The organism is Pseudomonas sp. FFPRI_1 (assembly GCF_055384485.1).
Map to the genome: position 1 here is coordinate 4,919,452 of NZ_AP029168.1, position 57,671 is coordinate 4,977,122.

At 64.1% G+C, this 57,671-nt stretch carries 41 protein-coding genes and 2 riboswitches (2 of these 43 only partly in view); of the genes, 23 read left to right on the forward strand and 18 right to left on the reverse strand.

Features of this window, described 5'->3' with window-relative positions:
- Positions 1-5,326, reverse strand: partial view of a glycosyl hydrolase family 18 protein gene (locus ACZ5BO_RS21795; protein ID WP_464696439.1) — the 5' portion only. 2,231 nt of this gene lie to the left of the window's left edge; only the first 5,326 of its 7,557 coding nucleotides appear in the window; it begins with the start codon at positions 5,324-5,326; its stop codon lies beyond the left edge, outside the window.
- Positions 5,327-5,459: 133 nt separating this feature from the next.
- Positions 5,460-5,972 carry a hypothetical protein gene (locus ACZ5BO_RS21800; RefSeq protein WP_464696440.1) on the reverse strand — a complete coding sequence of 171 codons (513 nt, stop codon included), beginning with the start codon at positions 5,970-5,972 and terminating at the stop codon, positions 5,460-5,462.
- 272 nt (positions 5,973-6,244) lie between these two features.
- Between ACZ5BO_RS21800 and ACZ5BO_RS21805 the strand changes: the two genes are divergently transcribed.
- Positions 6,245-7,420 carry a glycoside hydrolase family 19 protein gene (locus tag ACZ5BO_RS21805; RefSeq protein ID WP_025129708.1) on the forward strand — a complete coding sequence of 392 codons (1,176 nt, stop codon included), beginning with the start codon at positions 6,245-6,247 and terminating at the stop codon, positions 7,418-7,420.
- 107 nt (positions 7,421-7,527) lie between these two features.
- Here ACZ5BO_RS21805 and ACZ5BO_RS21810 read toward each other — a convergent pair whose 3' ends face one another.
- Positions 7,528-8,568 (reverse strand): hypothetical protein, encoded by a 1,041-nt coding sequence (locus ACZ5BO_RS21810; RefSeq protein WP_464696441.1) that lies wholly within the window; start codon positions 8,566-8,568, stop codon positions 7,528-7,530.
- Between the two features lie 425 nt (positions 8,569-8,993).
- On the opposite strand from ACZ5BO_RS21810, the gene ACZ5BO_RS21815 reads away from it, so the two are divergent.
- The 3 genes from ACZ5BO_RS21815 (at position 8,994) to ACZ5BO_RS21825 (ending at position 14,587) form a co-directional block, all read left to right on the forward strand.
- Positions 8,994-10,751 carry a flavin monoamine oxidase family protein gene (locus ACZ5BO_RS21815; protein ID WP_025130401.1) on the forward strand — a complete coding sequence of 586 codons (1,758 nt, stop codon included), beginning with the start codon at positions 8,994-8,996 and terminating at the stop codon, positions 10,749-10,751.
- Positions 10,738-12,468: an alpha-keto acid decarboxylase family protein gene (locus tag ACZ5BO_RS21820; RefSeq protein WP_464696443.1), complete on the forward strand. Its 1,731-nt coding sequence runs from the start codon at positions 10,738-10,740 to the stop codon at positions 12,466-12,468. Before ACZ5BO_RS21815 ends, ACZ5BO_RS21820 begins: the two co-directional genes overlap by 14 nt.
- 112 nt (positions 12,469-12,580) lie before the next feature.
- Positions 12,581-14,587 (forward strand): hypothetical protein, encoded by a 2,007-nt coding sequence (locus ACZ5BO_RS21825; protein ID WP_464696444.1) that lies wholly within the window; start codon positions 12,581-12,583, stop codon positions 14,585-14,587.
- A 57-nt stretch (positions 14,588-14,644) separates the two neighbouring features.
- On the opposite strand, the gene ACZ5BO_RS21830 is transcribed toward ACZ5BO_RS21825, so the two are convergent.
- The 5 genes from ACZ5BO_RS21830 to cobW form a co-directional block, all read right to left on the reverse strand.
- Positions 14,645-16,291 (reverse strand): phospholipase D-like domain-containing protein, encoded by a 1,647-nt coding sequence (locus ACZ5BO_RS21830; protein WP_464696445.1) that lies wholly within the window; start codon positions 16,289-16,291, stop codon positions 14,645-14,647.
- Positions 16,292-16,697: 406 nt separating this feature from the next.
- Complete coding sequence (locus ACZ5BO_RS21835; protein WP_464701337.1) at positions 16,698-17,306, reverse strand: vWA domain-containing protein; 609 nt, start codon at positions 17,304-17,306, stop codon at positions 16,698-16,700.
- 53 nt (positions 17,307-17,359) lie between these two features.
- Positions 17,360-18,367 (reverse strand): ATP-binding protein, encoded by a 1,008-nt coding sequence (locus ACZ5BO_RS21840; RefSeq protein ID WP_464696446.1) that lies wholly within the window; start codon positions 18,365-18,367, stop codon positions 17,360-17,362.
- Between the two features lie 131 nt (positions 18,368-18,498).
- Positions 18,499-22,272: a cobaltochelatase subunit CobN gene (cobN, locus tag ACZ5BO_RS21845; RefSeq protein ID WP_464696447.1), complete on the reverse strand. Its 3,774-nt coding sequence runs from the start codon at positions 22,270-22,272 to the stop codon at positions 18,499-18,501.
- Positions 22,273-22,275: 3 nt separating this feature from the next.
- Positions 22,276-23,346: a cobalamin biosynthesis protein CobW gene (gene cobW, locus ACZ5BO_RS21850; protein WP_025130394.1), complete on the reverse strand. Its 1,071-nt coding sequence runs from the start codon at positions 23,344-23,346 to the stop codon at positions 22,276-22,278.
- Positions 23,347-23,444: 98 nt separating this feature from the next.
- Positions 23,445-23,657, reverse strand: a riboswitch (cobalamin riboswitch).
- Between the two features lie 96 nt (positions 23,658-23,753).
- Positions 23,754-23,979, forward strand: a riboswitch (cobalamin riboswitch).
- A 96-nt stretch (positions 23,980-24,075) separates the two neighbouring features.
- Between cobW and ACZ5BO_RS21855 the strand changes: the two genes are divergently transcribed.
- The 4 genes from ACZ5BO_RS21855 to cobM all read left to right on the forward strand — a co-directional run bounded on the left by ACZ5BO_RS21855 (position 24,076) and on the right by cobM (position 26,216).
- The gene (locus tag ACZ5BO_RS21855; protein WP_025130393.1) at positions 24,076-24,264 is read left to right on the forward strand and encodes a CbtB domain-containing protein; all 189 of its coding nucleotides are present in this window, start codon (positions 24,076-24,078) and stop codon (positions 24,262-24,264) included.
- Positions 24,265-24,275: 11 nt separating this feature from the next.
- Positions 24,276-24,977 carry a CbtA family protein gene (locus ACZ5BO_RS21860; protein WP_464696448.1) on the forward strand — a complete coding sequence of 234 codons (702 nt, stop codon included), beginning with the start codon at positions 24,276-24,278 and terminating at the stop codon, positions 24,975-24,977.
- A complete protein-coding gene (locus tag ACZ5BO_RS21865) occupies positions 24,974-25,387 on the forward strand; it encodes a cobalamin biosynthesis protein (RefSeq protein ID WP_025130391.1) in 414 nt (137 codons plus the stop codon). The genes ACZ5BO_RS21860 and ACZ5BO_RS21865 overlap by 4 nt, the downstream gene beginning before the upstream one ends.
- An 82-nt stretch (positions 25,388-25,469) precedes the next feature.
- The gene (gene cobM / locus ACZ5BO_RS21870) at positions 25,470-26,216 is read left to right on the forward strand and encodes a precorrin-4 C(11)-methyltransferase (RefSeq protein ID WP_464696449.1); all 747 of its coding nucleotides are present in this window, start codon (positions 25,470-25,472) and stop codon (positions 26,214-26,216) included.
- A 630-nt stretch (positions 26,217-26,846) separates the two neighbouring features.
- On the opposite strand, the gene nfuA is transcribed toward cobM, so the two are convergent.
- A complete protein-coding gene (nfuA, locus tag ACZ5BO_RS21875) occupies positions 26,847-27,431 on the reverse strand; it encodes a Fe-S biogenesis protein NfuA (RefSeq protein WP_025130389.1) in 585 nt (194 codons plus the stop codon).
- Between the two features lie 141 nt (positions 27,432-27,572).
- Complete coding sequence (locus tag ACZ5BO_RS21880) at positions 27,573-29,864, reverse strand: fatty acid cis/trans isomerase (RefSeq protein ID WP_464696450.1); 2,292 nt, start codon at positions 29,862-29,864, stop codon at positions 27,573-27,575.
- Between the two features lie 154 nt (positions 29,865-30,018).
- On the opposite strand from ACZ5BO_RS21880, the gene metH reads away from it, so the two are divergent.
- Positions 30,019-33,729 carry a methionine synthase gene (gene metH / locus ACZ5BO_RS21885; protein WP_025130387.1) on the forward strand — a complete coding sequence of 1,237 codons (3,711 nt, stop codon included), beginning with the start codon at positions 30,019-30,021 and terminating at the stop codon, positions 33,727-33,729.
- Positions 33,730-33,872: 143 nt separating this feature from the next.
- On the forward strand, positions 33,873-34,094 hold the full coding sequence (locus ACZ5BO_RS21890; RefSeq protein ID WP_025130386.1) for a DUF2970 domain-containing protein: 222 nt from the start codon (positions 33,873-33,875) through the stop codon (positions 34,092-34,094).
- A 7-nt stretch (positions 34,095-34,101) separates the two neighbouring features.
- Here ACZ5BO_RS21890 and ACZ5BO_RS21895 read toward each other — a convergent pair whose 3' ends face one another.
- Positions 34,102-35,187: an ABC transporter substrate-binding protein gene (locus ACZ5BO_RS21895; protein WP_464696451.1), complete on the reverse strand. Its 1,086-nt coding sequence runs from the start codon at positions 35,185-35,187 to the stop codon at positions 34,102-34,104.
- A 596-nt stretch (positions 35,188-35,783) separates the two neighbouring features.
- On the opposite strand from ACZ5BO_RS21895, the gene ACZ5BO_RS21900 reads away from it, so the two are divergent.
- Positions 35,784-37,442 (forward strand): nitrite/sulfite reductase, encoded by a 1,659-nt coding sequence (locus tag ACZ5BO_RS21900; RefSeq protein ID WP_025130384.1) that lies wholly within the window; start codon positions 35,784-35,786, stop codon positions 37,440-37,442.
- Complete coding sequence (locus ACZ5BO_RS21905) at positions 37,426-37,920, forward strand: DUF934 domain-containing protein (protein ID WP_011061942.1); 495 nt, start codon at positions 37,426-37,428, stop codon at positions 37,918-37,920. The genes ACZ5BO_RS21900 and ACZ5BO_RS21905 overlap by 17 nt, the downstream gene beginning before the upstream one ends.
- Before the next feature lie 506 nt (positions 37,921-38,426).
- On the opposite strand, the gene sohB is transcribed toward ACZ5BO_RS21905, so the two are convergent.
- Positions 38,427-39,461 (reverse strand): protease SohB, encoded by a 1,035-nt coding sequence (gene sohB / locus ACZ5BO_RS21910; RefSeq protein ID WP_464696452.1) that lies wholly within the window; start codon positions 39,459-39,461, stop codon positions 38,427-38,429.
- Positions 39,462-39,664: 203 nt separating this feature from the next.
- Between sohB and ACZ5BO_RS21915 the strand changes: the two genes are divergently transcribed.
- The 5 genes from ACZ5BO_RS21915 to ACZ5BO_RS21935 all read left to right on the forward strand — a co-directional run bounded on the left by ACZ5BO_RS21915 (position 39,665) and on the right by ACZ5BO_RS21935 (position 44,601).
- Positions 39,665-40,375, forward strand: a complete 711-nt coding sequence (locus ACZ5BO_RS21915) for a histidine phosphatase family protein (RefSeq protein WP_025130382.1) — start codon at positions 39,665-39,667, stop codon at positions 40,373-40,375.
- A gap of 51 nt (positions 40,376-40,426) precedes the next feature.
- Positions 40,427-40,741 (forward strand): SCP2 sterol-binding domain-containing protein, encoded by a 315-nt coding sequence (locus tag ACZ5BO_RS21920; RefSeq protein WP_011061945.1) that lies wholly within the window; start codon positions 40,427-40,429, stop codon positions 40,739-40,741.
- 261 nt (positions 40,742-41,002) lie between these two features.
- Positions 41,003-42,721 (forward strand): hydrogenase maturation protein, encoded by a 1,719-nt coding sequence (locus ACZ5BO_RS21925; protein ID WP_025130381.1) that lies wholly within the window; start codon positions 41,003-41,005, stop codon positions 42,719-42,721.
- Positions 42,722-42,827: 106 nt separating this feature from the next.
- On the forward strand, positions 42,828-43,718 hold the full coding sequence (locus ACZ5BO_RS21930; protein ID WP_464696453.1) for a phosphotransferase family protein: 891 nt from the start codon (positions 42,828-42,830) through the stop codon (positions 43,716-43,718).
- Between the two features lie 121 nt (positions 43,719-43,839).
- Positions 43,840-44,601, forward strand: coding sequence for a hypothetical protein (locus ACZ5BO_RS21935; RefSeq protein ID WP_464696454.1), 762 nt, complete (start codon positions 43,840-43,842; stop codon positions 44,599-44,601).
- A gap of 32 nt (positions 44,602-44,633) precedes the next feature.
- Here ACZ5BO_RS21935 and ACZ5BO_RS21940 read toward each other — a convergent pair whose 3' ends face one another.
- Positions 44,634-47,261, reverse strand: a complete 2,628-nt coding sequence (locus ACZ5BO_RS21940) for an MGH1-like glycoside hydrolase domain-containing protein (protein ID WP_464696455.1) — start codon at positions 47,259-47,261, stop codon at positions 44,634-44,636.
- A gap of 198 nt (positions 47,262-47,459) precedes the next feature.
- On the opposite strand from ACZ5BO_RS21940, the gene ACZ5BO_RS21945 reads away from it, so the two are divergent.
- Both ACZ5BO_RS21945 and ACZ5BO_RS21950 read left to right on the forward strand, forming a co-directional pair.
- Positions 47,460-47,735, forward strand: coding sequence for a hypothetical protein (locus ACZ5BO_RS21945; protein WP_464696456.1), 276 nt, complete (start codon positions 47,460-47,462; stop codon positions 47,733-47,735).
- A 346-nt stretch (positions 47,736-48,081) separates the two neighbouring features.
- Positions 48,082-48,351 carry a hypothetical protein gene (locus ACZ5BO_RS21950; RefSeq protein WP_464696457.1) on the forward strand — a complete coding sequence of 90 codons (270 nt, stop codon included), beginning with the start codon at positions 48,082-48,084 and terminating at the stop codon, positions 48,349-48,351.
- Between the two features lie 189 nt (positions 48,352-48,540).
- Here ACZ5BO_RS21950 and ACZ5BO_RS21955 read toward each other — a convergent pair whose 3' ends face one another.
- Entirely contained in the window at positions 48,541-48,828 is a 288-nt protein-coding gene (locus ACZ5BO_RS21955) for a hypothetical protein (protein ID WP_025130375.1), read from the reverse strand.
- A 171-nt stretch (positions 48,829-48,999) separates the two neighbouring features.
- The gene (locus ACZ5BO_RS21960; RefSeq protein ID WP_025130374.1) at positions 49,000-49,311 is read right to left on the reverse strand and encodes an antibiotic biosynthesis monooxygenase family protein; all 312 of its coding nucleotides are present in this window, start codon (positions 49,309-49,311) and stop codon (positions 49,000-49,002) included.
- A gap of 172 nt (positions 49,312-49,483) precedes the next feature.
- Between ACZ5BO_RS21960 and ACZ5BO_RS21965 the strand changes: the two genes are divergently transcribed.
- From ACZ5BO_RS21965 to ACZ5BO_RS21975, 3 genes are all read left to right on the forward strand, one after another.
- Positions 49,484-50,878, forward strand: a complete 1,395-nt coding sequence (locus ACZ5BO_RS21965) for an amidase (RefSeq protein ID WP_464696458.1) — start codon at positions 49,484-49,486, stop codon at positions 50,876-50,878.
- Positions 50,879-50,965: 87 nt separating this feature from the next.
- Positions 50,966-52,315 carry a citrate-proton symporter gene (locus tag ACZ5BO_RS21970; protein ID WP_464696459.1) on the forward strand — a complete coding sequence of 450 codons (1,350 nt, stop codon included), beginning with the start codon at positions 50,966-50,968 and terminating at the stop codon, positions 52,313-52,315.
- 116 nt (positions 52,316-52,431) lie between these two features.
- Entirely contained in the window at positions 52,432-53,790 is a 1,359-nt protein-coding gene (locus ACZ5BO_RS21975) for an OprD family outer membrane porin (RefSeq protein WP_464696460.1), read from the forward strand.
- 568 nt (positions 53,791-54,358) lie between these two features.
- Here the strand turns inward: ACZ5BO_RS21975 and ACZ5BO_RS21980 are convergent.
- Complete coding sequence (locus tag ACZ5BO_RS21980; protein WP_025130370.1) at positions 54,359-55,261, reverse strand: LysR family transcriptional regulator; 903 nt, start codon at positions 55,259-55,261, stop codon at positions 54,359-54,361.
- Between the two features lie 200 nt (positions 55,262-55,461).
- On the opposite strand from ACZ5BO_RS21980, the gene ACZ5BO_RS21985 reads away from it, so the two are divergent.
- A complete protein-coding gene (locus ACZ5BO_RS21985; protein WP_464696461.1) occupies positions 55,462-55,923 on the forward strand; it encodes a hypothetical protein in 462 nt (153 codons plus the stop codon).
- A gap of 22 nt (positions 55,924-55,945) precedes the next feature.
- On the opposite strand, the gene ACZ5BO_RS21990 is transcribed toward ACZ5BO_RS21985, so the two are convergent.
- Entirely contained in the window at positions 55,946-57,187 is a 1,242-nt protein-coding gene (locus ACZ5BO_RS21990) for an EAL domain-containing protein (RefSeq protein ID WP_025130368.1), read from the reverse strand.
- A gap of 141 nt (positions 57,188-57,328) precedes the next feature.
- On the reverse strand, positions 57,329-57,671 hold the 3' portion of the coding sequence (locus ACZ5BO_RS21995; protein WP_464696462.1) for a fimbrial protein. Its footprint extends 617 nt past the window's final position; only the last 343 of its 960 coding nucleotides appear in the window; its start codon lies beyond the right edge, outside the window; its stop codon occupies positions 57,329-57,331.

A 57,671-nucleotide genomic window follows, 5' to 3' on the forward strand; every position in this document is an offset into this window, starting at 1 on the left:
TCCCCATGACCCCGCCCAGCTTGCTGCCGCCCTGGAACGCCTGGAAGGCATTGGCCACCGCCTTGATGGTGTCCACCGCCACCACCGCAATACTCACGGTGATGTCGATGTAGTCCATCACCTTGTTGAAGGTGCTCTTCTCATCACCATCGCCCATGCACAGGTTGCCGATCATGCGGGTGAAGCGTGAAGCACTGCCGATCCCTTCCAGCACTTCACGGGACTGGTCGAGGCTGTCATTCCACTTTTTTAGGGTCGCCTGGCGCTCCTCCCATTTGCGCACTGACGGGTCGCAGGAGACTTCAAGCGCGCGTTGTTCCTTCAAACGCTTCAGGTCGGCGTTTTCCTTGTCCAACTCGCTCTTTTTCTGCTTGATCAACTGCTCCTTTTCCTCGACCTGAGTGTCGATGTAGCCCTTCTTCACGCCGTCGTCCAAATAGCGCACGTCGCCGACACCACCGGCGGCCTTGTAGGCGGCGTTAATCGAGTCAGTGCTCATGGGGTCGTATTTCAGGGGCGCCATCTGCTTCTGTGTCTGCGCCTGAAATGCATCGAATCCCCGATAGCTGAGCAACAGCGCATCCTGCGCCGCGTTGATCTGCGAGCTCAGTGGATGGCTGCTTTCGACCCGGTCGAAATTGCGCTTTTTATTGACCTCGAAGTTGTCCTTGCCCGGCTTGGACTTGTCCACCATGCTCGCCCCGGCCTTACGCACCTGGGCGATGTAATCCTTGGTACCGCCAAAGCTCGGGGCCGGGTCCGTGCCTGGCAGTGGCAGCGAACCGGGTACCTGCCCTGGCAGGTCCAGCGCATGGCCAGAACCGCCATAGCTGTCGCTGAGCCGTTCATCGTTGCCCGCGGGGCCACCGGGCGCACAATCAAAAGACCAGTTGGCCCGGGCCAGGGACATGCCCAACGGGTCCTGCGGTGGCGACCAGGGGAGCGGGGCCTGGCGGCTGAGAAAATCCGTCGCCTGAGCCTCGCTCATGGGCGGTTGCACCGTAGCCACCAGCAACGCGCGGATGGCCCGGTGCGCTACATCCGAAGAGTCGCCATCCAGCTCCCTGCCGCTGCCGGCAGCGGCCACGCCAACGCTCTCCAGGTACTGCTCAAGCAGTTTCACCAGCTCGGGTGACCAGGTCTTGAGCTGGGTGACCAGCAATTGCCCGGCACGCGGATACAGGGTCAGGAAGTCCTTGGTGTCCTGGGGCAGGTCGGCCAGCGACAGCTCGCCTTTTACACACAACAAGGCGCCCGGCTGCGGTGCCGCGAGCGCGGCGAGCTGATCCAGCAGTTGCTTGTGCTGCAAGGCCCCGAGGGGTTGCTCCAGGGCCAGATCGAGCACTGCCTGGAAAATCTGCCGCCCGCGATCATAGAGCGCCTGGTCGTACCGGGCTTCCCCGCTCAGTCCCGGCGCGGTACGCCGGCTGGCATCGCGCAGCCACTGTGGCCACTGCACCGGCACCTGCTGCCCTGATGCCACACAGGCGGCCAGGGCCTCATCCAGCGCCTGTGGATTGGCATAAGTGCGGCCCTGCAAGGCCTTGACCGGCGTCGCCAGCTCCGGGTGCTGCCCTTGCAAGAGTTCCAGGCACTCGTCATCGATCACAAACACCGACAGCAGGTTCTGGATACGGTCGGCCAGGCTCGGCAACAACAGGTAGACGGCGATCGCCATCCGCGCCGTCAGCAGCGGATAGCTCAACAGGAACTGGCGCTGCGAAGCTTCGAGCCAGTCGAGCGTGAACCCCTGCTTGAGCACCGGCAGGCAGTTTTGCGCCGGCAGTACCGCGCTCAGCGAAGCCGGCAGCAACTGCGCAAGGACCTCCTCCTGCAACAGCCGGTTGTGCACCGCCGCGTCATCCGGCTGGCACAAAGGGGCGCCAGCGCTGAGTAACAAGGCCGCGGTCGCGGTCTGCCGGCTTTGCAGCGCCTCGGCCAACAAGGTTCGGCCTTGGCCACTGCTCAGGTCCGCCGGGGCGCCGTCGCTCAGCCACTGCTCCAAGGTGGCGCTGCGCCCGCGCCGAGCCAACCAGTGCAAGGACGTGCGGGCGTCCTTGTCCATGGCCTGCCACGGGGTGAATCGCCACTCCTGGACCTGAGGCCAGCACGGGAACCCCAAGCGCTGCAGGCTCTGCCCCTGAGCCAGCAACAGGCTGCCATCGGCCAACAGCGTCATGGCCTGGGTGTCCGGCAGGGTCAATTGCTGGACAACCTCGAAGGCTCGTCCGGCTTCCACAGCCCGCCACAGCACCAGCCGGTTGCGCGCCAGGAGGGCGAAGCCGCCGTTGGACAATACCAGGCAATCGAGCCAATCGAGATCCTTGATGTTCCATGGCAATCGGCTCTGCTCAAGGCGCGGGAGTTGCCCTGCGGCCCCCTGCAACTGCCACAGGATCAGTTCCCCGGACTTGCCCCAGGCCAGCAGCCGGCCATCGAGCAGAGGCCACAGCGCCCGTTGCTGCTGCGCCGCGCCACTGAGCGTCTGCAGCTCACACCCGACCGGCCACAGCAGCACCTCACCATTGCCGCTCACCAGCACCACGTCACCATTGGGCAAGGGTGCCAGGCAGGCGATAGCCGAGGGACAGTGCCGCTCCTGCTCGCTCCAACCGGCCTCGTCGAACCACCACTGGAGCACATTGCCCTGGTGCAGCAGCACCACGCCCCGGGTGCCGATCGGCACCACCTGAGTGACCTCGGACAGTTTGTGTTCCAGATGAAAAGCGCCGTCGCGCTGACTCAGGACCTGTACCCACTGGCCATCCTGATGCAGCACCAGCCAGCCGTTTCCCAGGGGCAACAGCCGGGCCGAAGCACAAGCCACGCCATAACTGCGACGGTGCTCGAATTCCTTCTCGCCACGGGCCGTGAGTAGCGACAGAACCTTGCTGGTACACACCAGCACGGCCGCAGAGGGCAACACCCCCAGGGCGAGAATCTGACCACTGCCCAGTGGCTGGCAGACCGTCTGCGCGAGCGCGCCATAATCCTGCACCTGGCTGGACACCCTCGGGGCCACCAGCTCGTGGCTCTCACGGGCGGCGCTCAACCAGGGATCCTGCTCCTGTTCGAGCAAAGGCATGGCAGTGGCCGGGTGGCATTGACGCAACTCGTCGGCGATGGCTGCGATCAGCGAGTCGGCGCGATGCACCTCCACGTCCCCGGACAGGTCCCAGATCATCACCCCGCCAAATTGCTGCTCCAGGGCGTAGCGCACTTTCTGCCGCAAGGAGCGCGGATCGTCATAACTCAGCGACAGGCCATACCGGGTGCCGGAAGCACTGCGGTAGGCGAACGGCGCCTTGGCGGTAGGCTCCAGGGCGGGCACGAAAACCATCCCGGACCACCCCAACTGGGGTTGTTTGAGTTCTTGCGGCCGATAGCCGCCAACCTCCCGTGCCGCGACAATATCCCGGTAGAGCACTGCACCGGCTTTATCGGCCCCGGCCTTTAGGGGTATGACGTTTTGGTCGGAGACCTGCGGACAGAGCAGCCCCTTGTTGTGATCGTCCGCCCCCTCCACGAACACCAGTTGCCCATAACCCGCCAGGCCGAGGTTCAGTTGCCGCCGCGTCAGACAGTTCTCGGCCACCAGGTGCAGGTAGGTATTGACCGTACTCTCAAGGCAAAAGGTAGGGTCGATGCCCGGTGTCGAGGTGGCCGGAGCCTTCATCGGCGTGTTGAACCAGGAAGTGCTCGACCATGTGCCACAGTAGTCGTAGCTCATGATATTGACGTGATCGACCACCGCACCGATGGCTCGCCACTGCTCGATGTCAAAGGCATTGACCTTTCCCGCTGAGGCCGCGGCGGCAATGGACAGGCTCTTGCTGCCCAAGGCCTTGCGCAAATCCCGGGCCAGCTCGACAAAGGCCGCAGCATCCGCAGCTCCCGGGTACTCCCAATCCACTTCAAAACCGTCGAAGCCCAGGGTGGTGACCGCCGTATTGGCCGACTCCGCCAGGCGCGCGCGCAGCAGCGGGTCCTTGGCGATCCGCCGAAATTGCGCGGCGAAAGGCGCCACGTCCTTTTGCGCAGCGAAAGCCTTGCTCAGCAAGCCCACCAGCTCGAGGATCTCATCGTCGACATCGGCAGATTCGCCTGGCTCGATCTCGCGCCCCAGATAGCGTTCGCCATGCTCATGCAACCACCGGTACAAGCCTCGCTTGGGGGCATCCTGATCAAAGAGCCCGGTGGGGTCGCTCCCGCTGAAGAAATATGCGAAGGGAGCATGATCGATCAACAACGCCGGATTCTGGTTGTAGAACAACGCCCATTGGTCACTGTTCTGCACATGGAAAATCTGGAAGATGCCCTGCCTGGTACTGGCCCCAGGCAACTGCGTCGGGTCCTCCAGCAGGTAGAAGTGCACCGGTGGGCACTTCGGCCAGCCACCAACGATCAACGAGATCTGCAGGCTGGGATTGAGTTCCTTGATGAACTGCAACGCGGCGATCTGATAGTTGTCGGCCCATTCATCACTGCTGATCAGGCTGCCATCACCTTGCAGCGCCATCATTCCATAGGAAATGCAGTTGACTTGATCCAAGGGAATATCGGTGACGAAGTAATTGCGCTCGAACATGAAGTAGTTGGCGTAGTAACCCACCAGGCGCCGCGTCAGGTCCTTGGACCTGGCCTTGCCGGCCATCGTGCGGTCCAGCGTGCGTCTCTCGGTGTCGTCTTTCACCAGGACCAGTGCCTGCAGCGCAAGATCCTCGTCGCGATTGAGATTGTTCCTGGAGGCCTGGGTCTCGCCGGCAACCTCTTGCGGCCTGAGTACCCGCGTCACCGACATTTTGGGCAGGTATTGCACACCCGCAACCGGAGAACGGATGGGCAAGCCATAAAAGGAGTTGGCGCAGGACAGGCTGACCTGCTCGTAAGGCCCTATTTCCAGCAGATTGTCTTTGGCGTAAGTCAGCCGGAAGACAAAATGCGTGGGTTTTTCCTCACGCGTCATCTGGATGCCGGGCCGGATCATGCCCTGGTTCCAGGAGCAGAAGAACTCTTCATACAGCTGGCTGACCGTCATGCCGATGGGCACTGTTACCTGGCCAATCGATACCTGGCCCTGGATCAGAAAACGCAGGTACTTGATTTTATCGTCGGTGGAAGGCTCGAAGTCCGCGGCCTGGTGCATCCAGCCGCGGGTTTCAGTGGTCAGGTTGCGTCCCGGCGCACGTCCGATGAACACATTGGTTTCAATCCTCACCTCCTGCAACGTGATCGTGGTGTTGCCAGCGTTGTAGAGATAGTAGGTATCTACGCCCTTGCTCTTCTCGAATAGAAACTGCAATCCATTGCTCGACTGTGCTTGCATCTAGCTGCTCCTGACCGGGGTATTGGTCGCCACGCGAGTGCGCGCGACACTGACTACCGGAACTAGAACGCTGCAATTGAGCCGTTGTGATGCTGCTTTGCCGGGCGAAGCAGACGAAGTACCGCGCCGGCCTCTACTCCAGCATCGCCCGGGCATCCAGGCGCAGCACGCGCAAGGGCTCGAGCGCGGTGCCCTGCAGGGATTCGCCGCGATAGAGGGCCTGATTGGCCGCAGCCATTTCGGCGCTGCGGTCGGCAACCATTTCGTAGGTCTTGCGCGACAGGATCTTGCTCCAGCCGTTTTCAAAGGTGTTGTAGGCCAGGGTCAGCGCGGCGGTGAAATAGTGCTGGCTGGACACCGGAACCCGTACCTCCTGGCCCGCCTCATCCAGGGCGATGAAGTGATTGGGCAGGTGTTTCACCCCCAGGCGCTTGAGCACTATCCAGGAGAACGCCGAAGGCACGAAGACCGTGAGCTTTTGCGCAGCAATGGGCGAGTAGCCACGTTCCAGCAGCAACTGGACGATCTCGTCTTCGCTGGCCTCGGGGTGGCCCGCCATCAATTCCAGGGCGTCGAGCACGCCCTGGTGGGCGCTGTCGTGGTCCAGGCAGCAACTGCAGTCTGGCGAGTGTGAATCGTCATGCATGATCGGTCGATGATCCCTATCGGTAATTGAGCGGGCGCAGGATAAACCTTTCAGCCGCTCTACGACCAGCGTGACAGCACCCTGCACAGCCGTTGAATCCGACGCGGAATAAAAATCATTATTGCCTTGCTCGAGGCGCTGTACGCATGTACAGTTTGCATAAATGCATATCAATGCATTTATGCATAGCGATACCCCAAAGCCCATGCCTCTCCACCCTGGATCGGCGCCTTTGGGTATCCACATAAGCTCTCAGCAAAGGTTGATAAACAATGGAAATAGCCCCTACCTTCATCTATGCAAACCCGTCCTACGACTACGGCAGTACTCGAATTGGTTTTATCAGGGTCAACCTGGGCCGGATCAGTCCCGGCAATGAAATCATCGATAGAACCATGGCCGAAGCGCAAAGCTGGCCCAGCCATGACTCCTATGTGGACATCGGGGTCGACTGGGTCACCTATCTGCCCCTGCAATACCTGGAAGCCAGGGGGGAAATTGAAGCCAACGCCAAGTGGGAACTGGAACATCTGGACCAGAACCTGCAAACCGATATCAACGCCCTCAGAAGCGCGGCAGGCCTGGCGGCCAACCCGTCCCCAATCGATCAGATCAAGGTCTCGATTCCCATCCTGCAGCAATTGCTCAAGGAACAGTCGGAGCGACTGGAGCAGGCCAAGCAGCAATTGGCCAGCCTGCCGCAGCAGAACTACCTGGCACGAACCAAGGAGAACGTCGTCAAGGACATTCTCAAGGGCGACGGGGAAAACCTGTCCGAGGTCATGGACAACGAAATGGCCGGCCTTACCTTGACCCACAACGTTGCCTCCCTGAACGCTTCGATCCAGAACCTGAACGCCCGCCTGGGCAACTTCGAGGCAGCCAAGACCCTGACGTTCGACAGCACCCTCGAAGACGTGATGAGAGCCAACCAGATCAATACCAAGGAGCGGGTTGCCGCATTTGTTGCACAGGCCGGGCATGAATCGTTGAACCTGACCCGGGTCACGGAGAACCTCAACTACAGCGCGGCAGCGATCATGAACTCCTGGCCCAATCGTTTCACCCCTGCTCAAGCGCAACAGGTGGCCTACCAGCCCCAGCAGATTGCTGAAATTGCCTACGGTGGGCGAATGGGCAATGACCAGCCTGGAGATGGTTTCAAATACCGGGGACGGGGTTATTTTCAGATCTCCGGAAAAGCGATGTACCAGTCGGTAGGACAAGCCCTGGGGCTGGACCTGATCAACCACCCGGAGCTGCTGGAACAACAACCTCACGCCGGTAACTCTGCTGGCCTCTATTGGAGCAACAACAACTTCAATGCAAAAGCCGATGCCGGCAACTTTGTGGGCATCACCCAGGTCATCAATGGCGGCCAAAACGGCGCTGCGGATCGCACCAGCCGCTACAACGCGGTGCTCAACGCACTGAATGCTGTTAAATAGCCGGGCTCGATCGCCCCACACCAGCGCTGAGGGCCGCGGGTTGATCTAGACCCCGGCCATCACCTGCGGGCTCCCGCCGTTCAGTACTCGGGAGCCCGTCTGGCGTTCTAGTGCCGCAAACGCGCCAGGGCTTTCCTGCCCGGTTCCGCCAGCAAGGGTTGCACTTGCGCCCAGGTGAACGACCGATCCAGTTCACAACCATCACCATAGGCCGGCGTCGTCAGCCGGATGCCCTGACGATCGAACGTCAGGTTGTAGCTGTCATTCTCGGCAAGGGCGCTACAGCCCTCTGCGACTTCGACCTGGGAAGCCAGCCACAGCCGCAGTTTGTCTGGCAGTTGCACGCTGCCCGAGTAAGCATCGTGCCACTGGAACTTCGCGCCGAACCAACTCCAGGGATCGACCTCCTCTGCACTGGACAGATCCCAGGTATGAAAACCCCAACTGATGCCATTGCGCCCGGTCCCGGCGGCCCACTGATAGAACCTGAATGTCACCCAGTTCTCCGAGCGGTAGTAAGGCGAGACGACACGTTCATCGACCTCGACCTTGGCGTAGTTCAACAGCGATTGCCGGAGTTGCTCGTAAAAGGTCTGCGCCTGCCCGGGATAGCTGGCCAGCCTCGACAAGTCCGCATTGACCTTCGCGATCACGTCCCCCTCTCCCACCAGCACCATGACCTCCTGGCCATAACGCTCCCTGCGCTCATAGGGATAACCCGCTACGTCACGACGGCTGAGCCGGGTGTTCGACAACGCGGTTTCCACCGGTTTGCGAAAGGCCTCACTGGCACAGTTGTCCGCGCTGCTGGAGCCGCTTTGTCGCAGCAGGCGCAGGCGCTGTTCATGGCCGTCGACACTCGCCGTTCTGGCGGCGTTCAATACTCCCGACTCAGCGACCTTGAACATCCAGCGCGCCTTGTTCTCCGGCTCGCTCCAGACACCCGCGTCGCGAACCAGCCCCAGTGCTTGCACAGTCGCAAGGTCCAGCTCGTACCAACCCGCCGTGGCCGGCTCTGAAGAGTTGAAACACAGCCTGATTTGCTTGCCGTCAAGAACCCCCTCCCAGACTCCGCTCAATCCCGTATCGGCAACCGCCGCCGTGAGGAAAAAACTGCTGAGAACGATACATGCCAAGGGTTTGAACATATGAATCGACAACTCCTCAAGAGACCTGGAACGCGGCTCGCCTGCATGGCCTTGGCTTGCTGACAGATCGGCGATGGGCAAAGGAGCGATCATACCTGCCCTGAAGTGCGTGACGTTCAGTGTTTAAACCCATCAAGGGCTTGCCCCCCCTTCACTAACGGCTCGTCACCGTGATCGGCGGTCGGCACCTGCAGCGTGCAGACCTTGCCCTGATCCAAGGGCCTCTGCGCCTGCCGTCGACCCGAAGCCGGGGCCAGCGACACGGACTGTATCAGCGCCTTTACATTGTCCGACAATCAATGGCAAGTCCCCGGCTGCACGGGGCGAAACCGCCGATGATGGCAAACTGGAATTTCGCTGGAACTGAACAATACTACGTCGCCAACGGGCCTCTCTGCCCGCCTTCCAGCGAAAAGGAATTCAGCATGAGCACTCAAGAACTCGAACTCGATGTCGCGGTGGTTGGCGGGGGTGCGTCGGGCACCTACAGTGCCTGGCGCCTGCAGCATGAACAGGGTGAAAAACTCCGGATCGGCCTGTTCGAATACAGCGCGCGCATCGGTGGCCGGCTGTTCAGCATCAACCTGCCGGGCCTGCCCAACGTGGTCGCCGAAGTCGGCGGCATGCGCTACATCCCCGGCCCCGGGGGCCATGTGCTGGTGGACAGCCTGGTCAAGCAACTGCGCCTGCCGAGCCAACCCTTCCCCATGGGCGCACCCGCGCCGGTGGGCTCGAAAAACAACCTGTTCTACCTGCGGGGCAAGCGCTTTCGCTACCGCGACTTCAAGGAAGCGCCGCACAAGATCCCCTATGACCTGGCCTGGTCCGAACGCGGCTACGGCCCCGAGGACCTGCAGGTCAAGGTGATGAACTACGTGTACCCGGGCTTCGACCAGCTCAGCCTGTGCCAGCAGATGCAGGTCAAGGTGTTCGGCAAGGAAATCTGGAAGTACGGCTTCTGGGACTTGCTGTACCGGGTCATGAGCAACGAGGGCTACCAGTTCATGAAGGACGCCGGCGGTTATGACGCCAACGTTGCCAACGCCAGCGCGGTGACCCAGTTGCCCGCCACCGAATACAGCGACGACACGGTCTTCCTGACCCTGACCAAGGGCTTCCAGAGCCTGCCCCTGACCCTGGCGGCGAAGTTCGCCAAGCTGCCGGGGGTGCTGCCTGGCAAGCAGCGGGTGCAGATGAACCAGCGCCTGGCGAAGATCAGCTACGCCAAGGACCCTGAGTTCCCCTATCGCCTGCATTTCCAGAGCACCGTCACCGAAGACGGCAACACCCGGGACGCCGCCGGCCACCAGGTGGTCAAGGCCAGGAAGATCATCCTGGCCATGCCGCGCCGGGCCCTGGAGCTGATCGACGCACCGCTGTTCGAGGATCCCTGGCTCAAGGAGAACCTCGGCTCGGTGCTGATGCAGTCGGCGTTCAAGCTGTTCCTGGCCTACGAGCAGCCCTGGTGGCGCAGCCTGGGCCTGGTGGCCGGGCGCTCGGTCACCGACCTGCCGGTGCGACAGATCTACTACATGGGCACCGAATGCGAGCAGCCCGGCGGCGAGGCGAATCTCAACTCGCTGCTGATGGCCTCCTACAACGACATCGGCACCGTACCCTTCTGGAAAGGCCTGGAAGGCGGCGCGCCCTTTGTCGGCCACCTGCCCGCCAACCTGGCCGGGCGCCTGCAGCTTGCGCAGGTGGTGCCTAAAACCGAGTTCCAGGTCAGCGACGAAATGGTCCGGGTGGCGCAGATGCAGGTCACCCAGGTCCATGACCAGGTGGAACTGCCACGGCCCTACTCGGCGGTCTATCACGCCTGGGACGCCGATCCCTACGGTGGCGGCTGGCACGAATGGAAAGCCAACTACCGGCTCGACCAGATCATCTACCGCATGCGCCATCCGGTCGCGGACCAGCAGATCCACATCGTCGGCGAGGCCTACTCCATCGGCCAGGGCTGGGTGGAAGGCGCACTGACCGTGGCCGAATCGACCTTGCAGGACTTCTTCGGCCTCAAGCGCCCCAACTGGCTGTCCAAGGACTATGCCCTGCTGCCCGCGCTGCCCGCGGACGGCTGCACCCTGCCCAGCGACCAGCCGTTGCCGTGCCAGGACTGCGCCAAGACCCTGGATGGCGTCACCCAGTTCGCCTACGAGGGGATCGACCATGGCCAGCAATAAGCCCTTTACCGTCGCCGACTACCTGCTCACCCGCCTGCACCAACTGGGCCTGCGCAAGGTGTTCCAGGTGCCCGGAGACTACGTCTCGCACTTCATGTCGGCCCTGGACGATTTCGACGGTATCGACGCCGTCGGCGAGGTCAATGAAATGGCTGCGGCCTACGCCGCCGACGGTTACGCCCGCTACGCCGGCATCGGCGCCGTGTCGCTGCAGTACAGCGTCGGCACCTTCAGCGGCCTGAACGCCATTGCCGGCGCCTATGTCGAGCGCAACCCGGTGGTGCTGATCAGCGCCAGCCCGTCGGCGCAGAACCGCCAGTTGATCTGGTCCCAGGACGTGCTGTTCCACCACTCCACGGGGGATCTGCAGGTGGGGTGCAAGGTCTTCGAACCCGTGACCGTGGCCAGCCTGATCCTCGACGACAGCGAGCACGCTCCGGCGCTGATCGATGAGGCCCTGGTCAAGGCCATCAGCGAACGCCGGCCGATCTACCTGGAAGCCTGGCAGAACGTCTGGGGCGAGCCCTGCCCCCACCCCCAGGGCGAACTGCAAGCCCTGGCCGCCCGCTGTGACGACGACTCGCTGCGAGCGGCCATCGAGGCCACCCTGCTGCGCCTGGGCAACGCTCGCTCGCCGGTGATCATGCTCGGCATCGAGGTGGCCCGCTTCGGCCTGCAGGAGCAGGTCATGCGCCTGATCGAAGCCAGCGGCCTGCCCTTCACCACCAGCCTCGAAGCCAAGACCGTGGTCGACGAGAGTCACCCGCAGTTCATCGGCACCTACGCCGGCACTGCCTCGCGCCTGTGGACCCAGGCCCTGATGAAGGACGTGGACTGCATCCTCGCCCTGGGGGTGATCTTCACCGACGACTACCTGCAACTGCTGGCAAAGGACTTCAGCCAGATCATTCTGGTCAACACCCAGCTGGCCCGTACCGGCCTGCAGTACTACCCCCATGTGCCGCTGCCGCAATACCTGCAGAGGCTGTTGGGGGCCATGGGCCTGGACAGCGATTACCCGTTGCCCTGCAGTGCTCATGAACCGCCCCCGGCGGTGCGCCTGCAGCAGGGCAGCGCCGACGATCCCCTGGGCTACGAGCTGTTCCTGGAGATTCTCGAGCGCGTCGCCCGCGTGCAGAACCTGTGGGCCGAAAGCAGCCTGATCCTCGGCGAAAGCTCGGCGCTGTACGCCGCCAGCAACCTCAACGGCCTGCCCCGGGACAGTTTTGTCGCCGATGCCATCTGGGGTTCCCTGGGCCACGAGACCGGCTGCGCCCTGGGAGTCGCCCTGGCCAGTGGCCGACGCCCGGTGGTGGTGGCCGGCGACGGCGGCTTCATGATGATCTGCCAGTCGCTGTCGACCCTGGCCCGCAACCGCATCAATGCCCTGGTGTTCGTCATGAGCAACGAGGCCTACGCCATCGAACAGGCCTTCGTCGACATCGATGCGTTCGAGCCCGGCGGCCAGTTCGCCCCCTTCGACCTCCTGCCCACCTGGGACTACCTGGCCCTGGCCAAGGGCTTTGGCGCCGAGGGTTTCAAGGTCTCGACCCGCAGCGGGCTGGAGCAGTTGCTGCCGCAATTGCTGCGGCTCAAGGACCGGCCGGCACTGATCCAGGTGGTCATCCCCCAACGTGACCTGGCGCCGCAGATCAAGCGCCTGGCCAAGCCGGACGGCCCGCTGTTCGTCGCCCGCCACAGCCACGACAACGACTGACACAGGCCCAAGCCAGGCACCGGCCGGCCGGCGAACGCATGCATCGCACTGCTTTCGCCGGCACACCTGCGCTGCCCGGCCATGGCGCTAAAAAACCAAGGAGCCACGAATCATGGACGTCCCCTTTCTGCGCAGCAGCCTGGTCGCCGGCCTGCTGCTCGCCACCTGCAGTGCCCAGGCCCACACCATGAACCATGGTGCCGAGGCCAAGGTCATCCGCTTTACCCCCGTGCCGCCGGACATGCCCTACGAGCAGGTGCTGCAACACTGCGTCAGCCGCCAGGACACCGAGCCCGACCAACTGCTCTCGGGCCTGGGCGGCACCCGCTACCCGCTGGTCAGCCTCACGCAGCCGGAGCAGGTGCAAGCCTTCTACAGCCAGGGCATGGCCCTGCAATACGGCTTCAACTTCTCCGCGGCGATCCGCGCCTTCTACCAGGCCAGCCGTTTCGACGACGACGCGGCCATGCCCTACTGGGGCATTGCCCTGTCGGCCAACTCCAACATCAACAGCGTCGCCACCACCGGCTGCAACCAACTGGCCTACCGCTCGGTGCAGATCGCCCTGGAACATGCCCAGGCCCGACTCAAGGACAGCGCCGCCCAGGCCGCCTTCAGCCCCCGCCAGCTGCAGCGCGAGGTGGACTACGCCCAGGCACTGCTGAGCCTCTACAGTGAACAGGACGGCCAGATCATCCTCAGCGGCGAAGGCAACCGGCGCTACGCCGACGCCATGAAGACGCTGTCGGAAACCTATTTCGACGACCTGGATGCCGCCACCCTGTACGCCGACGCCCTGCTCAGCCTCGATCCCTGGAAGTGGTGGGAAGGCACCGAGGCGGTCTCCGACAGGGTCAAACCGACCCACGAGGCCTACGAGGCGCTGCAGGTGCTGAACCGGGTGCTGGTGCAGGACGACCAGCACACCGGGGCCAACCACTTCTACATCCACGCCATCGAGGAGTCGCCGTTCCCGGCCAGCGGGCTGCCCATGGCCGATCGCTTTCGCGACCAGAACCCGGCCATCGGCCACCTGGTGCACATGGCCTCGCACATCTACCAGCGCATCGGCAACAACGCCCTGGCCAGCACCGCCAACTACACCGCGGTCTCGGTGGACCGCGCCTACACCCATCAGGTGCAGCCACAAAGCCCCTACGCCCTGCACTACCTGGGGCACAACATCCACTTCCTGACCTGGACCCTGTCCATCGAGGGGCGCCACAACGAAGCCATGAACATGGCCGAGGAACTGGTGGAGAACACCACTCAATACTCGGCGCTGCCCTTCCTCTGCCAGCAGTACCCGGCCGAGCTCAAGACCAAGACCGACTACTTCTACGCCGTGCCCTACTACTTCGCCGTGCGCTTCGAAGACTGGGACGCCCTGGCGCGGATCGAACCGAAGATCGACGCGGGCCTGGCGACCATCAACCAGACCTGCAAGGCGGCCAGCCAGGACTGGCAGGCACTGACCCGGCCCTACTCCCAACTGATGAAGAGCTATGCCCTGGCCTACCAGCAACTGAGCGCCCAACACCTCAATCAGGACCAGGCCCGGGAGGCCCTCAAGGGCTTCTGGCAGGCCGTCGCCGCGGCCCCGCTCACGGGTGAGAACGCCCTGCAGTACGGCAACAACCCGGCCCTGCAACTGCTGCGCATCGCCAACCTGGTGCTGATCAATCGGGCCCAGTCCAGCGCCGCCGGGCCGCTGGACCTGGCAGCCCTCAAGAACCTCGGCAACCAGGTGTTCAAGCAGCAGCAGGACGGCCTCAACGGCGACCTGCAGGCCCTCGAAGGCGACGCCGGCAAACAGCAGATCGCCGCCTGGCGCAAGGCGGTGCAAGTGCAGGATGCCCTGGCCTACAACGAGCCGCCGGACTGGTACTACACCCTGCGCGAATCCCTGGGTTACGCCCTGCTGGAGCAGAAGCAGTACGCCGAGGCGGAGCGGGTCTTTCGCGAGGACCTGGCGGGCAATCGCCTCAGCGGCCGCTCCCTCAACGGCCTCAAGCTGAGCCTGCAGAACCAGCCCGGCAAAACCGTGCCGGCGCTGCTGGACGAACAACTGCAGAGCGCCTGGCGCAACGCCACGGTGAGCCCGGTGCCCAGGCTCTAACGCGTGAGTGCGGTGCCTGGCCCTGGGAGAAAAGCCGGGCCAGGCGCCGGTGCCCGCTCAACGCCCGGAAAAGCGCAGCCGTGACAGCTGGCGCAGATCGCCTTCCAGGTAATAGGCATCGCTCCAGCTGTCATCCACTGCCAGCGGCTGCACCTGTTTCAAGGCCAGTTGCCTGGCGAAGTAGCGAAACCGGTAATGCTCGTAGAAACGCAGCAGTTCCAGGCCGTAGCGGTCCGCAAGATCCGTGTCGCCACGGATGATCAGGAAGTTCTCGTCATTGCTCTGGCTGGCGCCGACGCTGAGGTTGTGGCTGCCGCTGATGATCACCGGCGCGTCGCTGGTGAAGTCGGTGACGATGGCCTTGGTGTGCACCAGCAGGTTGCCCTTCTGGCCCTTGAGGCCTTCCTTGAGCCAGCCCTCCAGGCCGTTGTTGAGCAAGGCGGTGGCGGCGAACTCGGCGCTGCGGTCGGCGTGGAAGCCAGTGATGCGGCTGGCGGTGTTCTGCAGGCCGTAGCGCAGCACATCGTCATGGGGCTGGCCGAGCAAGGCATCGAGCAGGCTGTCGGGCAAGGCGAAGGAGGTGACGAACAGCAGGTCGCGGCGGGCGCTGTTGATGATCTCGACGAACTCGCTCAGGTCGCCCTGGCCGCTGCGTGGGGAGAACCCGGCAAACAACGCGGCGTCCGCTTGCATGGGGTTGTTCTGGGTCAGCCATTTGCGGGTACTGCCCACATCCGCGGGGTTGGCCCAGACTTGCTCGAACACCTGCAGGTAGTGCGCGGCAAGCGCGGGGTTGTCGAGGCAATGGACCACGTTGGCCTGCCGGTAGACCCCGTTGGCGGTGAAGTTGGTGCTGCCGCAAAGCACCGCGCCGGGCTGGCGCTGGCCGTTGGCGTCGAGGCGGCTGAGGACGATGAACTTGTCGTGGAAGATCGCGTGGGTCACCCGCCCGCGCTTGTTGGCCTCGGGCAGGTGCTGCAGGCTGGCCTGGTTCATCGTGGTGTCGGCATCGCCAGGGGCGGCGTGGTACAGCACCCGCACCTGGACGCCGCGATCGAAGGCGGCGTTGACCGCGTCGATGATCGACTGCAACTGGTACTCGTAGATGGCGATGTCCAGGCACCAACTGTTGTCGACCGCTCGCTGGATGAAGCCCAGCAATTGCTCCAGCAGGCCGTTCTCCAGCCACTGCCGCGCCGCGTCCGGCCAGGCTTCGATGGGCAGGGTCTTGTTGCCACTGAGCTGGGAGTCCAACTCGGGAAACTTGCGGGAAAACGCCTGGCTGGCGGCCACCGCGCGGTTGAAGATCACCCGCTGCCCCGGGGGCTGGCCATTGTCGGCGGTGAGGCTCAGCAGCAACGACTCGCCCAGTTGCGGCGCATCGCTGCTGCCATAGACCAGGTGCACCCGGTAGTTGAGGGTGGCGCCTGGGTTGACCGCGTAGTCAGCCCAGCGGAATTTCTGCAGCGGCGCCTGATCGCTGGGGGTGGCGTTGTACTGGGGAAAGGTGTGGGGCTTGCCGGGGAAAGTCAGGCTGTTGAACAGAAACAGCCAGGGTTTGTTACCGGTCTGTTTTTCGATGGCAAACCCCAGCAGCCCCTGGCGCCGCGACGCATCCAGGTCCATGGCCAGCAGCACCCCGTTGGTTCCGGCATAGGCCTTGACCCGAAAATCGTCCTTATCGTTACGCACCAGTACGCGCATGAAGTCACTCCTGTGAAAGACAGCGCAAAGCGTAGCCGCTTCCCGCCCCACTGCAGACAACAACAGCCTCGCCCGGTGCAGGAGCCGGCTTGCCGGCGAAGGGGCCCTTGAGTCTTGTGCTGTCCTTGCGGACGCCTTCGCTGGCGAGCCAGCTCCTACAGCTGGCGCGATAGCGGCGTCGTTCTTGTAGGAGCCGGCTTGCCGGCGAAGAGGCCCTTGAGTCTTGTGCTGTCTTTGCGGACGCCTTCGCTGGCAAGCCAGCTCCTACAGCTGGCGCGATAGCGGCGTCGTTCTTGTAGGAGCCGGCTTGCCGGCGAAAGGGCCCTTGAGCCTTGTGCTGTCCTTGCGGACGCCTTCGCTGGCGAGCCAGCTCCTACGGGGGATGTGCGGTGTGTCGGGGAGGTCGTCAGGGCGTATGGACGTCGAGGTGCTGGTAGTCAGCGTTGAGGAGAGTCGCCAGATCGCGGGCCCGTCCCAGGCGGATCGGGCCGCGCTCGATATCGATCAGCAGGGTCGGACAGTTCAAGGGGGCCAGGGCTGGCAAGGTTTTCAAGCGCCCGTCGGTGATCAGCAACAGCCGTTGCTGCTCCGCCGGCAGCCGCCGCTGACGCTGCTCCAGCCAGTGCGCGGCTTCGTGCAGGGCCTGTGACAGCGGCGTGCCGCCGCCGGCCCCCAGGCCGTCAAGCCAGTGCCGCAGGTCCTTGGAAGCCTTCAGGCCCTGCACTTGCCAATGCGGGGCGCGGCCGCTGGCGGTCAGCAGCGCCAGGCGCGCGCGCTGGCGGTAGGCATCGTCGAACAGCTGCGCCAGCAAGCCCTTGGCATCGCTCAAGGCATTGTGCCGGCGGGTCGATGCCGAGGCGTCGACTATCACCAGCCACAGTTCATGGGGCGAACGACTGCGCAGTTGAAACAGCAGGTCTTCGCGTTGACGTGGCCGGCCCTTGAGCAAGGTGCCCGGCCAATTGATCCGGCCTTGGCCGGCGCTGCGGCTGCGGCCTTGCCTGCCGTGGTTCAGGTGCCCCGCACGGGGCCTGGCATCCGCCCCCGCGTCAGACCGGGGACGGATGCCTAGGGCTTTTTTGGCCAGTTCGGCACTTCACGACGAGCCCCCGTGGGCAGGGCCTGGGCCGGCATTTCGCCCCATTGCCCCTGGCCTTCGCTGGGCTGGGCATTATTCGGGGCCGGGGCCTGGGGGCTTTGCCCTGCTGGAGGGGCACTGGGCGCATTCTCTCGGCGGCGGTGGCGCAAGGCGAACTCGGCCACGGCGTCGATATCTTCCTCGGCGATGGCGCTGGCGCCACGCCAGGCGGCGTGGGCCCGGGCCGCCCGCAACCACACCAGGTCGGCGCGCAGGCCGTCCACGGCAGCGGCAAAGCAGCGCTCGGTGATCAGCGCCAGGGCCTGATCGTCCAGCGGGATGTTCGGCAGGGCGCCTCGCGCCTGCTGGCAACGCTCGCGCAGTGCGGCCTGGGCCTCGGCCCACTGGGCGCAGAAGCCTTCGGGGTCACTGTCAAAATCCAGCCGCCGGCGAATGATCTGCCCCCGCTCCAGGGGCGCGGTCTGGCCGCTCAAGGCCACGTTGAGGCCGAAGCGGTCAAGCAGTTGCGGGCGCAGTTCGCCCTCCTCCGGGTTCATGGTGCCGATCAGCACGAACTTGGCCGAGTGACGGTGGGAAATGCCGTCGCGCTCGATCAGGTTGGTGCCGCTGGCCGCCACGTCCAGCAGCAGGTCCACCAGGTGATCGGGCAGCAGGTTGACCTCATCGACATACAGCACCCCGCCATCGGCCTTGGCCAGCACCCCGGGAGAGAACTGCGCCCGGCCCTGGCCCAGGGCGGCGTCCAGGTCCAGGGTGCCCACCAGGCGCTCCTCGGTGGCGCCCAGGGGCAAGGTGACGAACGGCCCGCTGGCCAAGAGATCCGCCAGGCCCCGGGCCAGGGTCGACTTGGCCATGCCCCGGGGCCCTTCGATCAGCACGCCGCCGATCTTCGGGTCGATGGCGGTCAGGCACAGCGCCAGTTTCAGGGCATCGGCGCCGACCACGGCGGACAGCGGGAAATGTGGGGTGTCGCTCATGTCGGGGTCTCGCTTGGGTCGGGTCGGGGGTGTCCGGGAGGGGCTTTCGCGAGCAAGCTCGCTCCTACAGGTAGCGCATTGCCGTTGTAGGAGCGAGCTTGCTCGCGATCGAGTGCACAGCACTCGCCGCCTCAGGAATCTTCTTCAATATCCAGCAGCAGGTTTTCCAGGGCCTCGCGGTAATCGCCGGGCTCCTGCCACAGGCCACGCTGCTGGGCCTCCAGCAAGCGCTCGGTCATGTCCCGCAGGGCGTGGGGATTATGCTGGCGGACGAACTCCCGGGTCGAGTCATCCAGCAGGTAGGCGTCGGCCAGCAAGGCGTATTGGTGATCATCGATCAGCTCGGTGGTGGCGTCGAAGGCAAACAGGTTGTCCAGGGTCGCCGCCATTTCGAAGGCGCCCTTGTAGCCATGGCGCTTGACCCCTTCGATCCACTTCGGGTTGGCCGCCCGGGAGCGGATCACCCGGTTCAACTCTTCCTTGAGGCTGCGGATCTTCGGCAGGTCCGGCTGGCTGTGGTCGCCGTGGTAGCTGGCGGCCTTGGCCCCGCTGAGGCTTTCCACCGCCGCCAGCATGCCGCCCTGAAACTGGTAGTAGTCGTTGGAATCGAGCAGGTCGTGCTCGCGGTTGTCCTGGTTCTGCAACACCGCCTGCACCCGGGCGAGGCGCGTGGCGAACTGCTCGCGGGCGGCGGTGCCTTCGTCGCTGCCGCCGTAGGCGTAGCCGCCCCAGTTGAGGTAGACCTCGGCCAGGTCCTCTCGGCTCTGCCACAAGCGGCCGTCGATCGCACCCTGGACTCCGGCGCCATAGGCCCCGGGCTTGGCGCCGAAGATCCGCCAACCGGCCTGGCGCGCCGCCGCCTCGGCATCCAGGCCGGAGGCCACCAGGGCTGCACGCTCGGCGCGAACTCGGGCGGCCAGGGGGTTCAACTCTTCGGGTTCGTCGAGGGCGGCCACCGCTTGCACCGCGGCGTCGAACAGGCGGATCAGGTTGGCGAAGGCGTCGCGGAAGAACCCGGACACCCGCAGGGTCACGTCGACCCGGGGCCGGTCCAGCAGGCTCAGGGGCAGAATCTCGAAGTCGTCCACCCGCTGGCTGCCGGTGGCCCACACCGGGCGTACGCCCATCAGCGCCATGGCCTGGGCGATATCGTCGCCGCCGGTGCGCATGGTGGCCGTGCCCCACACCGACAGGCCCAGTTGCAGCAGGTGGTCGCCGTGGTCCTGCAGGTGGCGTTCAAGGATCAGGTTGGCCGACTGGAAACCGATGCGCCAGGCGGTGGTGGTGGGCAGGTTGCGCACGTCCACCGAGTAGAAGTTGCGCCCGGTGGGCAGCACATCCAGGCGCCCGCGGCTGGGGGCGCCGCTGGGGCCGGCGGGAACGAAGCGCCCGCTCAAGGCATCCAGCAGGCCGTGCATTTCTGCCGGACCGCAAGCATCCAGGCGCGGCGCCACAACCTCCCGCAGCGCCTCGACAATGATCTGCACCGGCTCCCAGCCGGGTTGCTGCAACTGCGCCAGGGGGCCCTGCAGCGCCGCCTCGATCAACTGGCCAGCGTAGAGCTCCAGGCGCTCGCGGGTATCGCCGGCGGTGCGCCACAGGGCGCCGTCGAGGGCTTGCAGGGGTTGCGGACGGCGGCCGGTCCAGGGTTCGGCGAGGGCACAGTCCAGCGGGTCGAACCCCAGCTCGAAGGCCTTGGCCAGAGCCCGCAGCAGGCTGGCGTGCGGGCCCTTGCCGTCACCCCGGGGAATGCGCAGCAGGGCCAGCAACGTGTCGATGCGCAAGCGCCCCTCGGGGGACTCACCGAACACATGCAGGCCATCACGGATCTGCGATTCCTTGAGGTCGCACAGGTAGGTGTCCAGGCGCGGCAGCCAGATCGCCGCATCGGCGTCGCTGTCGAGCTGTTCACCGAGCTGCAGTTCGCGGTCGATGTGGGTCTCGCGCACCAGCTTGAGAATGTCCCGTTGCAGCTCCCGGGCCCGCCGTGGGTCGAGCAACTGGGCTTCGTAGTATTCGTCTGCCAGCAGTTCCAGGTTGCGCAGCGGGCCGTAGGTTTCGGCGCGGGTCAGGGGCGGCATCAGGTGGTCGATGATCACCGCCTGGGTGCGACGCTTGGCCTGGGCACCCTCCCCCGGATCGTTGACGATGAACGGGTAGATGTTCGGCAGCGGCCCCAGCAGCGCATCGGGCCAGCATTGCTCGGAAAGGCCGACGCCCTTGCCCGGCAGCCATTCCAGGTTGCCGTGCTTGCCGACGTGGATCACCCCATGGGCGCCGTAGGTCTGGCGCAGCCAGAAGTAGAAGGCCAGGTAGCCGTGGGGCGGCACCAGGTCCGGGTCGTGGTACACCGCGCTGGGGTCCACCTGGTAACCCCGGGCCGGCTGGATGCCGACGAACGTCAGGCCAAAGCGCAGGCCGGCGATCATCATCCGCCCGTCGCGGTACATCGGGTCCTGTTGCGGCGGGCCCCAGCGTTCCAGCAAGGCTTGCCGGTTGGCCTCGGGCAACGCCTGGAACAGCGCCAGGTACTCGTCCAGGGCCAGGCTCTGCTGGCAGGGGCGCTGGTCGAGGCTGTCCAGGTCATTGCTGACCCCGCCGAGCAACTGCCGGATCAGCTCGGTGCCGCTGGCCGGCAGTTCGGCAGGCAGCGGATAGCCTTCGGCGTGCAGGGCCTTGAGGATGTTCAATGCCGCGGCCGGGGTGTCCAGACCGACGCCATTGCCGATGCGACCATCCCGGGTCGGGTAGTTGGCCAGCACCAGGGCGATGCGTTTCTGGCCGTTGTCCAGGCGCCCCAGCTCGACCCAGCGCCGCGCCAGCTGGGCGACGAAATCCATGCGTTCGGGCTGGCCGCGGTAGCAGACCACGTCCGACTGGCTGCGCTCGCTGCGCCAGGCCAGGTCCTTGAAGCTGATGGGCCGGCTGATGATCCGTCCGTCCAGTTCCGGCAGGGCGATGTGCATGGCCAGGTCCCGGGGGCCCAGGCCCTGCTCGCTGTCCCGCCAGCCCGGTTCGTTGTCCTGGGCGCAGATCGCCTGGATCACCGGGATATTGCGACGAAACGGCCGCAGGTGCGGGGCTTCGGGGCTGGACTGGGCAAAGCCGGTGGTATTGAGGATCACCGCGGCCGCGGTTTCATCCAGCCAGTCTTCCACCTGGCTCAGGCAACCGGGCTCCTTGAGGCTGGCCACCGCTATGGGCAAGGGGTTGAGGCCCGCCGCCAGCAAGCGCCGGCAGAACAGGTCGATAAAGCCGGTGTTGGCCGCCTGCAGGTGCGAGCGGTAGAACAGCAGCGCCGCCACCGCCTGTCCCTCCTGCCAGTCGGCCTGCCAGTCGCAAAGGGCGGCCTGGCTTTTGTGCGGGTGGTAGATCGCCGTGCGCGGCAGGGTCTGCGGTTCGCTCCAGGGGTAGTCGCGCGCCAACAGGCCGCTGGCCAGGCAGCGGTAGAAATTCAGCGCGTTGTCGCGCCCGCCCTGGCGCAAAAACTGCCACAGGCGGTCGCGCTCACTGGCAGCAACCGTGCTCAAGTCGCTGAGCTCCGGGTCCGGGCGGTCGTCACCCGGCACCAGGATCAATTGCACCCCGCGCTGGGACAGTTCCACCAACTGCTCGACGCCGTAGCGCCAGTAGGCGATGCCGCCGTGCAGGGAAATCAGGATGACCTTGGCGTGGCGCAGCACCTGGTCCACATACAGGTCCACCGAGGCGTGGTTCTGCACCTGCATCGGGTTGGCCAGGCGAAAGCTGGGGTAGTCCGCGGGCAGCTGCTCGGCGGCGTCCGCCAGCAGCGCCAGGCTGGAGTCGCCGCTGCACAGGATCACCAGCTCGGCGGGGGTTTGTCCCAGGTCGGCAATGTTGTCATCCGACACGAAACCGCCGGGCTGGGTCCTGAGCAGGTGCATGGCTTAGACGCTGAGGGCAGCGCGCAGCTGGGCTTCCAGCTGGGCGGCGTCCAGTTCCTGGCCGATCAGCACCAGGCGCGTGGTGCGGGCCTCATCGGCGCCCCACTTGCGGTCGAAGTGCTTGTCGAAACGGGTGCCCACGCCCTGGATCAACAGGCGCATCGGCTTGTTGGGGATGGCAGCGAACCCCTTGACCCGCAGGATGCCGTGCTTGACCACCAGCTGGGTCAGGGCGTCCAGCAGCAGGCTTTCATCGGCTTGCGGCAGTTCGATGGAGATCGAGTCGAAGGCATCGTGATCATGGTCGTCGTGATCGTCATCGCCGTCGTGGTGATGGTCGTGGTGGCTGTGGCGGCTGTCGATGTGTTCCTCGGAGCCGGCTCCCACGCCCAGCAGCACGTCCAGGGGCAGGCGCCCGCTGCTGGCTTCGATGACCTTGACCGCCGGCGGCAGCTCCTCGGCCACTTCCAGGCGGACCTTGGCCAGGTCTTCGGGGCTGATCAGGTCGGTCTTGTTGAGGATCACCAGGTCGGCGCTGGACAGCTGGTCGGCGAACAGCTCATGCAGGGGCGATTCGTGGTCCAGGTTGGGGTCGAGCTTGCGCTGGGCGTCCACCTGGTCGGGGAAGGCGGCGAAGGTGCCGGCGGCCACCGCCGGGCTGTCGACCACAGTGATCACTGCGTCGACGGTGCAGGCGCTGCGGATTTCCGGCCACTGGAAGGCCTGGACCAGGGGCTTGGGCAGGGCCAGGCCGGAGGTTTCGATGAGGATGTGGTCCAGGTCGCCACGGCGCGCCACCAGTTCACGCATCACCGGGAAGAACTCTTCCTGCACGGTGCAGCACAGGCAGCCGTTGGCCAGCTCGTAGACCCGGCCGCTGGCCTCTTCCTCGGTGCAGCCGATGGAGCACTGCTTGAGGATCTCGCCGTCGATGCCCAGCTCGCCGAATTCGTTGACGATCACTGCAATGCGCCGGCCCTGGGCGTTGTCCAGCATGTGCCGCAGCAAGGTGGTCTTGCCCGAGCCAAGGAAGCCGGTGACGATGGTGACAGGGAGTTTGGCCAGTGTTTTCATCGGATGCCCTTTTGGCAAAGCAGGTGGGCAAACGGGACGAGAGCCGCAGCGCCAGGCGCACGGAGATTTCGCCACCGGATCACCCCGCCCGGTTGTAGTGAGAATCTTGGATCGAGGCAGGTCTCCTGGCTGAGGGCTGGCCGGTCGTTGGCACCGGCGCTTGCTGCGCCTTCCCGCCGGCGTCGTCGACGCTCGTGCAGTGGCCTTGCAGCAATCAAACCCTTCACAGTTGCGGGGGCAGCCGCGGCATCGACCGCGTTCCCTTCTTAGCTTCGACCCCTGGCCGAAGAACCTCGAAGGCGCAAGGCTACGCAGAGCGCGGGAGACGGTCAATCGGCAATGCGCCGACCAGCCGGCACCTGCGCCTGCGTTCATGGCAATTGACGCCCCTGCCCCGCCCATGATTTGCTACGCGCCTTGTTACGGGTGCCCTTCACAGGGTGAAACGGGAAACCGGTGAATCACGTGCTTTACTACAAAGTCGTGACCAGTCCGGTGCTGCCCCCGCAACGGTAAGCGAGCGAAGTGTCGAATCCACTGTGCCAAGGCATGGGAAGGCGACACTTGCCGGCACGGCATGACACTGCCCTGCCCCTCGCAAGCCCGGAGACCGGCCCGCAACACACAGATAACAAACCCGCGGTGGGCGGGCGCTGTTGCAAACCCTGCGTGGCCGTCACGCGGGGTTTTCCTGCGCCGCTCCCCGCCGACACTCCAAAGGGAAGCGCCATGTCGATCATCAGCAGCACCAGCCATACCACCACCAGCACCTCCACCCTGAGCCAGCGCCTGGTGGCCGCCATCGGTGCCTCGATCCTGGGCGCGTGCCTGGTGTACTTCGCCGGTTTCTCCCATATCGAAGCGGTGCACAACGCTGCCCACGATACCCGCCACAGCGCCGCGTTCCCTTGCCACTGAGGCCTGCCGAGATGATCAAGCGTATCGCGCAAACCGCAGGTTTCACCGGGCTGCTGGCCGCCCTGCTGCTGACCCTGCTGCAAAGCTTCTGGGTCGCCCCGTTGATCCTCCAGGCGGAAACCTATGAAAAGGCCCCCGCGGCCGAAGTCCATGAACACGCCGAGGGCGCCATGGCCGGGCATAGCCACGACGCCGAAGCCTGGGAACCGGAAGACGGCTGGCAGCGCGTGCTGTCCACCACCGGCGGCAACCTGGTGGTGGCAGTGGGTTTTGCCCTGATGCTGGCCGGGCTCTACACCCTGCGCGCACCTAACCGCACCTCCCAGGGGCTGCTCTGGGGCCTGGCCGGCTACGCCACCTTCTGCCTGGCGCCCACCCTGGGGCTGCCACCGGAATTGCCGGGCACCGCGGCCGCCGATCTGGTGCAGCGCCAGGTCTGGTGGGTCGGCACCGCCGCCTCCACCGCCGTGGGCATCGCGCTGATCGTGTTCGCCCAGAACTGGCTGCTGAAGATCCTGGGTGCGGCCATCATCGCCGTCCCTCATGTGATCGGCGCGCCACAGCCGGAAGTGCACTCCATGCTGGCTCCCGAAGCCCTGGAAGCGCAGTTCAAGATCGCCTCGCAACTGACCAATGCCGCGTTCTGGCTGGCCCTGGGGCTGATCAGCGCCTGGCTGTTCCGGCGCAAGGGTGCGGCCCCGTACTCGGCATGAGTGATTCAAGCGCAGCGCCGACCCTGGTGGTCGGCCTGGGTTGCCAGAAAGGCTGCCCGGTGACCACGCTGCGCGCCTTGCTCGACCAGGTCCTGGCGGCACACCAGTTGCAGACCGCGCAGGTCTTGGCCCTGGCCAGCATCGACCTCAAGCGCAACGAGCCCGGCCTGCTGCAACTGGCGGAGCAACTGGAACTGCCGCTGACCTGTTTCAGCAGCAGTCAACTCGCCCCCTACGCCCTGCGCCTGAGCCATCGCTCGCAGATCGCCTTCGAGCGTACCGGCTGCTACGGCGTGGCCGAAAGCGCTGCCCTGGCCCTGGCCGAGCACCTGCATCAGCAGCCCGCCAGGCTCTGGGTGCCCCGCCAGAAATACGCCCAGGCCACCCTGGCATTGGCCGCCTGCCGGTAGAATCGCCGATAATCCCCGCCCTCGATCATGAGCAATCTTCATCTGAAGCGGCGCTACCGCCTTTTTTTCACAGGAAACAGCCATGACTGTCTACTTCATCGGTGCCGGTCCCGGCGACCCCGAATTGATCACCGTCAAGGGCCTGCGCCTGATCCAGCGTTGCCCGGTGATCATCTACGCCGGCTCCCTGGTGCCCCAGGCGGTGCTTGAAGGGCATCACGCCGAACGGCTGGTCAACAGCGCCGAACTGCACTTGGAACAGATCATCGAAGTGATCAAGCAAGCCCATGACCAGGGCCAGGATGTGGCCCGGGTGCATTCCGGCGACCCGAGCCTGTACGGCGCCATCGGCGAGCAGATCCGCTGCCTGCGGGAGCTGGGCATTGCCTTCGAGATCATCCCCGGGGTCACCGCCACCGCCGCCTGCGCCGCGTTGCTGGGGGCCGAACTGACCCTGCCGGACGTGTCCCAGAGCGTGATTCTCACCCGCTATGCCGACAAGACCGCGATGCCGGCCGGCGAGGAGTTCGCCAGCCTGGCGGCCCATGGCGCGACCATGGCGATCCACCTGGGGGTCAATCACCTACCGAAGATCGTCGCCGAACTGCTGCCGCACTACGGCGCCGACTGCCCGATTGCCGTGGTGCACCGCGCCACCTGGCCGGATCAGGACTGGGCCCTGGGAACCCTGGCGGACATCGTCGATCAGGTGGCGGCCAAGGGCTTCCGGCGCACGGCACTGATCCTGGTGGGCCGGGTGCTGGCCACCGATGCATTCAGCGAATCCTCGCTGTACCGCGCCGGGCACGCCCACCTCTACCGCCCCTGAGCCCACCTGCCCACCCGTAGGAGCTGGCTTGCCAACGAAGGCATCCTCGGTATCGGTGCAAGGCTCGAGGGCCCATTCGCCGGCAAGCCGGCTCCTACGAGGTTGCGCGCCTCCCATCATTGCCGCGCTGGACGCTTTGTAGGAGCTGGCTTGCCAGCGAAGGCGTCTTCGGTATCGGTGCAGGGCTCAAGGGCCTATTCGCCGGCAAGCCGGCTCCTACGAGGTTGGGTGCCGCCCATCATTGCCGTGCCTGACACCTTGTAGGAGCTGGCTTGCCAGCGAAGGCGTTCTCGGTATCGGTGCAGGGCTCGAGGGCCCATTCGCCGGCAAGCCGGCTCCTACGAGGTTGGGGGCCTCCCTTCATTGCCGCGCTGGACGCTTTGTAGGAGCTGGCTTACCAGCGAAGGCGTTCTCGGTATCGGTGCAAGGCTCAAGGGCCTATTCGCCGGCAAGCCGGCTCCTACGAGGTTGGGCGCCTCCCATCATTGCCGTGCCTGACACCTTGTAGGAGCTGGCTTGCCAGCGAAGGCGTCTTCGGTATCGGTGCAAGGCTCAGGGCCTATTCGCCGGCTTGCGGCATAAAAAAACGGCGCTCACGGGGCGCCGTTTTTTCAAGTCGCAGCGAACGCCTTAGTAGTAGGCGTTTTCTTTCTGCGTGTGGTCAGTGACGTCACGAACGCCCTTGAGCTCGGGGATGCGCTCAAGCAAGGTGCGCTCGATGCCTTCCTTCAGGGTCACATCGGCCTGGCCGCAACCCTGGCAACCACCGCCGAACTGCAGGACGGCAATGCCATCCTCCACCACCTCGATCAGGCTGACCTGGCCGCCATGGCTGGCCAGGCCCGGGTTGATCTCGGTTTGCAGGTAGTAGTTGATCCGCTCGTTGATCGGGCTGTCGGCATTGACCATCGGCACCTTGGCGTTGGGCGCCTTGATGGTCAATTGGCCGCCCATGCGATCGGTGGCGTAGTCGACCACCGCATCATCGAGGAAACCTTCGCTGAAGGCGTCGATGTAGGCGGTGAAACTCTTCAGGCCCAGGGCCTTGTCTTCGGGTTTCTCTTCGCCCGGCTTGCAGTAGGCGATGCAGGTCTCGGCGTACTGAGTCCCTGGCTGGGTGATGAAAATGCGGATGCCAATCCCCGGGGTGTTCTGCTTGGATAGCAGATCAGCCAGATAATCGTGGGCGGCGTCGGTAATGGTTATGGCGCTCATGGTGGTTCCTCGCAGACGTGGGCGCAGTTTACGCCAATCGACGCCGCTGACAAAGTCCTAGTATTTTTGTCGGGATAGACCTTGGTAGGGGCCGCCCACGACCCCGCCAGCAGCGGCCCGTGGGCGGACAACGACGGTCTATCAGAGGTTTTCGTAGCGGTTCATGTCCAGGACACCCGCTTCTATCGGATCGGTTTCCTGCAGATAGCGGGTCTGATCGTGAAAGTACTGCCAGAACTGCGGGTGACTGCGACGAATGCCCCAGCGCTCCACCACTTTCTCGAAACTCGCGCCATCGCGGGCTTGCTGCATGGCCTGGACAAAATCCGGCACCTGCTCGGCCGGAACGTTGAACATGAAGTTCGGGTAGCTGCTGAGAATACCCGGGTAAATGGTCAGGGTGTCCAGGCCTGGCTGGTAGCGCAAGGATTCGCCGAGCATGAAGGCCACGTTACTGTGGGCGCGGTTGCGCATCATGCTGTAGAACTCGCGCTTGCCGCTCAGGGTCTGGATCCGCAGCAAGGTCGTTTCCGGTAACTGGTCGATGACCTTGAGCCCCGCTGCCGGACGCGACGCCAGGCGGCTCAGGGCCTGTTCGGCATCCTGCAGCGCCGGGTCGATATTGGGTCGCGAGCAGTAGGCGCTGTCACAGCGGTTGATCGGGTCCGGCTTGGCGTTGAGGTCGCCATAGCGGGCCAACAACTGGTTGGCGAAATCCTTTTTCGGGTCCTTGAGGTCAAGCTTGAGAGCGCTGCGCTTGTCGTCGTCGATGGACTCGTAATCCAGCCACATCTTGAACTTGCCGCTGTTCTGGTACCAATCGTCGAGGAAATCCTCGCGGGTGCCGGCGGGCATCAGGCGCAGGAAGTTCTGCTCCGCGCCATTGCGGATCAGGTCGAAGTACAGCCGGGTCTGGGCCTGGTGCGAGACGTTGCCGAACACGTCGAAGTTCACCGCCAATTGATAGTAGGTGCGCTCCAGCAGCGGGTAGTCGAACAGCCACATCGTCTGCGGCACTTCACCGATCAGGCCCTTGGTCACCGAGGCACTGTCGAAGTGACGGAAAATGCTCAGCAGCGCGTTGTCGTTGCCGGCCCACAGGGTCGACCAACTGGGCGCTGGAGCATCGGCATAGGAGTCACGGCGCAGGACCTCGTACTCGTTGCGCTTGTCGCGGTAGGACAACCACAGGCCCAGCACGCTGCCGACATCGTCGTTCTGCCCAGGCATGGCCAGCAGCGGCGTGGCCTGGCCGCGATACGCCGGATCAGTGATGTAGAGGTCGTGTTCCGGCGCCTGGAACAATGCCCAGAAGTTGTCGCGGATCACGTCGGTAGCGATCTGCCCGCGGCACACCGGGCCGCGGATAAAGGTGCGCACGAAGTATTCCGCGTTATCCAGCATGAACTGGTAGCGGGCCTTGGCCGGGATCGCCTCGAAGGTCTCGAACGGGTTGGCCCGGCGACCCGGGCCGTAGCCCGGCAACGCAGTGACCTGCCAGTCGCCGCTGTAGAACAGGGTCTTGACCCGGGCCATCTTCGCCGCGCTCAGCGGGTAGGTGATGTGGGTCTTGTGCACGATCACCCCTTGCACCGGCCACAGGCGGTAGTAGACCTGGGTGCCCGGATCGTCGTTGGGGCGACGGGTGTTGATCAGGTCGATCGGCTGGCCGCTGGGGGTCCGCGAACGTACCCACTGGAAGAAGTGGCCCGGCTCGCCCCCCTCGAAATAGAGGTGAGCCAGGAACAGGTGCTCATAGAGCCAGCGCGCCACCAGGCTTTCCCGGGCGCCGGGGGCGTTGAGCAGGTTTTCCCACTGGCTCACCTGCAGCGCCTCACGGGCGCTGGGGGCCAGGCCCTGCTCATCGATCGGCGCGCCCGAGGCCAGCCAGCGCTGCAAGGTCTGGTATTGCTGGTCGGTCAGGCCGGTCACCGCCAGGGGCATGCCTTCCTTGGGATGGGCGCTGGCGTAACCGTCGAACTCGGCAGGCTGGGCGCACATGTTCTCGCGATTCAGGCCCAGCACGATCTCGCTGGGCAGCTTGGCGTTGGGTTGCAGCGGGGTGCGGTGCCCGAGCTCCAGCATCCGCGCCATCAGCGCGGCCTGGCTGCCCTGGGCATCGAGTACCGAATAGAAACCCTGGCGCTGCCAGGCGGCCTTGCCGAATCCATCGTAGAACAGCCGCGTGGGGGCCTGGGCCTTGCTGCGTTCGCCGTCGTACACCGGGATCTTCGAGGCACCGCGAGCAGCCCCCTCGCCACTGCCCAGGTTGAGCTGGCAGGCGGAGTCGTAGCAGGCATGGCAGGCCACGCACTTCTCGGTAAAGATCGGCTGGACATCACGGGTGTAGGAAATCGCCGGCGCCGGACCTTGCGCCATGCACAGTGAACTGAAAAGCAGCACCACGCTGCTGACGACAAAACGATACGGCATGTCCCTGGTCCCGAAAATGAAAAACGCCGCGATTCTACCGGTCTGGCCCGCCGGCCAACATGAGCGATATTCATGCAAAAACCGGCCATGCTGCAAAACCATGCAGGTTTGCTATGATCCACGCCCTTCGTAATGGCCTTACCGGGTAGTTCTCATGTCTGATCGCAGTGCTCGCCTCCATGCTCTTCAACAAGCCCTCAAAGAGCGCATCCTGATTCTCGATGGCGGCATGGGCACCATGATCCAGAGCTACAAGCTCGAAGAACAGGACTACCGTGGCAAGCGTTTCGCCGACTGGCCCAGCGACGTCAAGGGCAACAACGACCTGTTGGTGATCACCCGTCCGGACGTGATCGGTGGCATCGAAAAAGCCTATCTCGATGCCGGCGCCGACATCCTGGAAACCAACACCTTCAACGCCACGCGCATTTCCATGGCCGATTACGGCATGGAAGAACTGGCCTACGAATTAAACGTAGAGGGCGCACGACTGGCACGCAAGGTGGCCGACGCCAAGACCCAGGAGAACCCGGACAAACCACGTTTCGTCGCCGGCGTCCTGGGCCCGACCAGCCGCACCTGCTCGCTGTCGCCGGACGTCAACAACCCCGGCTACCGCAACGTCACCTTCGATGAACTGGTGGAAAACTACACCGAGGCCACCAAGGGCCTGATCGAGGGCGGCGCCGACCTGATCCTGATCGAGACCATCTTCGACACCTTGAACGCCAAGGCGGCGATCTTCGCCGTACAGGGCGTGTTCGAGGAACTGGGCATCGAGTTGCCGATCATGATTTCCGGGACCATCACCGACGCCTCCGGCCGCACCCTGTCCGGGCAGACCACCGAAGCCTTCTGGAACTCCGTGGCCCACGCCAAGCCGATCTCGGTGGGCCTGAACTGCGCCCTGGGCGCCCGTGAACTGCGCCCTTACCTGGAAGAGCTGTCGAACAAGGCCAGCACCCACGTCTCGGCCCACCCCAACGCCGGCCTGCCCAACGAATTCGGCGAGTACGACGAACTGCCGGAAGAAACCGCCAAGGTCATCGAGGAGTTCGCCCAGAGCGGCTTCCTCAACATCGTCGGCGGCTGCTGTGGCACCACCCCGGGGCACATCGGCGCCATCGCCAAGGCCGTGGCCGGCTACGCCCCGCGGCAGATCCCGGAGATCCCCAAGGCCTGCCGCCTGTCGGGCCTGGAACCCTTCACCATCGATCGCAACTCGCTGTTCGTGAACGTCGGCGAGCGGACCAACATCACCGGTTCGGCGAAATTCGCCCGGCTGATCCGCGAGGACAACTACACCGAGGCCCTGGAAGTCGCCCTGCAGCAGGTGGAAGCCGGCGCCCAGGTGATCGACATCAACATGGACGAGGGCATGCTGGATTCGAAGAAGGCGATGATCACCTTCCTCAACCTGATTGCCGGCGAACCGGACATCTCCCGGGTGCCGATCATGATCGACTCCTCCAAATGGGAAGTGATCGAAGCCGGCCTCAAATGCATCCAGGGCAAGGGCATCGTCAACTCCATCAGCATGAAGGAAGGCGTCGAGCAGTTCATCCACCACGCCAAGCTGTGCAAGCGCTACGGCGCCGCCGTGGTGGTGATGGCCTTCGACGAGGTCGGCCAGGCCGACACCGAGGCGCGCAAGAAGGAAATCTGCAAGCGCTCCTACGACATCCTGGTCAACGAAGTGGGCTTCCCGCCGGAAGACATCATCTTCGACCCGAACATCTTCGCCGTGGCCACCGGCATCGAGGAACACAACAACTACGCGGTTGATTTCATCAACGCCTGCGCCTACATCCGCGACGAGCTGCCCTACGCCCTGAGCTCCGGTGGCGTGTCCAACGTGTCGTTCTCGTTCCGCGGCAACAACCCGGTGCGCGAGGCGATCCACTCGGTGTTCCTGCTGTATGCGATCCGCAACGGCCTGACCATGGGCATCGTCAACGCCGGCCAGCTGGAGATCTATGATCAGATCCCGCAGCAGCTGCGTGATGCGGTGGAAGACGTGGTGCTCAACCGCACGCCGAACGGCACCGATGCGCTGCTGGCCATCGCCGACCAGTTCAAGGGCGACGGCAGCGTCAAGGAAGCGGAAACCGAGGAATGGCGCAGCTGGGAAGTCAACAAGCGCCTGGAGCATGCCTTGGTCAAGGGCATCACCACCCACATCGTCGAAGACACCGAAGAATCGCGCCAGAGCTTCAGCCGCCCGATCGAAGTGATCGAAGGCCCGCTGATGTCCGGCATGAACGTGGTCGGCGACCTGTTCGGCGCGGGCAAGATGTTCCTGCCCCAGGTGGTGAAATCCGCCCGGGTGATGAAGCAGGCGGTGGCTCACCTGATCCCCTTCATCGAACTGGAGAAAGGCGACAAGCCGGAAGCCAAGGGCAAGATCCTCATGGCCACGGTCAAGGGCGACGTGCACGACATCGGCAAGAACATCGTCGGCGTGGTGCTCGGCTGCAACGGCTATGACATCGTCGACCTCGGGGTCATGGTGCCGGCGGAGAAGATCCTCCAGGTGGCCAAGGAGCAGAAGTGCGACATCATCGGCCTGTCCGGGCTGATCACCCCGTCCCTGGACGAGATGGTCCATGTCGCCCGGGAAATGCAGCGCCAGGATTTCCACCTGCCGCTGATGATCGGTGGTGCCACCACCTCCAAGGCCCACACCGCGGTGAAGATCGAGCCCAAGTACAGCAATGATGCGGTGGTCTATGTGACCGACGCCTCGCGCGCCGTGGGCGTGGCCACCCAGCTGCTGTCCAAGGAACTCAAGGCCGGCTTCGTCGACAAGACCCGCGAGGAATACGTCGAGGTGCGCGAGCGCACCGCCAACCGCAGCGCCCGCACCGAGCGCCTGAGCTACGCCGCGGCCATCGCCAAGAAGCCGCAGTTCGACTGGAGCAGCTACCAGCCGGTCAAGCCGACCTTCACCGGCGCTCGGGTACTGGACAATATCGACCTCAAGGTACTGGCCGAGTACATCGACTGGACGCCGTTCTTCATCTCCTGGGACCTGGCCGGCAAGTTCCCGCGCATCCTCGACGACGAAGTGGTGGGCGAAGCCGCTACCGCGCTGTACAAGGACGCCCGGGAGATGCTCGACAAGCTGATCGACGAGAAGCTGATCAGCGCCCGCGCGGTGTTCGGCTTCTGGCCGGCCAACCAGGTGCAGGACGACGACCTGGAAGTCTATGGTGACGACGGCCAGCCACTGGCGCGCCTGCATCACCTGCGCCAGCAGATCATCAAGACCGACGGCAAGCCGAACTTCTCCCTGGCGGACTTCGTCGCGCCCAAGGACAGCGGCATCACCGACTACGTTGGCGGCTTCATCACCACCGCCGGGATCGGCGCCGAAGAAGTGGCCAAGGCCTACCAGGACGCCGGCGACGACTACAACTCGATCATGGTCAAGGCCCTGGCCGACCGCCTGGCCGAGGCCTGCGCCGAGTGGCTGCACCAGCAGGTGCGCAAAGACTATTGGGGTTATGCCAAGGACGAAGAGCTGGACAACGAGGCGCTGATCAAGGAGCAGTACAGCGGCATCCGCCCGGCCCCGGGCTACCCGGCCTGCCCCGATCACACCGAGAAGAGCACCCTGTTCGCCCTGCTCGACCCCGAGGCATCCGAAGGCCGTGCCGGCCGCAGCGGCGTGTTCCTCACCGAGCACTTCGCCATGTTCCCGGCGGCGGCGGTCAGCGGCTGGTACTTCGCCCACCCCCAAGCGCAGTACTTCGCCGTGGGCAAGGTCGACCAGGACCAGGTGCAGAGCTACACCGCGCGCAAGGGCCAGGACCTGGCCGTGAGCGAGCGCTGGCTGGCACCGAACCTGGGTTACGACAACTGACCCGGGTTCTGCAGGAGCCGGCTTGCCGGCGAAGGCGGTCCTCGATCGAGGCTTCTTCGCTGGCAAGCCAGCTCCGACACTAGCCCGCCATCAGCGGCGGCATTGTCTATGCTCTGTTGACACTCCACCGTGTCGAGGGATTTATGGACGATCCAAGCAAGGACAATCAGCCTCCGACCTTCCTGCAGATGTTGCAAAGCGTGCTGGCCGCCGCCTTCGGCGTACAGAGCGGGAAGAACCGCGCCCGCGACTTCAGCCACGGCAAGCCCAGCCACTTCATTGTGCTGGGCATCCTGTTCACCACCCTCTTCGTCCTGGTGCTGCTGGGCATTGCCAAGCTGGCGATGCACCTGGCGGGAGTCTGAACCGGCGTTATCGCAGCAGTAGCTGCAATCCGAAGGGATAACGGTAGCTGTCCGGCTTGCCTTGGGCGGACAGCCCGCGAAAATCGAACCGGGCCCCGATCTGATCACCCTTTTCCAGCAATTGCTGAGCCTGGGTACGGGTCAGTGCCTGGAACAGCGACAACTGCCAGTTCGGACCGCCCAAACGCCGAGCATCCAGCCCCAGGGCATCATCGTGAATCACCACCATGGCCCAGCCGCCGAGGGTGAAGTGCCCGGCCACCAGCACTGACAATTGCCCGTCGATAAACGCCCGCAAGGCCTCCGGCGAACTGTTGACTCCGCTGAAAAGCAGATCCACGCCCGGCTTGCGCCCCACCTCCCGGGCAGCCTCCATCGCCCCCAGGGCCATTTCATCGTTGGCCGACCAGATCAGCTGTGTTTGCGGATAGCGCCGGAGCAACTGTTCCGCCTGCCGGTAGGCTCGCTCGCGGTTCCACTCGCCATAGACCAGTTGGCGCAAATGCACCTCGGGGTGCTCGGCCAGGGCCCGGTGCAGGCCCTGCTCGCGCAGTTGCGCCGAGGGCGTGACCTTGAGGCCGGAGAACGCCAGCAGATCGAGGGTCTGGCCTTCGGGCACAGGGCCGTGCTTGCGCAGCAGCTCCTTGAGCATCTGGTAGCCGGCCTCCTCGTCATCGCCCACCATGCTGGCGAACCACTCGGCATAGATGTGCTGGCTTTGGCCGATCAATTCGCGCTGATCCAGGGTCAAGGGGCTGTTGACGATAAACAGCTTGATTCCGGAGCCTTGGGACAAACGCAGGATTTGCGGCGCGATGTACTGCTCGTTCACCAGGATCAGGTAATCGGGCTTCTGCGCGCTCTGGAACAGCTCGCGAGCCTGCTCCAGGGTCTTTTGCGGGTCACGCTCGGCATAGAGAATGCTCAAGTCCATGTCCAGGCTGCGGGCGGCGGCCTGCATGAAGTGCGAGTAGCTGACCCAGAAGGTTTCCGTCGAGTTGCCGGGATTGAGAAACACCACCGATGTCGCCTGAGCCACCGTCCAGAACGGCAGACTCAGCCAAAACACACACCTGCACAGCACCTTGAACATGACGAGAAGAGCCCCAGAATTAACCCAGGCAGTATAACGGGCAAAATACTGGCCAATGACGGCAAATTGTCATGATTGTCCGACAATCCAGGCTCTTTTATTCACTTAACTACTGGTGGCTGACCCAAAACACGGCCGTACCCACGACCAGTATGATCAGAAAGAGAATGGCCCAAGCATCAACACTGCTGTCGCTTTTCCTCACTTTGGTTGGATGAGTCATAGCATCGCCTCTAATTGGATTTTTCGGTGACTGCTCTAAAGACACGCCCACAGTTAAGCCCAGGATTGCCCCCATCACAAATGTGGGTACTCACAACCCCCTACCGTTAGTCGTTTTGGTTCTTTGCATATACTAAAACTTCACTTTTGCGCATAACCGCAAGCTGGTATCGTTCGGCGGCTCCGATCGGAGTGCGCGGCCGTGCGCGCAGATTTGCTGACATGGGTGGCGTTGAGCGAAAACGAAGGCAGGACGAGGTGAAACCGGCAGCCAAGCCGGGTCGATCAGGCCCAGGCACCGCGTAGAAGACGTTCACCGCAGTATTTGCCAAGTGCCGCTTGTGCGCCACCTGTAGCCTGAGAACTGGACCTATATGTACGTATACGACGAGTACGATCAGCGGATCATCGAGGACCGCGTCAAGCAGTTCCGTGATCAGACCCGACGCTATCTGGCAGGCGAGCTGAGCGAAGAAGAATTCCGCCCCCTGCGCCTGCAGAATGGCCTCTATATCCAACGTTTTGCCCCGATGCTGCGGGTCGCCGTGCCTTACGGCCAACTGACCTCGCGCCAGGCGCGGATGATGGCCAAGATCGCCCGCGACTATGACAAGGGCTACGCCCACATCAGTACCCGGCAGAACGTGCAGTTCAACTGGCCGGCCCTGGAAGACATCCCGGACATCCTCGCCGAGCTGGCCACCGTGCAGATGCACGCCATCCAGACCAGCGGCAACTGCCTGCGCAACGTCACCACCGACCAGTTCGCCGGTGTCGCTGCCGACGAGTTGATCGACCCGCGTCCGTGGTGCGAGATCGTCCGTCAATGGACCACCTTCCACCCTGAATTCGCCTACCTGCCGCGCAAGTTCAAGATCGCCATCAATGGCTCGACCTCCGACCGCGCGGCCATCGAAGTCCATGACATCGGCCTGGAGCCGGTGTACAACGCCGCCGGCGAGCTGGGCTTCCGGGTCTTGGTGGGTGGCGGCCTGGGCCGTACCCCGGTGGTCGGCGCGTTCATCAACGAGTTCCTGCCGTGGCGGGACCTGTTGAGCTACCTCGACGCCATCCTGCGGGTCTACAACCGCTATGGCCGTCGCGACAACAAGTACAAGGCGCGGATCAAGATCCTGGTCAAGGCCCTGACCCCCGAAGTGTTCGCCGAGAAGGTCGAGGCGGAAATGGCCCACCTGCGGGGTGGCCAGACCACCCTCACCGATGCCGAAGTGCACCGGGTGGCCAAGCACTTCGTCGACCCGGACTACAAGACCCTGCCCAGCCAGGACGCAGAACTCGCGGCCCTGGACAAAGAGCACCCGGGCTTCGCCCGTTGGCGCGTGCGCAACACCCTGGCCCACAAGAAGCCGGGCTATGTAGCCGTGACCCTGTCGCTCAAGCCCACTGGCGTAGCGCCGGGGGACGTCACCGACAAGCAGTTCGACGCCATCGCCGACCTGGCCGACCGTTACAGCTTCGGCCAGCTGCGCACCTCCCACGAGCAGAACATCATCCTCGCCGACGTCGAGCAGAGCCAACTGTTCACCCTGTGGGGCGAGTTGCGGGAAAACGGCTTCGCCACGCCGAACATCGGCCTTTTGACCGACATCATCTGCTGCCCGGGCGGCGACTTCTGCTCCCTGGCCAACGCCAAGTCGATCCCGATTGCCGAATCCATCCAGCGCCGTTTCGACGACCTGGACTACCTGTTCGACATCGGCGAGCTGGACCTGAACATCTCCGGTTGCATGAACGCCTGCGGTCACCACCACGTGGGCCACATCGGCATCCTCGGGGTCGACAAGAAAGGCGAGGAGTTCTACCAGGTGTCCCTGGGTGGCAGCGCCAGCCGCGACGCCAGCCTGGGCAAGATCCTCGGCCCGTCCTTCGCCCAGGAAGCCATGCCCGACGTGATTTCGAAGCTGATCGACGTGTACGTGGAACAACGTACCGAAGACGAACGCTTCATCGACACCTATCAACGTATTGGCATCGACCTCTTCAAGGAGCGCGTCTATGCAGCGAATCATTAAGAACAACGAGGTCATCGACGAAACCTGGCACCTGCTGCCCAAGGACGCGACCCTCGACGGCATCTCCAACTGCGACGACCTGATCGTGCCGCTGGCCCTGTGGCGCGAGCACGCTCATGCCCTCAAGGCCCGCGATGGCGGCCTCGGCGTGTGGCTGGATGCGGACGAAGAAGCCGAAGAAATCGGTGACGACGTCGAGCAGTTCCAGGTGATAGCCCTGAACTTCCCGGCCTTCACCGATGGCCGCAACTACTCCAACGCCCGCCTGCTGCGTGACCGCTACGGCTACAAGGGCGAGTTGCGAGCCATTGGCGACGTACTGCGCGACCAGTTGTTCTACCTGCACCGCTGCGGCTTCGATGCCTACGCGCTGCGGGCCGACAAGGACCCCTACGAAGCCCTGGAAAGCCTCAAGGACTTCTCGGTGACCTACCAGGCCGCCACCGACGAACCGCTGCCGCTGTTCCGTCGTCGCTAAACCCTGGTGCCAACAAAAAGCCCTGAAGCGGGAAACCGCTTCAGGGCTTTTTTGTATCCGCCTCTGCCTCCGACCGACCGTAGGAGCCGGCTTGCCGGCGAAGGGGCCTTCGAACCTTGTACAAGCCTTGCGACCGCCTTCGCTGGCAAGCCAGCTCCTACAGCACAGGCCCACAAACGACGCACTCCCCGTAGGAGCCGGCTTGCCGGCGAAGGGGCCTTCGAACCTTGCACAAACCTTGCGACCGCCTTCGCTGGCAAGCCAGCTCCTACAGCACAGCCCCACAAACACGCACTCTCCGTAGGAGCCGGCTTGCCGGCGAAGCGGCCCTCGAACCTTGCACAAACCTTGCGACCGCCTTCGCTGGCAAGCCAGCTCCTACAGCTCAGGCCCACAAACGACGCACTCTTCGTAGGAGCCGGCTTGCCGGCGAAGGGGCCTTCGAACCTTGTACAAACCTTGCGACCTCATTCGCTGGCAAGCCAGCTCCTACAAAGCCCGCGGGGTTACCAGAAGCGCTGCTGGGTCAGGCGACTCCACCAGGTCAGCAGCACGCGGTCGATGGAACCGCTGGCCGCCAGCCCTACCCGCTCCTGCAGGCTCTTGCGCTCGGCATAGTGCAGGTGGAAGACCTCAGCGTTCCTGGCCTTGTCCGCCAGGTATTCGTCACTGGTCTGCAACTCGTCCACCAGCAGCTTTTCCTGCGCCGCCACCCCCAGCCAGACTTCACCGGTGGCCACTTCATCAATGGCCAGTTGCGGGCGATAGCGGGAGACGAAGTTCTTGAACAGCTGATGGGTGACGTCCAGGTCTTCCTGGAACTTCTCCCGGCCCTTCTCGGTGTTTTCGCCAAACACCGTCAGGGTGCGCTTGTACTCACCAGCGGTGAGCACCTCGAAATCGATGTCGTGCTTCTTCAGCAGGCGGTTGACGTTGGGCAACTGGGCCACCACGCCAATGGAGCCGAGGATGGCGAACGGCGCGCTGATAATCTTTTCGCCGATGCAAGCCATCATGTAGCCGCCGCTGGCCGCCACCTTGTCGATGCACACCGTCAGCGGCACTCCGGCCTGGCGGATACGCGCCAGCTGCGACGAGGCCAACCCGTAGCTGTGGACCATGCCGCCACCGCTCTCCAGACGCAGCACCACTTCATCCTTGGGCGTGGCCAGGCTCAGCAGGGCAGTGATTTCGTGGCGCAGGCCTTCGGTGGCCGAGGCCTTGATGTCGCCATTGAAGTCCAGCACGAAGACCCGTGGCTTGACCTCGGCCGGTTGTTTCTTCTGCTTCTTCTGGCTCTTTTCGGCCTTGCTCTTGGCCTTGCGCAGGGCCTTGAGCTGATCCTTGTCCAGCAGGCTCTGCTCCAGGCGCTCGCGCAGGTCCTTGTAGAAATCATTCAGCTTGCTGACCTGCAACTGCCCCACACCCTTGCGCCGGCCCTTGCTGCGCAGCGCAGCGGCGGTGATCAGCACCACCAGGATGGCGACCACCAGGGTCACAGTCTTGGCCAGGAAACTGGCGTATTCGGCGATAAACTCCACAGGGACTCCTCAAACATGGACCGCTGCCAACGAGCGGCGTAATGGGCTCAAGCATACCGGCGTGACCGGTCGGCCACCAGTCGGGAAACCTTGTGTAACCAAGCTCCAACAATCATTTCAAACAAGCGTATGTTTTTTCATTGACAGCTTCCCGGCATCCTCATAACCTCGCAAAACTTTCAACGTACCGGGATGACGCGGACGTGGGCAGCATCTACTTGATTCGACATGGCCAGGCCTCCTTCGGTGCAGACGACTACGACGTGCTGTCGGCCACTGGCGTACGCCAGGCGGCGCTGCTTGGCGAGCACCTGGCCGAGCTGGGCCTGAGCTTCGATCGCTGCCTGTCCGGCGACCTGCGCCGCCAGCAACACACCGCGCAAGCCGCCCTGGAGCAGATGAGCGCCGCCGGGGCCCCCAGCCCGCAGCTGGAAATCGACACGGCCTTCAATGAGTTCGACGCCGATGCCGTCATCCGCGCCCTGCTGCCCGACCTGCTGGCGCAAGAACCCGATGCCGTGAATATCCTGCGCAATGCCGCGCAGAACCGCGCCGAGTTCCAGCGCATCTTCGCCCTGATCATCCAGCGCTGGCTGGCCGGCACCTACGATCCGCCAGGCCTGGAAAGCTGGCTGGGCTTCGTCGAGCGGGTCCAGGGCGGCCTGCAGCGGATTCTCGAAGCCGCCAACAACCAGCAGAAGATCGCCGTGTTCACCTCTGGCGGCACCATCACCGCCCTGCTCCACCTGATTACCCGAATGCCGGCCGAACAGGCGTTCGAACTGAATTGGCAAATCGTCAACACCTCGCTCAACCTGCTGAAATTTCGCGGGCGCGAGGTGTCCCTGGCTTCCTTCAACGGTCATGCCCATCTGCAACTGTTGAAGGCCCCGGAGCTCATCACTTTCCGTTGAGCCCGGCTTACTGTGACCCTTGCTGTAACCACCCCATAAAAGGATCGAACCATGACCTCCGTAGCTGACGCCGTACAAGCCATGCAAGCCAAGTTCAACCCAGCTGCCGCTGCCGGCCTGGACCTGGTTTTCGGTTTCCGCATCGATGACTCCAAGCACTTCTCGCTGGTCGTCAAGGACAGCACCTGCGAACTCAAGGAAGGCGAGAACCCAGACGCCCAGGTCACCCTGGTGATGGACGGCGAAACCCTGGACGGTATCGTCAGCGGCGAAACCGACGGCATGCAGGCCTTCATGGGCGGCAAGCTGCGCGCCGAAGGCGACATGATGCTGGCGATGAAACTGAGCGAGCTGTTCCCAGCCTAAGACCGCGCAAGGTCCGGCTGTACCCGAATCCCGCCCCTGTGGCGGGATTCGTCGTTTCTGGCTGGCGCAACCGCTCTGGCCCGTGCCTTTGCCCTGAATCAATACCGCTGGGCAGCTGGCATTTCAGGCGAGACGCTTGATTGATCTCGGTCAGTTCCCCCTCCGCAACGCCCCTCTACTCTTGCGCCTTCCATCGCGGCCAGGGAAGGCTCAGCCGGAGCCACCTGCCATACCGCCATCACTCACGGAAGAGTCTGCATTATGCGATCACTGAAGATCATCCTGCTGTCCACCGCCTTCAACGGCCTGACCCAACGCGCCTGGCTCGACCTGCGCCACGCCGGGCACCGCCCCAGCGTCGTGTTGTTCACCAGCGAAGAGGAGGTCTGCCAGCAGATCGAGGACGCCAAGGCCGACCTGGTGATCTGCCCCTTCCTCAAGGACCGGGTCCCCCAGCAGCTGTGGAGCAACCCCAAGCGTCCAGTGGTGATCATCCACCCGGGCATCGTCGGCGACCGCGGCGCCAGCGCCCTGGACTGGGCCATCAGCAAGGAACTCAAGCGCTGGGGCGTCACCGCACTGCAGGCGGTGGAAGAAATGGACGCTGGGCCGATCTGGTCCACCCATGAATTCAACCTGCCGACCGGCCTGCGCAAGTCCGAGCTGTACAACGGCCTGGTGAGCGACGCCGCGATCCATTGCATCCGCGACGTGGTGGAGAAATTCCGCAACGGCTACACCCCCGAGCCCCTGGACTACGACAAGCCTTCCGTACTCGGCCGCCTGCAACCGAACATGAAACAGTGCGACCGCACCTTCAGCTGGCACGACTGCGCTCAGTTCATCAAGCGCAGCATCGACGCCGCCGACGGCCAGCCCGGGGTCCTGGCCAGCCTCGCCGGCGGCCAGTACTACGTGTACGACGCCCACCTGGATTCACGCAGCGGCATGCCCGGCCAACTGCTGGCGGTACACGACGATGCGGTGCTGGTGGCCTGCGGCGATCAAAGCCTGTGGATCGGCTCCCTACGCCTCAAGCCCCAGCCCGGCGAGGAAACCTTCAAGCGTCCGGCCCGCCACGTACTGGCCGAACGCCTGAACGAGGTGCCGGTCCTCGAATGGTCGGTGGCCAGCAGCCCGTTCAGTAGCGAACCGTACCAGCCAATCCGCTATCGCGAGTCGGGCAAGGTCGGCGAACTGACTTTCGAGTTCTACAACGGCGCCATGAGCACCGAACAGTGCCAGCGCCTGGTCGAGGCCCTGCGCTGGGCCAAGGCCCAGGACACCCAGGTACTGCTGGTACGTGGCGGGCGCGGCGCCTTCAGCAACGGTGTGCACCTCAACGTGATCCAGGCCGCTGAAGAGCCCGGCCTGGAAGCCTGGGCCAATATCCAGGCCATCGACGACGTCTGCCTGGAACTGCTGACCGCGCGGCAACTGGTGGTCAGCGGCCTGACCGGCAACGCCGGCGCCGGCGGACTGATGCTGGCCCTGGCGGCGGACATCGTCCTGGCCCGCGCCGACACCGTGTACAACCCCCATTACAAGAGCATGGGCCTGTACGGTTCCGAGTACTGGACCTACAGCCTGCCCCGCGCCGTCGGCCAGGCCATGGCCCGGCAACTGACCGAAGCCTGCCTGCCCATCAGCGCCCTCCAGGCCCTGCAGATGGGTATGGTCCAGGAGATCGGCCCGCGTTGCCCGGAAGAGTTCAGCCTGTGGCTGCTGCAGCGGGCCAACGCTGTGCTCAACGACCCGCGCTACCAGCACCTGCGCCAGCGCAAGCTGGACGCCGACCCGCAACTGATGCAGCACTGCCGCAATGCCGAGCTGGAGGAAATGCACATGGACATGGTGCAGAACCGCAAGGGCTTCGCCGAGAAATGCAGCAACTTCGTCTACAAGCGCAAGACCTGCTGCACTCCAGAGCGGCTGATCGAGGACTGGGCCAAACCCCAGGACATCGCCTTGGTGGGTTGATCCACCGCCTGCGCGGCAAGCTTCCAAAACACCGCCAGGCCACGTAGCATTCGCCGCCTTTTGCTGCCGCCCCCCAGGGGCGGCAGTGGTTTGCAAGGAGGCGATCATGCAGGACATTCCAGGCCACGCCACGTGGCGCAGTATCCAAGCACAGACCCTTGGCTGGTCCAGCGACCGGATCTTTCACATCGTCGATGAACAGGGCCAGCACCTGCTCCTGCGCACCAGTGATGCTGCCCAGTACGCCAGCAAACGCGACGAGTTCCAGTGGACCCGGCACCTGGCGGCGACCGGCATCGCCATGTCCCAGCCCCTGGCCTTCGGCCTGTTCGATTCAGGGCGCCAGGTCTACTCGCTGCTGTCGTGGATCGAAGGCCAGGACGGTGCGCAATGGGTCACCGAACAGCCCGCCGCAGCCTGCTATGAACTGGGCCTGCAAGCCGGCCGCACTCTCCAGCAGATCCACAGCGTTAATGCGCCCCCAGGCACTGCAAACGCCGAACAGCAGATGCGCGCCATCTACCGCAAGAAACTCGAACAGTACCGGGGTTGCGGCCATCAAGTGGCCCATGAACAAGACTTCCTGCAGTTTCTCGAACAGCACTTTCATCTGCTGGCCGACACACCCCTGGTGTTTCTCCATGGCGACTATCACCTGAGCAACATGATCGTCGGCGCCGATGAGCAGTTGTCGATCATCGACTTCAACCGCTACCGTTTCGGGGATCCGGCACGGGACTTCAACCGGCTGGCGCTGTTTTCCTGCAACCTCAGCCACGACTTCGCCCGCGGCCAGGTCGACGGCTACTGCGCTGGCCAGCCCGACTCTGTTTTTCTCACCCGCATGGCGTTCTACGCCGCGTTCGATACCTTCTTCAGCGTGCTCTGGGCCATGGCCTTCGGCGAGCAGGAAGTCCACGCCAGCCTGCAACGCACGCAAAAGGTCTGGGAGGACTTTGATGGTTTTTCCGGGCATGTGCCTCATTGGTATCGCTGATAGGCGACGCAGCCCGGCTTCCCCCGCTTGCTCGATCACAACAAAGAAAGCAGCTGCGATGATTTCGCCCCGCGCGGATCGCAGCCTTGAAGACACCATTGGAAAAATCTAAGGAAAGACCATGAACGCCAAGCTCAAGAACACAGAACACGCCCAGGAAAAGACCGCTAAAAGCCCGATTGCCTGGGGCATGATCGGCTCGGTGATTCTGGCCATCACCACGCCGTTCTTCTATTTGAACGGCAAGGCCTACCACGATGGTTACCTCGGCTACTTTCAGCTGGAAACCTCGATGTTTCCCATGGACACCTCCACCACCTTCGTCAACGCAGTTCTGGCCTGGTACCACGCCATGACCAACGGCTTGAAAGGCGGGTTGGAGTTCATCGGGCAGCACTGGCTGTGGGCTGCAATCGTCTGTGTGCTGAGCATTCTGGTGTTCGGCGGCTTCAACTATCTGATCGCCCTGTTCAACAAAAAACTCACGGACAACAAAGGGTCCGCCAAGCAGCCACAGGCCAGCACTCCCGCGCCGTCATTGTTCAGGGAGATAGGCAAATGCGCGCTGTACATCTTCATCCCCAGCTACGGCCTGTTTGTGACGATGTTTTTCATCTCTTTCATCTTGATGGTCACCATCACCCCCTTTGTGCTGATCGGCAAAGACTTGGCGGCCGAGGATCTGAAAAACGGCTTCAAGGACTCGCCCCAGGTGGCCGTCAACGACCCCGATGGGCATAAACGCACTTACCGGGTCATGCAGTGCTCGACAACCTTCTGCGCGCTGTACGCCGATGGGAAGGTGATCACGGTGCCGATCGCCACGCTGGATTGGGTGGTGTCGGATGTCGCGGAAAAACTCAAGGTGCAGCAAGCCAATTGAACACTGCGGCGCAACCTCCCCGGCTACCGCAACTAAGCTTGCAGCAGCAAGGCCACCAGCGCCGTCCAGCCGGTCTGGTGGCTGGCCCCCAGGCCGCGTCCGGTTTCGCCATGGAAGTATTCATGGAACAGCACCAGTTCCCGGTCCTCGGCCGCCACCTGCAACTGCGGGTAGCCGCTCATGGACGGCCTGCGCCCTTCCTCGTCCAGCAGGAACAAGCGCGTCAGGCGCTGGCTCAAGCCATCGGCGACTTCCGCCAACGACGCCAGGTACCCGGAACCCCGCGGGTATTCCACCGAAAAGTTGACGTCGTAGTAACGATGAAACTCGCGCAGGGATTCAATCAGCATGTAATTGATCGGCATCCACAGCGGCCCGCGCCAGTTGGAATTGCCGCCGTACAGCCGTGAATCGGATTCCGCCGGTTCGTAACGGGCGCACAACTGCTTGCCGTCCACCTGCAGGGCAAAGGGCTGCTCGAAAGCCTTGGACAGGGAGCGGATGCCAAATGCCGAGAGAAACTCGCTCTCATCGAGCATGCGCTTGAGCAGGTCCTTGGTGCGCTCGCCACGCAACAGCGCCAGAAGCATGCGGTTGCCCTTGCCCGGCTCGTACCAGCGCGACACCAGGCTCGCCAGGTCCGGCCGGTGGTGCATGAAACCCAGCAGGCGCTGGGCCAGGCCCGGCAGCCCCTCATGCTCGTGCTGCTCCAGCACCTGCACCGCGAACAGCGGCATCAGGCCGACGATGGAGCGCAAACGCAGCGGCTCGTTCTGCCCGTCGGGACGGTGCAGCACATCGTAGAAAAACTGGTCCTGCTCGTCCCACAGCCCCTCGGCGCTTTCGTCCACCCGGTTGATGGCCCCGGCGATATAGAGGAAGTGCTCGAAGAACTTCACCGCAATGTCCACGTACACCCCGTTGCGTTTGGCCAGCTCCAGGGCGATGCGCATCAGGTCCAGGGCGTAGGCCGCGACCCAGGCCGTGCCGTCGGCCTGATCCAGGGCGAAACCTTCAGGCAAGGCGGCGGAGCGGTCGAACAGGGCGATATTGTCCAGGCCGAGGAAACCGCCCTGGAACAGGTTGCGGCCCTCGGCGTCCTTGCGGTTGACCCACCAGGAAAAGTTCAGCAACAGCTTGTGGAAGATCCGTTCGAGAAAGTCCAGGTCGCCCTCACCCATCAGGGCCTTTTCCTGCTGGTAGACCCGCCAGCAGGCCCAGGCGTGCACCGGCGGGTTGGCATCGTCGAAACGCCACTCGTAGGCCGGCAGCTGGCCATTGGGGTGCATGAAGCGGTCCTTCACCAGCAACAGCAGCTGCTGCTTGGCGAAGGCCGGGTCGATCAGGGCAAAGGCCACGGCCTGGAAACCCAGGTCCCAGGAGGCGTACCAGGGGTATTCCCAGGTATCGGGCATGGAGACGATGTCGCAGTTGGACAGGTGCCGCCAATGGGTATTGCGCAGTTGCCCATGCTCGCTCGGTGGCGCCGGCTGCCCGGGATCGCCGTCGAGCCACTGGTTGACGTCGAAATAGTACAACTGCTTGGACCACAGCAGCCCGGCCAGGGCCTGACGCTGGACATTGCGCGCATCCGCGTCGGCAATGCCCTGCTGCAAGGCCGCGTAGAACTCATCGGCTTCGCGGCGGCGCTGCTCGAACAGGTTGCGCGCACTGACCTGCTCGCTGCCCGCCGGGGCAAAACGCAGGAACAGGCTCTTGCTCTCGCCGCCTGCCAGCTCCAGGACAAAGTGCGCCGCCACCTTGGTACCGCCATCGAAGGCCACGGCGTTGGCCTGGCCCTCGACCAGGTAGTCATTGATTCCGTCCTTGAACGGCCCCGGCGCAGAAAGCCCATCAAGCCTGGGAAAGTTGCTGTCGTTGTTGCAGAACAGCCACTGGCAGGGCTCGGCGCCCCAGGCAGTGATCTGCCGATCGGGCAATGGCCCATGCCGCGCCAGCACCCGGTCGCCCTCCAGGCGCAGGCTCGGCCGCGCTTCGCTGCCGCCCCAGCTCCAGGTGTTGCGCGCCCAGACCTGGGGCAGTACCCGCAGCCGCGCCGGCAAATGGAAACGGTTGTGCACGGTGATGTGCATGAAAATGTCATCGGCGGTGTGCTTGGCGTATTCCACCGTCACGTCGAAGTAGCGGTCGTCCTCGAAGACCCCGGTGTCGAGGATCTCGTACTCGGTGTCGTGCAGGCCGCGGCGGGCATTTTCCGCCACCAGGTCGGCGTAGGGAAAGGCGGCCTGGGGGTATTTGTAGAGCATGCGCATGTAGGCATGGCTGGGCACCCCGTCGAGGTAGAAATACAGCTCCTTGACGTCCTCACCGTGATTGCCCTCGGCGTTGTTCAGGCCGAACAGACGCTCCTTGAGAATGCTGTCGTGTTCATTCCACAGCGCCAGCCCCAGGCACCAGTGCTGGGCCTTGTCGGAAAACCCCGCCAGGCCGTCCTCACCCCAGCGGTAGGCGCGGCTGCGGGCGTGATCGTGAGGAAAATACTTCCAGGCGTCGCCGTCGGCGCTGTAGTCCTCGCGCACCGTGCCCCACTGCCGCTCGCTGAGGTAGGGACCCCACTGGCGCCAGTGCTCGGCCTCGCTGCCTTGCAGGCGCAGACCCTCAAGGGTATCGAGAATGCGGGTCGCAGGTTTTGCCGGCATGGGAGGTGTCCTTGGCCATGGGGGTGACTTGCAGTGTAGGAGCGGCCGGCCTCGGCGCCCCATGACAAATGTTTCATGGTACGAAGACCCGAGGCTCATTAACCGCTCGACAAACCCGGGCCAGAGCCATTGCGGCTAAATTTTCCGCGCCTGGCTCGTTATAATCGGCAACCCTTTTATGGCCATGCGGATTCAAAGATGTTCAGTTGCAAAGCGTTTTTCCCGGGTGTATTGCTCGCGGCAGCCCTCTCGGCCCAGGCTGAGGGCCTCGACCTGAGCTACCCGCAGCCCCCGCTGCCGGCCACGCCCACCCACGCCCCGACGCCCCAGAGCGACAGGCCGACACTCAAGCTGCAGTTCAAGCCGGCCATCAGCTACGAGCACAGTTGCAGCGGGCAATGCACCTACGAAACCAATATCGATCAGCTGCACGATCGCGAAACCCGCCACAGCGCAAGCGTCGGCTTCGACTGAGACGGGTCACTGAACCCGCGGGCGCTTGAGCCACACTCGCGCTCCTGAGTTCTACAGCAAACTCAGAAAGTCCTGCCCTGCCAGTGCCTTGTTCCGTTTTGGGGGGCATGCCTAAAGTTCCGGGTCGTGCTGATGACGATCGGGTTTGGCGACCCTGTGACCGTGTGCGAGAGCCCTGCGCTTGTTTGCAGGGCTTTTCGCATCCGTACGCTGCTTTATGGCGGCTGTACGCGGGAGACCTTCGGGTCTGCCGGCTCCCCGGTCCCGGTTCGCCAACCTGCGTACAGCTGCCACCCTTCGTTTGGCGACGATCCAGTGGCGCTCTCAACCGACCGAGGCGTTACTTATGAACAGATACATGCCGATCACCGGCCACGACTGCACCATCCCTTCCCTGCTGATCGATACCCAGGCCCCTGCCGACGTGCTCTACGAAGCGGCGGCCTATCGCATCCGCGCCGTCACTCAACTGCTGGAAAACTTTGCAGCCCGCCCCGACACCCCCGGCGATGCCGTGGTGCTGCAAGATCTGGCACTGATCTGCGCCATACCGCTGCGCGATGGCTGCGATGTACTGGATGTGCTGGGCCGCCAGCTGCAAGCGCAGCCACGCTGAACCTGTAGGAGCCGGCTTGCCGGCGAAGAGGCCCGCGAGTCTTGGGCAAACCTTTCCGCCCCCTTCGCTGGCAAGCCAGCTCCTACGAAAAGCCTTTCGTGTGCTGGATCTGTTGAGGCACCGTTTGCGGGCGAGGACCTGAGCCGAATGACAAGTTTGAAAAGCACTAAGCCGAGATCAGGGCATACCTTATCTGGCCTTACAGCTATCCAACTCACTTTGAGTGGTCAACGTTGTCGCTAAACCCAACCGATATTTACAGTAGGCAATTACTTTCTGCCTCTCCAGATCGCTTAACTCAGAGAGTGTTTTATCGTCTGACTCATAGGCAAAGATATTTTCAAACTCCATTTGAAAAGATGGATACCTCTTGATGAAAAACACTTTTTCCGGATAGGCATCCTCGATTTTCTCGTAGAACCCGATATACAGATAAGCGACTAGCAGGACAGATAAAATAAAGAATAGTTTTTTCATGAGCACAGTGGTTGAAGCTCCAACTCTCGACTTTGGTAACGGTTGCACAGTCCCTCCCCTCCTCGTTCAGGCGCTTTTGTATCACTAGCCGCGGTGGCGGCCCTGCGCGTTCCCTGGTTACGCCCGCGCCTGCCACCGCCACCCGCCGCTGTAACCTCCAGCTACCGAGCCTTAAAGAGCAACGATCCGCTGCACCTCATGCTGAAACACGTAAGGATCCGACAGCAGCTCGAACTGTTCGTCATCCGGATAGGTCACCGCCACGTGGTAATCCTCGCCCGCAAAGGCCTTGATCGCGTCGATATCCTGCCAGTACGTCGCCAGGAAGAAATGCGTCCAGTCGCCCTGGCGTTCCTGCCGTACAAAGGCGCCGAGGTTGCCCGGAACACCCTCGGCGTGCTGAATGCCGGTCACTTCAAGGTGTTGGCTGAAGCCCTGCGCGTGCAGGTTGGGAACACATCCGTGCCAGGTCCTGATGATCATGCTGGTCTCCAGAGTTCAAGAAAAATGGCTGTTCGGGGGCGTGGGCATTGGGAGGCAGTGCTCACAAAAACGCAACACCACACTGCGTCCTTTGTGATGGTTGGGCTAGGGTGGAAACGATACAGTCGGGCCATCAGCAACCCGACTGACGCCCGACACAAGGATGCGTTCGATGACTGATCTGCACGATCTACAAGCCGCCCAGCTGCTGGCGCAATTTGCCAGCCGCCAGCTGTCTCCCCTGGACTATTACGAACATCTGCTGACCCATATCCAACGCTGGGAACCCCATATCCGCGCGCTCTACGCTTTCGATCCCGAGCAGGTGCGCCAGCAGGCCCGGGCTTCTACCGAGCGCTGGAACAAGGGCACCCCCAACGGCCCGCTGGACGGGATTCCGGTGACGGTCAAGGAGCTGATCGCCACCCAGGGCACGCCCATTCCCCTGGGCAGCGCGACCACCACGCTGAAACCGGCCTTGCAGGATGCCCCGCCCGCCGCGCGGATGCGCGAAGCCGGGGCGATCATCCTGGCCAAGACCACGGTGCCGGATTTCGGCATGTTGTCTTCGGGTCTGTCGAGCTTCCACGGCATCACTCGCAATCCCTGGAACACCGCCTGCAATACCGGCGGCTCCAGCTCCGGCGCCGGGGCGGCGGCCGCGGCCGGCTACGGGCCGCTGCACATCGGCACCGATATCGGCGGCTCGGTACGCCTGCCCGCCGCCTGGTGCGCTCTGGTGGGGTTCAAGCCGACCCTCGGGCGGATTCCCATCGACCCGTACTACACCGGGCGTTGCGCCGGGCCCATGACCCGCAGCGTCGAGGATACGGTGCTGCTGATGCGCTACCTGGCCAAGCCCGATGCCCGGGACGCCACCAGCCTGCCGCCCTTGACCAGCGACTGGAGCGATGAGCCGGTGTCGGTCAACGGTTTGAAGATCGGCCTGATGCTGCAACCCGGCGCCGGGCTGCAACCGGAAGGCTTTGTCTGCGAGGCGGTGGAACGCGCCGCGCGGCTGTTCGAAAGCCATGGCGCCCAGGTGCGGACCCTGGCGCCGATCATGGACCGCGCGCAACTGGACGGCCTCGACCGCTTCTGGCGGGCCCGGCAATGGGCGGAGCTCTCAGCCCTCGGCGCCGAGCAGTTCGCCAGGGTGCTGCCCTATATCCGCGACTGGGCCGCCCCTGGCGCCGATCTGTCCGGGGTCGAGGCGGTGCTGGGTTTCAACCAGACCTTCGAAATGCGCCGCCGCGCCGCCCAGGTGTTCAGCGAGTTCGACCTGGTGCTCTCGCCCACCAACCAGATCAACCATTTTCCCGCCGAGTGGCCGTCGCCGAGCAACGACCCGCAGCAACCGTTCGAGCACATCGTCTTCACCCTGCCCTGGAACATGGGCGAACAGCCGGCGCTATCGATCAACTGCGGGTTCGCTGCCGATGGCATGCCCATCGGCCTGCAGATGATCGCCCCGCGCTTTGCCGATCAATGGCTGCTGCAAGTGGCCAGGACCTATGAGAGCTGGCGTGGAGCGATCCACAGCTGGCCAAGCCCGCCGTCCCACTGACACACCGAAACTGCCACCTTCACCCCAGCCCCGGGCCTCGCCGCCCGGGGCCTGGGCAACCTATGAATAAAAATTCGAGGGGCCAGTATGCACAGCCAAGCGTCCAATCCGTCAGCCACACCCGAGCCCGCAACGCCCAACGCTGCAGGGGGCAAGCGCAGCGTGTTCGCGGTGATTCTCGGCAACGCCGTGGAGTTCTTCGATTTCGGGGTCTACGCCACCTTCGCGGTGATGATCGGCCACACCTTCTTCCCCTCCGACAGCGCCTTCGTCAGCCTGATGCTGTCGGTCACCGCCTTCGGCGTCGGCTTTATCGTCCGGCCCCTGGGCGCGGTGCTGATCGGCGCCTACGCCGACCGTGTCGGGCGCAAGCCGGCAATGCTCCTGACCCTGGTGATGATGGCCGTGGGCACCGGCAGCATCGCCATCCTGCCCAGCTATGAAAGCATCGGCATCGCCGCGCCGATCCTGCTGGTGCTCACGCGGCTGATCCAGGGCCTGGCCTGGGGCGGCGAGGCCGGCCCCGCCACCACCTACATCCTCGAAGCCGCGCCGCCCCACAAGCGCGGCACCTACGCCTGCTGGCAGGTGGTGGCCCAGGGCGTCGCCGCCATGGCCGCCGGCACTGTGGGTTACACCCTGACCCAGGTGCTGTCACCCGAGGACCTCAACAGTTGGGGCTGGCGCGTGCCTTTCGTGTTCGGCCTGCTGGTGCTGCCGATCGGCATCTACATCCGCCGCAACCTGGCGGAAACCTTCCACGGCCAGGGCGAGCAGACCAGCACCGGCAGCCTGGTGCGCCAGGTGTTCGGCGAACATCGACGGGCCCTGGTGCTGGGGCTGCTGATTCTCTCCGGCAGCACCATCACCCAGTACTTCATCAACTACATGACCACCTTCGCCCTCACCGAGCTCAAGCTGCCCACCAGCATCTCCATGCTCTCGACCCTGGTGGCCGGCGCGGCGATGGCGGTGTGCGCGATTGCCGGTGGTATGCTCTGCGACCGTTTCGGCCGCCGCACCATCCTCATGGCGCCGCGGGTAGTGTTGTTGCTGGTACTGTTCCCAGCCCTGCAGCTGATGACCAAACACCCCAGCCCGGAGACCTTTCTGCTGACCCTGGCGGTGCTTTCCGGCTTGCACGGCATGAGCGGCGCGGCGCTGATCGTGCTGTTGGTGGAAAGCTTTCCCAAGGCGGTGCGCTCCACCGGTTTCTCCATCGTCTACGCCGTCGGCGTGGCGGCTTTCGGCGGCACCGCGCAGATCATCATCACCTGGCTGATCGGCACCACCGGCAATCCGATTTCGCCGGTGGGCTACCTGCTGGTGGCCAACCTGGTGTGCCTGACTGCGGCCTGGTTCGCCAAGGAAACCCGCCCGCAGACTCCCGGACGCAGCACCCCCGGCCAACGGCTCGCAGAAGCCCGCGCCCGCTGAGCATTCGCCTCACCGCCCAACACCCTTTTCCGGCACCGCGTTTTTCTCTACCCTGCCGGCCGCGCATGACCGCGGCCGGGCGGTGGACCGACGCCTTTGATTTGTGGGGAAGCGACATGAAACAGCTCGTACTTTGCCTCCTGGCCATGAGCGCCAGTAGCCCCCTGCTGGCCCAGGACAATCCGCGCCCAAGCCAGCAGGCCCAGGCCCCGGGGTTCATCGAAGGCAGCAGCCTGGACCTCAACCTGCGCCACTACTACTCCAACCAGCACACCCAGCGCGACACCTACCTGACGGTCAAGAAACCCGGCGGCAACCAGCGCACCCGGGTGCGGCAGACCTGGGTGCAGACCGGCATGCTCAAGTACAGCTCGGGCTACACCCAGGGCCTGATCGGCTTCGGCGTGGACGCCGGCCTGTTCAGCGCGGTCAACCTGGAGCGCGGCCATGGCCGGGTGGCCAATGGCGGCGACCGGGTACTGGTGGACAGCGACGGCGACGCCCTGCCCACCTGGAGCCGCCTGGGCATTGGCGATGTGCGTCTGCGCCTGTCCAACACCGAGCTCAAGGCCGGGCGCCTGATGACCGACAACCCGGTGCTGCGCTACAAGGACAACCGCGCCCTGCCCTCCAGCTTCCAGGGCGTGGGCCTGTACAGCAACGAAACCGACTGGCTGTCGGTGCAGGCCGGCAGCTTCGACCGGGCCATCCCCCGCACCGGCACCGGCAGCGAACGCCTGACCACCACCTTTGGCAACCGCGCCTACAGTGGCGAGCGCATCAGCTACCTGGGGGCGACCGTGAAACCCGGCCTGGGCCTGGAGGGCAGCCTGTATGCCTCGCGCTTCGAGAACATGTGGGACCAGTACTACCTGGGCCTGATCCACCGCGCCGGGGACAAAAGCCAGCTGGCACTGAAGACCGCGTTCAACTACTACCGCACCCAAGACCAGGGCCAGCAGCGCCTGGGCTACATCGACAACGACGCCCTGAGCCTGGCCGTCACCGGCAGCCACCAGGCCCACAGCCTGACCCTGGCCTGGCAGCAAGTGTTCGGCGACGAGTACTTCGACTACGTGTGGGAATCCACCGGCAACTACATGGCCAACTCCCTGTACTCGGACTACAACGGCCCCAATGAAAAATCCTGGCAATTGCGCTACGACCTGGATTTCGCCGCCTACGGCGTACCGGGGCTGAGCGCCAGCCTGTGGCACGCCAAGGGCTGGGGGATCGATGGCACGCACTACGACGGTGACCGCAACGGCCGCAACCGCGGCTACAACGTGGGCGGCCTGGAGGGCGCCAAGCACAACGAAAACGGGTTGATGCTGGCGTATGTGGTGCAGTCCGGACGGCTCAAGGATGCAGTGCTGCGCACCATCGTCTACAACCACCGCGCCAGCGGCGGACAGATCGACGGCAGCTATGACGAGTTCCGCCTGGTGGGCAACTTCCCCTTCAACCTGTTCTGAATCCCGGCGCCCTTTTCGCTGGCAAGCCAGCGCCTACAGCACCCGATACCGCCCGCACCTCCGTAGGAGCCGGCTTGCCGGCGAAGAGGTCCGCAAGCCCGGCGCAAATCCCAAGGCCGCTTTCGCTGGCAAGCCAGCTCCTACAACAACCGATATCACCTGCACCTCCGTAGGAGCCGGCTTGCCGGCGAAGAGGCCCTCAAGCCCGGCGCAAACCCCAAGGCCGCATTCGCTGGCAAGCCAGCTCCTACAGCACCCGAGACCGCCTGCACCTCCGTAGGAGCCGGCTTGCCGGCGAAGAGGCCCGCAAGCCCGGCGCAAATCCCAAGGCCGCTTTCGCTGGCAAGCCAGCTCCTACAACACCCGATACCGCCCGCACCTCCGTAGGAGCCGGCTTGCCGGCGAAGAGGTCCGCAAGCCCGGTGCAAACCCCAAGGCCGCTTTCGCTGGCAAGCCAGCTCCTACAACAACCGAGACCGCCTGCACCTCCGTAGGAGCCGGCTTGCCGGCGAAGAGGCCCTCAAGCCCGGCGCAAACCCCAAGGCCGCTTTCGCTGGCAAGCCAGCTCCTACAGCAATCCGTGGCGCTGCATGGCGCGGGCGAGCATTTCCTGGCAGCGCAAGGTGGCCACGGACAAGGGCCGGTTGCGCACCACGCACAGGTCGACGCGGATCCGCTCCAGGTGTTCGTCGTCGATGGGCACCGCCACCAGGCCGTCCCCCAGTTCCCGGGCCTCGGCATCCACCTGGGGCAGGATCAGCACCGCCGCACGCTGGCGGGCCAGGCTTTTCTGCACTTCCAGTGAACTGGTGGTGAACACCGGAAGAATGTTCACTCCACGTTTCTTCGCTGCGCCCTCCAGGGCCTGGCGCACGCCGTAGGCCGAGTCGGGTATCGCCAGGGGCTGGCCTTCCAGGTCTTGCAGGCGAATGCTCGGGCACTGGGCAAACGGATGCTCGGCGCTGACCAGCACCCGGTGCCACAACTGGCAATGGGCTGTCACCTCCACCTCGGCACGCTCCTGCAGGTAGAAGGCCAGGCCCAGGTCGGCCTCTGCGCTGCACAGGGCATCCAGGGTGGCGCCGGCACTGGCGATGACAATATTGAAAGTGACTTTCGGGTGGGCCCGGGTGAACGCCGCGAGCACCGGCGCCAGCACGCTGGAAACGATACTTTCCGACACATGGATGCTGACGTTACCCGCGACCTGGCTCTGCCGGCTGGCAATCACATCCCGCACCTGGTCGAAGCCGCGCAAGGTCGAGGTGACCTGCTCGGCCAGGCACTCGCCCTCCACGGTCAGGCGTATGCCCCGGGGCCCGCGCTCGATCAGTGCGGTGCCGAAGAAGTGCTCCAACTGCTCGATCTGCCGGCTGACCGCGGTGGGGGTCACGTACAGGCGCTCCGCCGCCTGACGCAAAGAGGCGCACCGGGCCACCTCGTGGAAGTATCGCAACGCTCGTAATTGCATGGCCACAGGCCCCATGGCTGAACTGATCCATGGGTCACGCAATTACTGCGCCAGCCACCCTCCATGGCGGGCAGCGGTGCGCGGGATGTCACACAAAAGATTGATCTGCACAGCGCCCCTGCCTACCCTGCTGGAACGCCGATGCCTCATTCGGCATGACCCCACCCGCGTTCCTGCCGACCTGTTGCCAAGGATTGTCCATGAGTACTCTGCCCCGCACCGCCCTTCTCACTGCCCTGGCGCTTCTCGGCGCCTGCACCAGCGTGACCCGGGAGATCAACCCGGAGCCCACCATCACCTCCGCCGGGATCCTGGCCTTTCGCGATATCTGCCTGAAGTCCGCACCGTCCTTCGCCGGCGCCGAAACCGCCGCCCGGGCCCACGGCATCAGCGACCTGACCGATGCCGGTTTTGCCAAGATGGGCATGAACCAGGACCAGAGCCTGGGGGTGCAGGTACAAGCCAACAAGGAATGCGCGATCACTACCCCGTCCCAGAACGACAGCTCGCTGACCCAGCAATTTCTCAGCGTGGCCGGCAAGTTTTCCAGCACCCCGGTAGCGCAGACTGTGCCGAGCAAGATCACCCTGAACGGGCAGACCTTCATCGTCATGCACGACCGCCGTGGCGGCGAAGCCTATGTGATGCTCAAGGCGCAGTGATCGCGCAACGGCCGTTGCCGCACTAGCCCTGGCTGATCTGCCGCTGGGGCAAATGGCTCGACGCCAGGACCTGGACCAGGGCTGCCGCATTCATCGGCTTGTAAAACAGAAAGCCCTGGGCCGCATCGACTCCCAGGCGCTGCAGGTGGGCACGTTGCGGCTCGGTTTCGATGCCTTCGGCCACCAGCTCCAGGTTCAGCGAACGGGCCATTCCCACGATAGCCTCGATGATCCGGGTTTCCTTGAGCCCCAGGGCGTTGGCGACAAACTCCGAATCCAGCTTGATCTGGCCGAAGGGAATATCCGCCAGACGCATGATCGACGAATGCCCGGTGCCGAAGTCGTCAAGGGACAGGCGCACGCCGCTGTTCACCAGCACGCTGATGTTCTCGATGCCCTGCATGTCCAGAACCAGGGCCTGGCGCTCGGTGATTTCCAGGGTGACCTGGTGCTTGGGCACCCCTGCCTCGTCGATCCTCTGCACCAGCCGGGTGGCGAATTGCGGCTCGGTCAACTGGCTGGCCTCGACGTTGTAGGAAAACACCAGGGCCCCATGGCTACCGGGGGCCTGCAGCTGCCGCTGCAGCATCAGCCCCTGTTGCAACAGGCAATCGAACAGCAGGCGCTGGTGCTCGGGGCTGTTGAACAGATCAAGGAAAAACTGCGGCCCCAGCACGCCCTTGCGCGGATGCTGCCAACGGGCCAGCACCTCGGCCCCGGTGATGCGCCGAGTCTTCATGCAGACCTGGGGCTGGAAGTAGGGAACGATCTGCCGCTGCTCCAGGGCCTGTGCCACATCCAGCTCGGCGATCCAGTCATTGCCGGCGGATGCGCGCCCCCGCGCCGCCTGGGCATAGCCTGGAGCACGGCGCTTGACCGTGCGCTTGACCGTCAACGCCTTCAGCAGCAGGCCACTGATCTGCGCCGTATCCAGTTCGTTGTAGCTGCCCACCCGGTATTTGCCGGAGCGCTCGCGAAAATTCGCCAGCCCCCAGCGAATCGGGGCTTGCAGCGCCTCGCACTCCATCATCGAGAAAAACCCGTAGTGTTCGCAGAGGCGGCGCAGGTAAGGGATGGCGCTCACAGCGTGCAGCGAATCGCAGATCACCAGGTCCAGCTCGGCCAGGGCCGGCGGAAATCGGGCCCAATCGGCGTCGTCGCCAATCACCTGTACCTGAGCAAAACCGGAGGCCGCGAGAATTCTTGAAAACCGTCGAACTCGAAAAGCGTTCGAACACAACAACAGTACGCTCAGTGTCGACATGACCTGCGGCTCCGGATAAAAAATCATGCTAGCCAAAATTGGCTCAAGTGAATTCAGGATACTTCTCGAATAAAGGTAGGAAGCTTCTGAGCCTGGGGTTTTCCTGGTAGGCCCCACCACCGTGACGGCCGACCTTCATCGCTACTTGTAGGTCAGGGTAAAGGCCGCTCGGGCATTGGCCTTGCCCGGCTCGGGCCCGGCCGCGGTATCGGAGGTCTGGATGTAGCGCGCCTTGAGTTCGATGTTCATGCCGGTGCCGCTCAGGCGGCCCATCGACACATCCTGGCCCAGGGTAAAGGGCGTGAGGCCATCCTTGTGCAGGACCTGCACGGCCACGCCCTTGGCGGTGGAGTCGGTGGTCAGGCCGAGAATGCCCCGGTTGGCGTCGAGGATGGCCGAACCCTGGACACCATCCAGACGCAGGTGGGCGTTGGAGCTCTGGTAGAAGTTCCAGCCCTGGTTGGTTGGGTAGGTGCCCGCCGTG

What these genes read in the sequence shown, in the direction of transcription:
- metH (WP_025130387.1), top strand. Translation starts at nt 30,019, where the DNA reads ATGTCTGATCGCAGTGCTCGCCTCCATGCTCTTCAACAAGCCCTCAAA.
- ACZ5BO_RS21985 (WP_464696461.1), top strand. Translation starts at nt 55,462, where the DNA reads ATGAGTACTCTGCCCCGCACCGCCCTTCTCACTGCCCTGGCGCTTCTC.
- cobN (WP_464696447.1), bottom strand. Translation starts at nt 22,272, where the DNA reads ATGCACCTGCTCAGGACCCAGCCCGGCGGTTTCGTGTCGGATGACAAC.
- ACZ5BO_RS21810 (WP_464696441.1), bottom strand. Translation starts at nt 8,568, where the DNA reads ATGTTCAAACCCTTGGCATGTATCGTTCTCAGCAGTTTTTTCCTCACG.
- ACZ5BO_RS21890 (WP_025130386.1), top strand. Translation starts at nt 33,873, where the DNA reads ATGGACGATCCAAGCAAGGACAATCAGCCTCCGACCTTCCTGCAGATG.
- ACZ5BO_RS21945 (WP_464696456.1), top strand. Translation starts at nt 47,460, where the DNA reads ATGTTCAGTTGCAAAGCGTTTTTCCCGGGTGTATTGCTCGCGGCAGCC.
- ACZ5BO_RS21965 (WP_464696458.1), top strand. Translation starts at nt 49,484, where the DNA reads ATGACTGATCTGCACGATCTACAAGCCGCCCAGCTGCTGGCGCAATTT.
- ACZ5BO_RS21825 (WP_464696444.1), top strand. Translation starts at nt 12,581, where the DNA reads ATGGACGTCCCCTTTCTGCGCAGCAGCCTGGTCGCCGGCCTGCTGCTC.
- ACZ5BO_RS21960 (WP_025130374.1), bottom strand. Translation starts at nt 49,311, where the DNA reads ATGATCATCAGGACCTGGCACGGATGTGTTCCCAACCTGCACGCGCAG.
- ACZ5BO_RS21920 (WP_011061945.1), top strand. Translation starts at nt 40,427, where the DNA reads ATGACCTCCGTAGCTGACGCCGTACAAGCCATGCAAGCCAAGTTCAAC.
- ACZ5BO_RS21930 (WP_464696453.1), top strand. Translation starts at nt 42,828, where the DNA reads ATGCAGGACATTCCAGGCCACGCCACGTGGCGCAGTATCCAAGCACAG.
- ACZ5BO_RS21830 (WP_464696445.1), bottom strand. Translation starts at nt 16,291, where the DNA reads ATGCGCGTACTGGTGCGTAACGATAAGGACGATTTTCGGGTCAAGGCC.
- ACZ5BO_RS21935 (WP_464696454.1), top strand. Translation starts at nt 43,840, where the DNA reads ATGAACGCCAAGCTCAAGAACACAGAACACGCCCAGGAAAAGACCGCT.
- ACZ5BO_RS21980 (WP_025130370.1), bottom strand. Translation starts at nt 55,261, where the DNA reads ATGCAATTACGAGCGTTGCGATACTTCCACGAGGTGGCCCGGTGCGCC.
- ACZ5BO_RS21940 (WP_464696455.1), bottom strand. Translation starts at nt 47,261, where the DNA reads ATGCCGGCAAAACCTGCGACCCGCATTCTCGATACCCTTGAGGGTCTG.
- ACZ5BO_RS21900 (WP_025130384.1), top strand. Translation starts at nt 35,784, where the DNA reads ATGTACGTATACGACGAGTACGATCAGCGGATCATCGAGGACCGCGTC.
- ACZ5BO_RS21860 (WP_464696448.1), top strand. Translation starts at nt 24,276, where the DNA reads ATGATCAAGCGTATCGCGCAAACCGCAGGTTTCACCGGGCTGCTGGCC.
- ACZ5BO_RS21805 (WP_025129708.1), top strand. Translation starts at nt 6,245, where the DNA reads ATGGAAATAGCCCCTACCTTCATCTATGCAAACCCGTCCTACGACTAC.
- cobW (WP_025130394.1), bottom strand. Translation starts at nt 23,346, where the DNA reads ATGAAAACACTGGCCAAACTCCCTGTCACCATCGTCACCGGCTTCCTT.
- ACZ5BO_RS21865 (WP_025130391.1), top strand. Translation starts at nt 24,974, where the DNA reads ATGAGTGATTCAAGCGCAGCGCCGACCCTGGTGGTCGGCCTGGGTTGC.
- ACZ5BO_RS21950 (WP_464696457.1), top strand. Translation starts at nt 48,082, where the DNA reads ATGAACAGATACATGCCGATCACCGGCCACGACTGCACCATCCCTTCC.
- ACZ5BO_RS21815 (WP_025130401.1), top strand. Translation starts at nt 8,994, where the DNA reads ATGAGCACTCAAGAACTCGAACTCGATGTCGCGGTGGTTGGCGGGGGT.
- ACZ5BO_RS21990 (WP_025130368.1), bottom strand. Translation starts at nt 57,187, where the DNA reads ATGTCGACACTGAGCGTACTGTTGTTGTGTTCGAACGCTTTTCGAGTT.
- ACZ5BO_RS21880 (WP_464696450.1), bottom strand. Translation starts at nt 29,864, where the DNA reads ATGCCGTATCGTTTTGTCGTCAGCAGCGTGGTGCTGCTTTTCAGTTCA.
- ACZ5BO_RS21855 (WP_025130393.1), top strand. Translation starts at nt 24,076, where the DNA reads ATGTCGATCATCAGCAGCACCAGCCATACCACCACCAGCACCTCCACC.
- nfuA (WP_025130389.1), bottom strand. Translation starts at nt 27,431, where the DNA reads ATGAGCGCCATAACCATTACCGACGCCGCCCACGATTATCTGGCTGAT.
- ACZ5BO_RS21970 (WP_464696459.1), top strand. Translation starts at nt 50,966, where the DNA reads ATGCACAGCCAAGCGTCCAATCCGTCAGCCACACCCGAGCCCGCAACG.
- ACZ5BO_RS21840 (WP_464696446.1), bottom strand. Translation starts at nt 18,367, where the DNA reads ATGAGCGACACCCCACATTTCCCGCTGTCCGCCGTGGTCGGCGCCGAT.
- ACZ5BO_RS21800 (WP_464696440.1), bottom strand. Translation starts at nt 5,972, where the DNA reads ATGCATGACGATTCACACTCGCCAGACTGCAGTTGCTGCCTGGACCAC.
- ACZ5BO_RS21925 (WP_025130381.1), top strand. Translation starts at nt 41,003, where the DNA reads ATGCGATCACTGAAGATCATCCTGCTGTCCACCGCCTTCAACGGCCTG.
- ACZ5BO_RS21975 (WP_464696460.1), top strand. Translation starts at nt 52,432, where the DNA reads ATGAAACAGCTCGTACTTTGCCTCCTGGCCATGAGCGCCAGTAGCCCC.
- ACZ5BO_RS21820 (WP_464696443.1), top strand. Translation starts at nt 10,738, where the DNA reads ATGGCCAGCAATAAGCCCTTTACCGTCGCCGACTACCTGCTCACCCGC.
- ACZ5BO_RS21955 (WP_025130375.1), bottom strand. Translation starts at nt 48,828, where the DNA reads ATGAAAAAACTATTCTTTATTTTATCTGTCCTGCTAGTCGCTTATCTG.
- ACZ5BO_RS21895 (WP_464696451.1), bottom strand. Translation starts at nt 35,187, where the DNA reads ATGTTCAAGGTGCTGTGCAGGTGTGTGTTTTGGCTGAGTCTGCCGTTC.
- ACZ5BO_RS21905 (WP_011061942.1), top strand. Translation starts at nt 37,426, where the DNA reads ATGCAGCGAATCATTAAGAACAACGAGGTCATCGACGAAACCTGGCAC.
- cobM (WP_464696449.1), top strand. Translation starts at nt 25,470, where the DNA reads ATGACTGTCTACTTCATCGGTGCCGGTCCCGGCGACCCCGAATTGATC.